Origin of the sequence: Synechococcus sp. W55.2 (assembly GCF_047461635.1) — a bacterium.
In the GTDB taxonomy this organism is placed as follows: Bacteria; Cyanobacteriota; Cyanobacteriia; order Thermostichales; family Thermostichaceae; genus Thermostichus.
The window spans coordinates 1-52,008 of the sequence record NZ_JANSHM010000011.1; the positions used below are offsets into that span (position 1 = coordinate 1).

Sequence of the window (52,008 nt, forward strand, 5' to 3'; positions counted from 1 at the left end):
GGGGCGCGCGGTGCACTTGTTCACTTTGCCGGGGGGGCGGGGGTGGCGGGGGTGCTGCTCACCAAGTGGACGGGGGTGCTGTTTTTGCTGCTGCCTTTGGTGGGAGTTGCAGGTCAGGCCCTCTGGCGCTCTGGGAAAGCGGTGGGGTGGTGGAAAGGGATCCCTTGGCCGGCGCGGCTGGCCCACTTGGCCTTGGGGATGGGTGTGATGCTGCTTTTGTGCTGGCCCTGGTATGGGGCCAATTGGCTGTTTGTGCTCAGCAATGGCTGGGCTTACGCCGAGACTGCCCACTACTACATCACCTGTGCGGCTGGATCCCTGTGCTGGTGGACTGCCTACTTGCGCCTTTTGCCCCTGCAGATGAGCCCTTTTTTGTGTGGGTTGCCGCTGCTGAGCGGGTGGGGATCCCTGGACAGGCGAGAGGCAGTCTTGTGGGCCACCTACGGTTCGGGCTACCTTCTCTACACCCTGGTGGACATCAAAGATGTGCGCTTCACCCTACCCCTGCTGCCTCTCTTGGCGGTGTTATCAGCAGGCGGGATCCAAAAGGCTTGCCGGTGGTTGGAGGAACGCTGGGGTGCGTGGGCTTTGCAAAGGGGAGTCTGTGCAGGGCTAGTTCTGGGCTGCTTGGCCTTGGCCAATTTGGGTCGGCCCCTCACCCCAGGGGTGGCCCCTCTGTGGACGGGGATCCAGATGCGCTGGCAGGGGAAGCACCCCACGCAGGAGCTGACCCAGTGGATCCAATCCTTGATCCAGCCAGGTTTGACCACCACGCTGGGGGTTCTCCCCAACACAGAGCTGATCTCTTCCGAAACCCTCACCTACTTGGCGGCTCTTCAGCGCTGGCCGGTTACATTCCGCGCTGCTGGGCAAACCCCCTGGCCGGAGCTGGAGCTATCCTTGCTGGATGGGTTTGTGGATGCCGAAGGGGAACAGGGAATTATTGGCCCTTATGGCCCGACTAAGGAGCAGATCCGGCAGCACCTGCGCAGCAGCCCAGACTGGCGACAAGATCCGGCGGTGGAGTTGCCTACCTTGGGTCGGCTGCACACCTACTTCCCTCGCATGCCAAGAGTGACGGTGCAGAAGTGGCCTCTGGAAGCTGGGGAGGTGGAGCTGGTGGAGGTTGAGACGCTGTCGGAGCTGGGGATCCCGGCCTGGAAGTTGCGCTGGCAAGGCCCAGCTCAGAACTTGGCCCAGACGCTGGTTTGGGCGCGGCTGGAAGATGGGCAAGGACGGGTTTTGGAGAAGCGGGCCTGGGTGCTGGGGCAGAATCGCCTGCAGCTCAACTCAACAGGCGGCTGGCTGGTGGAAGAGATCTTGACGCTGCCCACAACCGACTTCCCAAGAGGTGGCCTTCTCCACCTGGAATGGCAGTCGCCCAAAGGGATCCGCCATTCCCTACACCAATCCTGGAGAGGATCCCTGTCGAGCTTCCCGAAGGAAGGCCCCTTCCTTGTAACGGATCCCTTGTTTCCTCTCCGCGAGGCGGCCAGAGCTGCTGCCGCTGGGGATCTGCAGGCCCTCTCCCTTTATCTCAATGCCTGGACAACCCTGCAATACCCGACTTTTTTGACGGATCCAGATCGCATCCTGGTACGGCAACTGCTGGAGGGGGAACGGCAACAGGCTGCTGCCCAAAGCCAACTGAGCCAGCAAATCCAGAGCCACTACCAACTGGGCTTGATGTTGGCGGCGCTGTTACAACCAGAAGCAGCTCAGTTGCATTTTCAACAGATCGTCGAGCTGGATCCGGAAGACGAGTGGGCGCGGGCTTACCTGGGGTTTTTGCGAGTATTGTTCACTCACGACTTTGAGGGGATCCGGGGGTTGCGACAAGAGCTCTCGGCTGTGCTTCAGCCTCTTTGCCGGAAAGCGGATTTGGATTGGGATTTGAATTGGATTTGTGCTGCTCTTTAGCCACAAAGTCCAGCTCCATTTGAGAAACCTGGGAAAGAAGAAAGTCGGCAAAAGCTTTGGCCACCACCGAAAGACGTTTAGAGCGCAAATAGACCAAATGCCAGAACCCCCGAATGGGAAACTCTTCCACATCCAAAATAGCCAGATGATGCTGCCACCCCCCCAAGGCCAAGACATGCTGAGACAAAGCCCAAATGCCCAATCCCCCCAAAATGCCTTGGCGTATAGCTTCGCTGCTGCCTATCTCCATGCGAATGTTGAGCTTTAGGTTATGCTTCTCAAAAAGCCGCTCTACAGCCATGCGGGTGCCAGAGCCAGACTCACGGGCCAAAAAAGGTTCTTGGGCAATGCGCGCCAGAGGGATCCCCTTTTGGCCCACCAGGGGATGATGAATAGAGGCCATCACCACCAAAGGATTTTCCAGAAAAGGTTGTGCCACCACGTCCAGATCTTCTGGCGGCATCCCCATCACGTAGAGATCGTCCATGTTGTTGCTCATCCGCTCCAAAACCTGCTGGCGGTTGAGCACCTTAAGAGCTACGTCAATGCCGGGATACTGCTGACAAAATGGCCCCAGCAGACGGGGTATAAAGTATTTGGCAGTGGTGACCACTCCAATGCTCAGCCGTCCCTGCTTTAGCCCCTTCAGGTCGGCAAGGGTCATCTCGAATTGATTCAATTGTTCAAAAATCTTCTCGCAGGTTTGGTGTAAAGCTTGCCCCGCTTCGGTGAGATACAGCCGCTTGCCCACCTGTTCAAACAACGGTAACCCCACGGCTTTGCTCAATTGCTTGATCTGCATGGAAATCGTGGGTTGGGTCAGGTAGAGCTCTTCTGCAGCGCGGGTAAAGCTCAGGTGGCGGGCGGCAACCTCGAAGATTTGCAGTTGATGCAGGGTAATGGCCTTCATGGACAATCAAGAAAAGCTAAAGGTTTACTACTAAATCATAAGCGCTAATCTATGCCTTTTGGCGAGATCCCCATGAGAGCCTGGCTGACGGTCACAGTGGCGGAAGGGGCAAAACCGAAGAGCAACCCCCTACCACTCGGACTTAAGGTAGAGATCGACCAAGGGATTGCGCCGGTCTGGGCACAGGCGGCTGTTTTTTTCCAATAGCCGCTCTCTGGGCAGGAGAAGAGTACGATCGCAGACATTCTCGTGGAGGTTGAGAGTGCTAAGACTGCCAAAAAACAAAGGGAGCCGCTGGCTTGCGGGTGTGCTGGGCGCGCTGATGTTGCTGGGATCCGGAATCACGGCCCAGGCTCAGTTCTTGTGGCCCGGCCATTCCCTTTTCCCCAGCTCTGGTTCCGTAGACAGTGCGGAACAGAGGGGATCCCACTTGGCTGCTCGGCTCGACGCCTACTGCCGACAGCCGCCCGAGGAGGTAGCGCGCAAGGCTCAACTGCGCCAGCAGGCTGCCCAGTCGAATGCTGCTTGGGCCGAGTACACCCAAGTTTTGGCCGAACATGGCGCTGCCTTGATCGCCTGCCGTAGCCAACGCTGGCCCCAGATCCAGGCCATCTGGGTACGTCTGCATCCCTGTGATGCCAATCCGGGCGTGTTGGATCAGGTGTTCGACCAAGTGGTAAACCTGGGCTACAATCGCGTTTTTATCGAGACCTTTTACGATGGTCGCTCCATTTTGCCGGATGGCGCAGGAGGGATCTGGCCCAGCCTACAGCCCAACGCCGACTTGTTGGATCTGGCTCTGAAGGCGGCACGACGCCGCGGTTTGTCTGCTTATGCTTGGGTGTTTTCCCTCAATTTCGGCTACAGCTACGGACAACGGCCCGATCGACAGGTGGCCCTGGCCCGCAACGGTCGTGGCATAACCACTGTTCTGGATCCGGCAACAGCCCTTGGGGAAGATTTGGGCAGCCCGGATGAGGTGTTTGTGGATCCCTTTCATCCCCTGGCACGGCGGGATTTTGCCGAGTTGGTCCGCCGCATTCTACAGCGACAGCCAGATGGGATCCTTTTCGACTACATTCGCTATCCGCGTGGCTCAGGGGGATCCAGCGTGGCAGCCACCGTCCGAGACTTGTGGATTCATGGAGAGGCCGCCCGGAAAGCCTACCTCAATTTGGCAGAAAACCCGGCGGGTCGGGCATTGCTGGAGCGCTACCTAAGCCAGGGCTACATTGCAGTGGCAGATGTTCTCCATCTGGATGCCACCTATGCCGAAGAGCCCAGGTGGCGGCAGCCAGGGGATCCCTGGCCCAGCCCGACCGAGAAATGGGCGCTTTCCCCAGAGTTACTGGATTGGGCTGCCCAAGACATGGCCAGCAGGAATTGGCAGGGGGATCAGCTTTCCTCTGCAAAAGATTTACCAGAGAGTCTGGAGAAACCGGCGGATTCCAGTTCTGAGGCAGCAGCACCAACTCCTGCCCCTTCCCCCACCCCCAGCGCCGCCGTTCGCCAAGAACGTTGGCAGCAGCAGCTTTGGCAGCTGAGCGTCGAGTTTGCCCGCTACGGCGTTCTCGATTATCTACAGCAGGCCGCCCAACCCGCCCAGAGGCTGGGGATCCCGGTGGGGGCTGTCTTCTTCCCAGAAGGCAACCAAGCAGTAGGAGAAGGGTTTGACGCTCGTCTGCAACCCTGGGACCGCTTTGATCCGGGTATGGAATGGCACCCAATGGCTTATGCCAAGTGCGAGGATAGCTCCTGTGTGGCGCAGCAGGTGGAGCAGGTCCTGGCTGTGGCCTCTCCCCAAACCTTTGTCTGCCCGGCCATTGCCGGTCTATGGGGACAAGCCCAGCGGCAACGCCCCAGCCTGGAAACCCAAACAGCAGAGCTGGCCCGCCGCTTCCCGCAGTTGCCCTGTGTGAGTCACTTCGCCCTCTCCTGGATCGAGCCGGAGCTGGAGCGCAGCCGTCGCACCTGTCAACTCTAACGCCCATCCCAATCTGAAAGTTAGGAATTCTGAACTTATGAGCCCTGAGCAATTTGATCTGATTAACCGCCTGTTTCAACTGACCTTTCAGATCGGGGATCGCTTGGGCTGTGAATCCTCAGATCCTGCTCAATTGTTGCTGACCAACCGGCCCAGCCTGGAATCCAGTTGCACATTCTTTCCTTCCGATTTCACCTACGAAGCCTTGGATCCCCAAGTGTGGGCCGACTACATGGCGGAAGTTCCGGCCTTAGCGCAGATGGCGAATATTTTGCAACCTTATCCTTTCACCTGTGGCATTTATCGCCAAGACGAGGTTTCGTGGTGGATTTGCGCCTTTTGGGCAGCCCAAGAGGACTTGGGAACCAACTTGCTCTTGCGCGCCCACAGAGTCGAAACTTAGGCGCTTGAGCCCTATCTCCTCTCCCTCATCGAGACGGGGATCGGCGTTACCGGAATCAAAGGGGCTGATAGCAGTCGTGGTTTTTATTACCATCTATTTCAACTGATCGCGCTAGCGGGCCAGAGGCCTTAGCAGGAAGCAACCGGTCGTTTGTTTCACCTTGACGGTGAGATAAATGACTATGCGTTGTGGAACGGTTTATTGCAATTGACCTACTCGCGACCGCTATAGCTGGCTTCCGCCCAGAGCGTGAGCTGGGGGCCTTACGGCACTCCTTCGTAAATCACATAGACTCCGGCGCGCTCAGGCCGAGAATGCCGGTGAGGACGTTAAACAAAACCTGCTGCGTGGCCTGCACCAATTGGATGCGGGCTTGGGCCAAAAGGGGATCCTCTTTCAAGAGCGGCAAAATACGGCAGTTGTCGTAAAACTTGTTGAAATCGGCGGCGATGGCTTCTGCATAGCGGATGATCTTGTGGGGAGCGCGCTCTTCGGCAGCGGCGATCAGCTCATCCGGCAAGGCCAACAAGCGCAGCAGCAGGGCCCGCTCTTCTGGCTCTTTGTAGGGCAGCTTTTGTTGCTCCGTCAAAGGGACTTTGTTGGTCAGTTCAACCTTTTCTTCTTCCTGTAGCCGCCGCAGCAGAGTGCAACAGCGGGCATGGCTGTAGTGAACATACACGACCGGGTTATCGAAAGTTTGCTTGACGGCCAAATCCAAATCGAAGTTGATGGGGCTGTCCATGCTGCTGCTAAGCAAAAACCAGCGGGCTGCATCGACCCCCACGCCAATTTCTGGATCTTCGATCAGGTCATTGAGTGAGACAAAGTTGCCGGTGCGCTTGGACATGCGCACTTCGGTTTTCTCACCGGTTTGCGGGTCGGTTTTGAACAATTTGACAAATTGTCCAATCAAGATTTCCAGCTTGACATCTGGGCTGAAGGCACCCACCGCCGCCTTTAAGCGGCCGATATAGCCATGGTGATCCGAGCCAAGAATGTTGATCAGCCGGTGATATCCCCGCTGCACTTTATCCCGGTGGTAGGCAATATCGGCGGCTAGATAAGTGAACGAACCATCGGCCTTTTGCACCACCCGATCCTTGTCGTCGCCAAATTCTTGGGTTTTGAAATAGACGGCCTCTTCGGCCCCTGGCTTGGGATCCTCACCCCGCGGCGCTTTGGCTTTGTAGAGAAAGCCGCGCTCTTGCAGCTCCTGCAAAGCTTGCTGGATGGCGCTCAGGCCTGTCTGGGGATCGGGGGTGTGCAGGCGGCGCTCGCTAAACCAGTGATCAAACTCGGTGCGTAGTTGTTGCAGGGTCTGCTTTTGCCAGGCCAGCATTTCCCCATAGGCAAAATCGGTGTACTCCTCTAGGGTGGTGGGCAGAGGGTGGATCCCGGCCTTGACCTGACCCAACAGCCGCCGGGCAATATCGACCAAGTAACTGCCATGGTAGGCATCTTCGGGCAGAGCCACCTCTTCCCCCTGCAGTTGCCGCACCCGCACCTCCAGAGACTGGCCCAAGAGCCGCATCTGGTTGCCGGCATCGTTGATGTAAAACTCCCGCTCCACCTGGTGGCCCGTCCAGTGCAGCAAGTTGGCCAACGTAGAGCCAACGGCAGCCCAGCGCCCATGGCCGACGTGCAAAGGCCCCGTCGGGTTGGCGGAGACAAACTCCAGCAGAATGCGCTCAGGATGGGGAATGGCTGTTTTGCCGAAGTTTTCTCCCAGATGCAGCAGCTCTTGCAAGCGCTTGGCCAAAAAGGGATCCCCCAGCCGGAAGTTGAGATACCCTCCTCCCGCCACCTGAGTTTCGATGTCCGGCAGATCCAAGTGTTTTTGCAGGGTTTGGGCGATCTGGGCCGGTGCTAGGCGGCAGAGCTTGGCCATGCCCAGGGGGGTGGGACAGGCGTAATCGCCGTAGCGAGGGTCGCTGGGGATCTGGATCACGGGGGCAATCGCTGTGGCTTGCTGGGGGGCCAGGGATCCCAGTTGCCCTGCCTCTGAGGCCCGTCGAATGCTCTCGGCTACGGCGGCGGTGAGAAACCGAATCAGCGAGGTGGATACGGGTTGAGTGGCCATGGCTGTTCGTGTCGGCAGACGTCGAGAGAGGTTCCAGGGATGCCTGGGGCAGTAAAAGCATCATCATATCGACAGCCAACCGGCTCTGACAAAATCTGACAAAAGAATAGATGCTCCTCCAGCCAAACTTTGCTTTTGCTCGCCTGCTTTGCGAAGATGGCTCTGACAAATTGACAGGACAGAGCTTTAGGCCAAGCTTTTGGGTACAAAGTATCACCGAATACAAAAGTTTAACTCTGCTTTGCTAAGTTGTTCGGCGGTAATGCTCGCCTTCCCGCTTGCGGATTTCTGCTGAGACAGCTGCTGTGGAGTTTACTAGTATGTCCATCCCGAAATCGTCGCGTCGTCAATTCCTTCAATCTGCTGCTGCGGCTGCCTCTTGGGTTGCCGTTGGAGGGCTAAAGGCGAGGGCTCAGAGCCGCGGGCCGCTTCTGGTTTCCCAGGGACTGACGCCCCTGAAGTTTACCCTCTCTTGGTTGCTCTCTTCGATGGATACCCCCCTTGTAACGGCGATCTTGAAGGGCTACTTCGCCGAAGAGGGGCTGGAGGTCACCTACGAGCGCGGCTATGGCTCCGCCGATTCCATCACCAAGATTGCCGCTGGCCAGTACGACCTGGGGGAAGGGGATCCCTACTCCATGATCGAGTTCAATGCCAAAAATCCGGACGTGCCCTTGGTAGCGATCTATGTCCACTTCAATCGCTCTCCCTTTGGCATCTACACCTTGAAAGATAAGGGCATTGGGGAGCCGGCCCAACTGGCGGGCAAGAAGCTAGGAGCACCGGCAGGGGATGCGCCGCGTCGGCTCTGGCCGGTCTTTGCCAAGCAAGTCGGCATCGATCCGGGCTCGGTGGAGTGGCTGACCATGGAGCCGCAGTTGCGCGAACCTTTCCTCATCCAAGGTCGGGTGGATGCCATCAGCGGCTTTATGACCTCGGCCATGCCCAATTTGGTGCGGGGCGGCGTCAGCTTGGAGGACATCACGGCTTTCCTTTACAACGACTATGGCCTTGAGCTGTATGGCGATGCCGTCATCACCCGTGTGCAATTGCTGCGTGAGAAGCCTGAGCAATTCAAAGCTTTCTTGCGGGCCTATGTCAAGGGTTGGCAAGACACCATCCGCGACACCGATGGCAACATGTTGGCCCTTCTGGACAAAGCCAAAGCCGAGGGGCAGGTGCTGGATATGGCAACTGAGAAATTGCGCCTCGCCCTGGCCATGCCGCGCCTGTTTGTTACCGATGAGGTGCGAGAAATTGGTTTGGGGGATGTAGTGCCTGCTCGTATGGAAACCTCGATTGCTCAGGTGGTGGATGGCTTTGGCTTGCCCACTAAGCCCCCTTTGAAGAAAGTGTTTGACAACAGCCTGCTTCCCCCAAAATCCGAGCGGATGATCGGCTGATCTGGATGATCCGGTACCAACTTTGAGGCCTCTGTCTGTTGACTTTTGCAGACAGCTAGCCCTTCCTGCCAGCTGGTCAACTTTTCTCGATGACCGGTGAGAGACGTAGCTCAAAGGCCTACGGCCCGCTGTCGCGATTGGCTCTGTCATCCAAGCGAGATATTCCCAAAGCTTGTCCTGTTCACAGGAGGGAGCCCAAATTTCTCTTGAGGGGAGAACCGCAAGCGACCCAGAGCAGTGAGGAAATATCTCAAACTTTGTTTAAGGTTACTTAAACTTGGGAAACCAATGTGCTGGGAAAGGCAGCTTATGAGGGCTTAATGCCGGGGTGGCTTTTCCGATCCCGAAAAAAAGCTGAATAAGTGTGTGGCGCCCAGGGATCCCTTTTAACCTGGAGGGGATCACTAGGGAGTTTAGGCCCTTGGAAACTTTTGTTCTGATTAAGCAAGTTCCCGATCAAAACGCCAAGGCCGGCATCAACAGTGACGGCACGATCGATCGCGCCAAGGCCAAGCGGATGTTAAACCCTTTTGATCGCTATGCACTGGAAGCAGCTCTGCAAACCAAACGGCAACACGGGGCGAGAGTAACGGCAATTACAATGGGGCCACCCCCGGCCATTGAGGTGCTCTACGAGGCCATTGCCCACGGGGTGGATCGGGGTATTTTGATGACCGACCGCCGCTTGGCCGCTTCCGATACCCTAGCCACTGCCTATACTCTGGCCCAGACGGTTCGCTATGCTGGCCGGCCCGATGTGATCTTCTGCGGGCTCCAGACCACCGACGGCGATACGGCCCAGGTGGGGCCGCAGTTGGCGGAGCGGTTGGGGATCCCTCAGGTCACCTATTGCGAAGCCTTCGAGATTCGGGATGGGATCCTGGTGGCGCGGCGGGCCATCGAAGGGGGATCCCAAATCGTAATGGTGCCCCTGCCGGTTTTGATTACGGTGGCCAATTCCGCTCGGCGTTTGGCCTACCCCACTCTACGGGGTGTGCAGCGGGTGCAGCGGCTAATGCGGGATGAAATGGCACGGGCCGAGGCAATCCAGATCCTCAACTTGGACGATGTGGGGGCAGACCCGGAGCGCTGCGGTCTCAAGGGATCCCCAACCATCGTGGCTGCCACCGAAAAAGTGGGGGAAATTGGCGGCAACTGTCAGGTCTTTCAGGGACAATCCGTCCCCCAACTGGTCAACCAACTGACCCAGGCCGTTGACCTCTCCCGCTACGCCGCAACTTCCTAGATCTTCTGCCTTGCATCCCTCTGGCCAATTCTTATCTCCATCACCTTTCAATCCTCATCGTCTCATCTATCGATCCCAGGGTGGCTAGCCGGCGAAAGCTCCCGGTTTTGGGCAGTGAAAAGTTAACTCAGAAAGACTCTGCTGACCTCGTCGCAATTGCAACACCCAAGATTGCCCTCGACCCGATTCAATCCCGATCTCAACTTAGGAGTCACGGTTCTATGGATCGCAAGCGGATATTGGTCTTCGCGGAGCAGGTGAATGGGGAATTGCAGCCCATCGGCTTAGAGTTGTTGGGAGCCGGGCGGCGGCTGGCCGATAAGCTGGGAGCCACCCTGAGTGCCCTTGTTCTTGGACACAACATTGCCCATTTGCCCTCGATCCTGATCGGCCACGGGGCAGATCAAGTCTTCATCGCCGATCACCCCGAGTTGGCCGAATACCGCACCCTGCCCTACCGCCGGGTGATCACGGACTTGATCAAAAGCTGGCCCCAACCACCCCACACCATCCTGCTGGGATCCACCACCACCGGGCGAGATCTGGCCCCCCGCTTGGCCGCCCACCTGGAGACCGGCCTGACCGCTGACTGCACCGAGCTGGACATTGGCCCCTTCGAGTACACCAACAGCAAAGATCCCAGCAAGTCCGGCCTCTTCCCCGACTGCCTTTATGCCATCCGGCCCAGCTTCGGCGAATCTCTCAAGGCTCGCATCCTCGGCCCGTGGAAAAACCCCCAAATGGCCACGGTGCGCCCAGGGGTGATGGTGCCCCTGCCCTGGGACAGATCCCGCCAGGGGGAAGTGATCCCGGTGCCGGTCAACTTGGATCCCGGCGATCTGCGCCTGCAGATTGTGGAAACGGTGCGCAACCTGTCCCAGGCGGTAGATCTCACCCGCGCCAAGGTGATCGTTTCCGGCGGCTACGGGCTGGGATCCCCAGAGGGATTTGAGCTGTTGAGGGAGTTGGCCGCTTGTTTTCCCAACAGCGCTGTCGGCTCCTCCCGCAAGGCCGTGGATTCTGGGTGGATCCCCTATGCCCACCAGGTGGGCCAAACCGGCAAGACCGTCCGCCCCCAGCTCTACATCGCCTGCGGCATTTCTGGGGCCATTCAACATCGCGTGGGCATGGACAAATCCCAGACGATCATTGCCATCAACAAAGACAGCGCCGCTCCTATCTTCAAATTTGCCCACTACGGCATTGTCGGGGATCTCTACCAGGTGGTGCCGGAGCTGATCCGGCAACTGCGACAGAGACAGGAGGAGCTCCGAGAAGGCGCCGAGGGCCAGCCTTTCCAGAGCCTCGGCGAGCGGATCCCAATTTTGCAGAGTCGATGAGAGATGGTTGGCAAAAACGCTCTCAGTGCAGGGCCATTGTCAGCAGCCCCTGCTGCCCCAGCAACACCTCCCGCAACAGGGTAACCAGGCCCACCCAAACCACAGGGGCCATGTCCACACCTCCCAGAGGCGGGATCAGGCGACGGGTCGGGCGCAACAGAAACTCCGTCAGGCCGACCACCAACGAGTAGGGCAACCGAGAAGTATCCAGTTGCGGATACCACGACAGAAAGATGCGCAGCACAAACAGGAGGGTGTAGAGCGCCAACAGTGGGCCAAGCACCCAAGAGGTGAGAATTGGCAGCATAGGTTACTCAAAGAACAGGTTTACTGGTGGCAGTTCTCTCCATTCTGCTCTAATTGGGAGGGTCTGCTGGAGTCCAGAGATACCTCGGGGAATGCAGGCGCTCGGCCCAAGTCAAACCCCAACTTTTTTAAACTTTAACCCTCTTCCCGAAAATGGCCTTACCGGCGGGGCAGCAACAGTTAAAGACTAGCGTCATAATGGACGTATCTTGCTGGACTGCAGGCAGGGATCCCATGCAAGGAAAACTACAAGAGATCGATATCCGCAGCATCCTTCAGCTCATCGAGCTGGGCCAGCGCACCGGTGAGCTTTTTGTAGAGGCCAGCCCCTCTGTCTACTGGTTTGTCTTCTTCCTGAACGGGCGGATTATCTACGCCTCTGAAACGGAAGGGAACATTGCCCGCCTCAGAGACTATCTGCACCGCTTCAAGCTGGAAGCCGCCCTGGAGGAAATTCAAATTCCCCACAAAGCCGCGGTCAACGCCCCCGAATACAACCGCCTCTGGTCTTTGCTGGAAAGCCACAAGCTCAACCCCAACCAGGGCAAGCAAATCCTGCTGGGCATGGTGCGGGAAGTCCTCTTCGACCTGCTTAGCCTCCACCACGGCTCCTTCATTTTCGAGGCTGGATCCCCCCTGGCCCCCCAGTTGACCACCTTCCCCGTCACCCCCCTGCTCACCGAGATCGTAGCCCAAGTGCAGGAGTGGAAAAAGCTGCACCCCTACATCCAAGCTCCCAACCAAGCTCCCACCATCGTCAACCCCCTGCCGCTCCAGCAAAACCTGCCCGCCCCCGTCTTCAAGGCCCTAAGCGAATGGTCGGATGGCAAAACCAGCATTCGCCAGATGAGCCGCTACTTGGGCCGAGATACCCTCACAGTGGCCAAGGCCATCTATCCCTACGTCCGCCAAGGGGCCATTCAACTGTCCGAGCCCGTCTTGATCGCGGAGCCCAAGCCCAGCCGTCCCCTCAAACCCAGCGATAAGCCCAGCCACATCCTTTGCATCGACGACTCCATGGCCATCCAAAAAACCGTAGAGTTCATCCTGCAAAACGAGGGCTACCAGGTTACCACCATCGGCAATCCTCTCAAAGCGCTGGGACAGGTGTTTCTTCTCAACCCCGACATGATTCTCTGCGATGTGGCCATGCCCAAGTTGGATGGGTATGAGCTGTGCGCCATGTTGCGCAAATCCAGCCAGTTCCGCGAAACCCCCATGATTATGCTGACCGGCAAGGATGGTTTTACCGACCGGATTAAGGCCCGCATGGCCGGAGCGAACGAATTTTTGAGCAAACCCTTTGCGGAAAAGGAGTTGTTGACCATTGTCGAATCCTACGTGGGCCCTCCCCCCAAACGGGGCGGTGGCGAATAGGCGTTGGGGTAGCCAAAATGTTGGCACAGAAGACTATAGGCGAAGTACTGGACAGAAGAGTGGCCTCACCGAAACAATAGGGGTAGCATGGCCGGCCCGGAGCCAGGGAGCCAGGTGAGGTTACAAGAGCAAACCTCAGTCAAAGCAGCCTGACGGTTGCGCGGGAGTGCAAAAGGAGCAAGACGGCGATGAGCAAAGTGCTGGTGGTGGATGACAACCGTACCTACCTGGAGACCATTTCCAGCTTGCTTTCCGAGAACGGTTTGGAAGTCTCCACAGCAACAGACGGCGTAGAGGCAATGGAGTGCATTCGCCAGCAGAAGCCTGATGTGGTGGTGCTGGATATTGTCATGCCGCGCATGAACGGCTACGAGGTATGCCGGGAAGTGAAGGGGGATGAAAGTACCAAACACATTCGCATCGTCATGTGTTCCACCAAAGACCAGACCTTTGATATCGAGTGGGCCAGGCGCAACCAGGCGGATGCCTATGTAACCAAGCCCTTTAAGCCCCAAGAGCTCCTGGCGACCATCAAACATCAATTGCGGGAGATGAATCGGAAATGAGTCGCGTTTTGGTGGTGGAAGATAGCCAATCCCAGCGGGAGATGATCAGCAAGCTGCTGCAGGAAAACGGCTTCGAGGTGATGACTGTGGAAGACGGGGTGGAGGCCGTAGAGGCGGTGAAGCAAAACAAACCCGACCTGATCGTGCTGGACATCGTCATGCCGCGCATGAACGGCTATGAGGTGTGCCGTCTTCTCAAGGCCGACCCTCTCACCCAAAAAACGCCCATCGTCATGTGTTCTTCCAAGGGCGAAGAATTTGACCGCTACTGGGGGATCCGCCAGGGAGCGGATGCCTACATTGCCAAGCCTTTCCAGCCCCAGGAACTGGTGGGTACGATTAAGCAATTACTGAGAGGCTGAGAGCTGCCCCTTCTGCTTCCACGCCTTTCGGTAGGTCCTGAGAACGACTCTGCGTTTTAAGCAGGGAGGGGGGCGGGATCAACAGTCCACAAGACTATCCATGCGGGGGAGCATCATGCTGGGGGATCTGGATTTATTGATGGGGGATGAGACCCAAGAGTTGCGGGAGATGGAGGCTCCCGAAGGTGAGCTATTCCTAAAGTTCAAGATTGCCACCGGGGAGGAATTTGCGCTGCCAGCGGTATCGGTTGTGGAGGTGATGAGCATTGGCCCAGAGAAAATCACCCCCATGCCCAATGTGGCCCCAGTTTTGCTGGGCACGCTGAATTTGCGGGGCGAGATCATCTGGGTTGCAGATCTGGGGCAATTTTTGGGGATCAGCCCGCCCCTGAACATCGACCGAGCCGAGATTCCTGTGGTGGCCGTGATGGATCAACAGGATTTGATCATGGGCTTGGCTGTGGATTTAATTGTAGGCATGGAGTGGCTGAAGACTGAATTGGTGCGGCCTGCCCTCACGGCTCCTGAGTCCATGGCTCCTTTTTTGCGAGGGGAATGGGTGGTGCCCGGAACGGGATCGCGCTTGCCATTGCTGGATCAGTCGGCCATCCTGCGATCCAATCGTTGGGGTTGACAGACGGCCCCCTGGGAGCTCAGCGGGAGGAAAGTGTATAGTTCCTATCAAAGATCCAAACTAACTCCAGCCACAATGGGGAAAGTTGGACCAAATCTATCCCCTACCGATGCGTGTCGAGGCTGTTGAGGGTAAGCCCTGAGACGGCGGCAGAAAGGCCCACTCTTGCTTGACTGAATGTGGAAAAGGGGGGATAGCCTGCATCCATGGGGTTTTGAGGTGTTGGGGGCGTTCCGTTTGCATCTGTGTTGACGCGTGAACAGAGGTAGGCAAGCAGTGAAGGGAGGATCCATGGTTCCGAACGCGAACAGTCAGAGAGACTACACCGATGCGATGGCCGCCTTTTGGCAGGGAGACTACGTCCGGGCGGTGCGGTTGTTCAACCAAGTGGCCGCTGCTGAACCGCAAGATACTGCTGTCAAGCTGCTGCTGGCTTCAGCACAAAAACAAGCTGGGCAGTTGTTGGAAGCTCGCCAAACCTACAACACCATTTTACAAACAGCCAGTGATCCCGATGAGCTGGAGTCGGCCCGGAAGGGTCTAGAAGAGCTGTTGCAAATGGCACCGGAGCTGGCGGATCTTCCCGATTCCCCAAGAGCGGACGAGTTTCGCCCTCAAGATGAGTTTGCACCTGGGTCGGATGCCTTTTCGGAAGAGGCTTTCTCTGCTCCCGATCCCTTCTTGCAGTTCGAGGAGATGGGGGAAGAGGAGGCGGATCCCTTTGCTCAGAATCCCTTTCCACTGGAGGCAGACAGCCTTGGCAGCGATTTCATGGGGGAAGAGAGATTCAGGGATCCCTTGGAGACCGGGCTGCAAATGCCGGAGGCTGATCCGCTGGGTTTATCTCACCCGATGCCAACCCATTCTCGGGTAACACCACCGGCCACCTCGCGACGGGTAGGCTCGGAAGAGGGCGGGCCTCAAGCCGATCCGGTGGTCGAAGATGACTTTGCCTTCCTCAACGAGTTCGATCGAGAGCATCTGGAAGCCCTAGAAGGCGACTCCGACTCCATTACGCAGTTGGCCGGCAATGCCGATTTTCCCGATGAGATGGGCTTCTCCCTGCCCGGTCTTGAGGAAGAGGAAGGGGGATCCCTGGAAGAAGGCCTGCCGACCGAATTGGCTGCCCCCATGAGTGAGCCGATCCCTGCCCCCGACGAAGATACTGCCAGTCCCAGCCCTGGTCTTTTCGATCTTGACGAGCTAGACAGCTTGGATGGTGAACTTGCCGGCATGGATGGCGGTGAGCCGGTGGGTGCCTTCCGCCCAGATGAGGGGGCGATTGGGGGGATGAGCCCAATGGCGGAGACCGGCAGCGGAGCGGCCCAAGTTCTGCTGCCCACGGCCTCCCTCCCTATTCCCAGTGTAGGTGAACAAGGGGCAAGAACCTCTGCTGGGAGCGCCAACCGACCGATTGGGGATCGGCAATTGGCCATAGCGCTTATCCAAGGAGCTGTGAGTTTGGCTGCCGGCTTGGCGATTGGCCTTGGGATCCCGGCCAATGGGGGAGCTCGCTTGATTGCCGGGGTGATTGGAGGCGGGCTGATCGGCACAGGAGCAGGGGTTATCCTCGGGGCCAGCAGTGCCAAACAAATTCGCTCCACCGCCCAAGAGCTGGCCGGCCACTTTGCCGCCTTGGCCCAGGGGAATTATTCAGTACGAGCCACAGCCAACACCCACGATGAGCTGGGGCGCTTGGCCGACAGCTTTAACCAGATGGCGGCTGCCCTTGAAGCCAACTTCGCCGAACTGAGCCAGCGGGCTGCCGAGCAAGGGCAAGCTAAGGAAGACCTACAGCGCCAGGTGATTCGCCTGCTGGACGACGTGGAAGGGGCTGCCCGTGGAGACCTGACGGTGCGGGCAGAGGTGACTGCCGACGTGCTGGGGGCTGTGGCCGACTCCTTTAACCTGACCATTCGCAGTCTGCGAGACATTGTCAGCCAGGTGAAGCGGGCCGCCGCCGCCGTGAACGATGCCGCCTTGCAGAACGAGGACTTTGCCCGCAGCCTCTCTGCCGACGCCTTGCGCCAGGCGGAGGAGATTTCCAACTCCCTCAACTCCATTCAGGAGATGACGGACTCCATTCAAGAGGTGGCCAGCAACGCCCGCGAAGCGGCCAACGTGACTGCCCAAGCCACAGAAGCAGCCGCTCGGGGTGGAGAAGCTGTGGATCGCACGGTAAGTGGCATCCTGGAAATTCGCGAAACCGTGGCAGAAACCACCCGCAAAGTGAAGCGATTGGCGGAATCCTCGCAGGAAATTTCCAAAATTGTGGCTTTGATCTCTCAAATTGCCTCGCGCACCAACCTGCTTGCCCTCAACGCCAGCATCGAGGCGGCACGAGCCGGGGAATCGGGACGGGGCTTTGCCATCGTGGCCGATGAGGTGCGACAACTGGCCGACCGAGCTGCCAAAGCCTCGAAGGAGATCGAGCAGATCGTGTTGCAGATTCAATCGGAAACCGGCAACGTGATGACGGCTATGGAAGAAGGCACCCAACTGGTGATCGAGGGGACGCGGCGGGCCGAGCAGGCCAAGAACAGCCTGGACGAGATTATCGAGGTCAGTCGCCGGATCGACGAGTTGGTGCGGGCGATCTCTCAGGCCACCGTGCAACAAACGGAAACCTCTCGCTCTGTGGCGCAGGTGATGCAATCGGTGGAGTTGACCGCCAACGAGACCTCTAAGGAGGCGCAGAAGGTGGCAGCTTCGCTCCAACAGTTGGTGAGCATCGCCCGCGAGTTGCAAACTTCTGTCGGTCGCTTCCGGGTTGGGGATGAATGAGCAAATCTGCTGTTTTGAGGGCATTCTAGGGACAAGGATCCCCATGCAGGAGACGTTATCGATCCTTAGCAAATGCCACCGGGATCCCCCTGTTCCGACTTTTGGCCGGACTCTTCGCTCAGGCGAGCCTCACCCTGTCCGGTCTGTTATCACTGAATGAAGACTTGTGGGCTGTAGGAAGGGCCTCCTGCCATGAATGAAGAAGCACAGAAGCGGATCCTCAGTTATTTCATCGAAGAAGCCCGCGACCACTTGGCAACAATCGAACAAGTGCTCCTCAGCCTGCGGGACAGTATGAGCGATCCCGAGCTGATCAACGAGCTGTTTCGAGCTGCTCACTCCATCAAGGGGGGAGCTGCCATGCTGGGCCTCACCAGCATCCAACGGACGGCCCACCGCATGGAAGATTTTTTCAACATCTTTCGCTCCCGTCCAGGCGGAGTGCCTGTCGACCAGCACCTGGAAACCCTGCTGCTGCGGGCTTTTGATGGGCTTTCGATGTTGTTGGAGGAGCTGCAGAGCCCCCGCGGCCTCACCCAAGAAGTCAGCAACACCACCCTGGCGGAACTGGAGCCGGTTTTTCAAGAGACCGAAAGGCACATTCAAAATCTTCTCGGCGAGGGCCCTGTCTCAGCTCCCGTCTCGTCGCCGGCGGTTCGCACCCTACAGCAGGACATGGCGGAGGTGGTGCCGCAGCAGTTGCGCCAGATGCTGGAGCTGTTTAAACAACGGGATCAGGCAGATGTCCGAGAGCGTTTGGTGACGGCGAACGCCGTTCTCAAGGAGATCGGGCAAGTCCATCATCTGGCGGGCTGGCAACAGTTGACGGAAACCTTCGAGCAAGCCCTGGGCAACCCCGATGCCGACCTGCGAACTTTGGCTTTGGTTGCCTTGCGGGATTTGAAGCAAGGGCAGCAGCTTATCTTGGCCGGCAAGCCTGAGCAGGTTGCCCCTTCTTCAGAATTGCAACAATTGGCTCGCCCTGCCGCTCCCCCTGCCCCACCGGATCCTCTTGAGGTGGTGGTGCATCAGCAGATCCCGGCCTTGTTGCGCCAGATGTTGGAACTCTTCAAACGTCCCGACGACCCAGCCACTCGACCGGCTCTGCAAGCTCTGGCCCAATCTTTGCAGGATTTGGGGCAATCTTCGGCTCTGGAACTGGGAGGCTGGACAGACTTGACCCGCTTAGTGGGCGAGATTTTGGCGGATCCCAGCCAGGATTTGCGGCAGTTGGCCCTGCCGGTGCTGCGAGATCTGAAGCAAGCCCACCAGGCTCTGGCCGGCGGAGCGGCAAACACCATCCGACCCTCGGCTGAGTTGCTGGCTTTCCGCCCTGTTCCGGCAGCCCCTGAAGAGCCAGAAGTCCCTGAGCCCTTCGACCTTGGCCTTGCTTGGGAGTCTGAGGCAGAGCCGCTGTTCCCCCAACCCGAGGAGGGTGCCTCGGAGGATTGGGCTGTGGCTGCTGGGATCCCTGCGGAGGAAGGCGCTACCCCCGATCTGAGCTGGGAAGCGGTAACCCTCGCTGAGACATCCTTTCAAGAGGATGAGCCCGGAGCTGCCCTGTCGCCGGAGCAGGAGAGCGCAGAGGCAAGCGGAGATCTGGCGGCGGAACAGCCCTCATCCCTTTGGGAAGTGGGCACTGCTGAGGACTCCGTCCCGCTGGCGGGAACAGATTCAGAGCACCGATCTGCTCCCGCGGAAGAGGGGGATCTGGATCTGAGTTGGCCAGGGATCCGAGCCGAAGCGGCTTGGGAGGAAGACTGGACGACAGCTGCCGTGCCGGCAGAAAGCCCAGAAGAGGACGGGCAGGGAGCTGACTTGGCCTCTGTTGCGGACGACTTCGGTCGCGCTAGCGGAGCGGAGCTCTATGCTACTCCCTTGGATCTGGAGGAAGAAGCCACCTCGGCCTTTGACGAGCTGTTCGCCAACGCAGAAGCGCTATCCGATATCGAAGAGTTCCCAACGGAGCTGATCCCCTCCTCTCCTGAGCCCCTCTTGCAGACCTTTGAGGATCTGAGCCCAAGGTTGGATGAGGAGAGAGCCGAGGCCGATCTGGCGGAGCTGTTTGCCGAAGTGGTGGGTGAAGGGGCAGAGGGGTTTGTCTCTGCTGAGCCTGCCTGGGATGCTGAACAGGAGCCGACTGCCCAGAGCGTTGCTGCGGAAATGGGCGAGGGATCCGGCTTTGTCCCAGACGAAGCCGCAAGTGCCGGGGTAGAGGCCCTATTTGAGCTGGAGGAACTTCCCGTAGAGAGTGCTTTCCGGCAGGAAGGGTCTCAGCTTCCGGACTTGGAGGCCGTTCCCGCTGGTGAGCCGGAGGCCGATCCTTGGGCGGCTGAACCGTCCCCACCCCTTCAGGAAGCCCTTGAGGACGGGGAAATCGCAGCAGACCTTTGGGCTGAATTTCCCGCAGATATCCAGCTAGAGGATTTTTCCATCCCAGCAGATTATCTGGCAGAGTCGGGATCCGACGAGGTGGGATCCTTAGAGTTCGCCGACTCTGCTGCCTTTGATACTGCCGAAGACAGCCTGGAGAGCTTTTTTTCCACCCCTGCGGCAGAAGCCGATCCGGCTTGGTCGATGCCGGAAGCAAGTGAACCTTCCGTATTTTTGGATCCCTCTTTTGGCCCATCCCTGGACATCGCTGAGGCTGATGCTGCCGAAGCTGAGCAACTGGGGGATCTCTTTATCGGCGAACCCTTCCCCACGTCGCCCGACATGGCCAATGAGCCGAGGGAATCGCCAATTCCAGACTTCGGAGCCGAGCTGAGCCTAGGGGATCTCTTCGCCGGCGAGACCCTCGAGGAGGCGTCCGATGGGGACTCCATCCCCCTGACCCAATCAGCAGCTGGGGACACAGCAGAAGCCCAGGAGTGGGCGCTTCTGGAGGAGCTGTTCCCGGTTCAGGAGGAGTCTTTCGCAGACCTGCAACCCACGGCTGAGGAGGCAGTCGCCCCTTCCCCTGAGCTCTCCTTCGACCGTCTCGATGCCCTATTCACCCAGGAATCCGACCCAGAAGAACTGAGCCTGGGGGCCAGGGGATCCCTCTCGGCCATGGATAGCGACAGCCAGGTGGATCTGGATGAGTTGAGCCAGTTCTTTGCAGAAGGGGAAGCGCCCCAAGAAGAACCCCCCTTGGATCTTGCCACCTTCCTGGAGGACACAGAAGCTTTGCAAGCGAGCAGCCTGGCGGAAGTGCCCGTGTCTGAGCCAGAGCCGCCGGTTGCCGCACTGGAGGAAGAAAATGCCCTCCAGCCTGCGGAGGACGATCTGGAAAGCCAGTTGGCCAGCCTGTTTGCAGAGGATGAATCCTTAGCCGTTCCTGTTGGCGAGGCCGAGACCCCAGAGGAAGAGGCGCTGGAAGCTGCTCCGGCTCCCCGTTTGGACGATTTGGCCGCCCTCTTCGACGCTGCCGAGCCGGCGGTAACCCCTGAGCTAGAAAAGGCTATCGCCCCCCTTGTGGGATCCCCTGCAGCCGCGAGCGGCGAGGCTGCTGACGACTTTGCAGCCCAGCTGGAATCGCTCCTGGGCGATCTCGAGGTTCCTGCCCAAGCACCTGCTGCGGCGCCAGCACCTTCGCCGCCAGTTGCCGCTGCTGCTCCAGCAACCCCCACCCCAGCAGCAGCTGCCCCAGCGGCAACTGGGCCGACTTCACGGCGAACTGCTGCCCTCAGCAACCCTGTGATGCGGGTGGAGGTGCGCCACCTCGACTCCATCAACAACCTGGTGGGAGAGTTGGTGGTCATCCGCAACAGCATGGAGCAAAACCAAACCCGTCTGCGCCAGTTTCTGGATGGCCTGTTGGGCCGTGTGCAACAGCTAGGGGATCTGGGCCAGCGCATGCGGGATCAGTATGACCGCTCCTTGCTGGAATCGGCTTTGTTCTCCAGCCGCAGCAGCTCAGCCTATGGCGGCACGGTAACGGTGGGCTTCGGTCGAAATGGGGAGGGATCCACCCGAGGCAGGCGCGGCCATTCCTCCGGCCAAGAGTTCGACAAGCTGGAGATGGATCAGTTTACGGCCTTCCACGCTCTGGCCCAGGAGATCATTGAGCTCATCGTGCGGGTGCGCGAGTCCTCCTCCGACATCGAGTTTGCCGTGGATGAGGCCGAGCAGATCACCCGCCAATTCCGGCAGGTAACCACCCAACTGCAAGAGGGCCTGAACCGGGCGCGCATGGTGCCCTTCTCGCAAGTTGCCGATCGGTTGCCCCGCGCCATTCGGGATCTCTCCATCAAAACGGGCAAGCAGGCCAGCCTGGTGGTGGAAGGCCGTGACACGCTCATCGACAAGGCCATCCTGGAGGAGCTCTATGACCCGATGACCCATCTGGTGAACAACGCTCTGGTTCACGGGATCGAGACCCCTGAGGAGCGGCGGCGGGCGGGCAAGCCCCCTGAGGGCAAGATCACCGTCAAGGCCTTCTATCAGGGCAACCAAACCATCATCATCGTCTCGGACGATGGCGCCGGGATCCCGGTGGAGAAGGTCAAGGCCAAGGCCCAAAGGCTGGGGCTGCTGTCGGAGCAAGCCGACGAAGACGAAGTGTTCAACGTTCTCTTCCACCCCGGCTTCAGCGTTCGCGAGGCCAGCGAGGTGGACGATCTGGCCGGGCGGGGGGTTGGCTTGGATGTGGTGCGCCGCAACATCACCGAGCTGCGCGGCAGCATTCAAGTGGATTCTGCGCGGGGCAAAGGAACCACCTTCACCATCCGCCTCCCCCTCACCCTGAGCATTTCCAAGGCCATGGTGTGTGTCAGCGACAAAGCCCTGATCGCCTTCCCCCTGGATGGCGTGGAGGAGATGCTGGATGTTCCTGCCGACGAAGTTCAGCCGGATGAGCAGGGGCGGCCCTCGATTCTCTGGCGGGATCAGCGTCTTCACTTCCAGCCCCTCTCAAATCTGCTGGCCTACAGCAGCAGCCACAGCCGCAGCCGTTCCGAGGTGTACAGCATCACCCAGGATGAGGGCATTATTCCCATTGTCATCCTGCAAAGTGCCGGCCAGTATGTTGCCCTGCAGGTGGACAGCTTCGTGGAAGAGCAGGAAATCGTGATCAAGCAACTGCGCGGGCCTGTGCCCAAGCCACTGGGCATTTCTGGGGCAACGGTGTTGGGGAACGGGCGGGTGCTGCCGATTGCCGACATCATCGAGCTGGTGGACATAGCCCACGGTCGCCGTCGGGATCTCAACCGCTTCTGGCTGGATCACCGGGATGAGGAGCCAACCCCAGAAGAGGTGCGCCAGACCACCGTGTTGATCGTGGACGACTCGATCACCGTTCGGGAGCTGCTCTCGATGTCTTTCCAGAAGGTGGGCTACCGGGTGGAACAGGCGCGGGATGGCCAGGATGCCTGGGAAAAGCTGCGCGGCGGCCTGCCCTGCGACCTCATCTTCTGCGACATCGAGATGCCGCGCATGGACGGCCTAGAACTGCTCACCCGCCTGCGGGAAGACAGCAACTTCAAGCATCTCCCGGTTGCCATGCTCACCTCGAGGGGGGCAGAACGGCACCGGCAAACAGCACGGGAGCTGGGAGCAACTGCCTACTTCACCAAGCCCTATCTGGAAGAGGAGCTGCTCAGCGCTGCTGCCCGCATGTTGAGGGGGGAACAGTTGTTGGCGCCCAACCCAACTTCCCAATCACAACAGTAGTGCAGTTCTGGACGGGGTGCTGTAGGCATGGCACTCTTGTATCAGCGGGTGCCGAACAGGCGATCCCCTGCATCTCCCAGGCCGGGGAGGATGTAGCCGTGCTCGTCTAGGCCATCGTCTACAGCAGCGGTATAGATTGGCACATCTGGGTTCTGTTCGTGGAAATATCGGATCCCTTCTGGGGCGGCCACCAGGCAGATGAAGCGGATCGACTGGGGTCGGGTTTGGCGTAGGCGCGCTACAGCCGCTGCTGCCGAATGGCCGGTGGCCAACATTGGATCCACCACCAGCACCTCACGATCTTCGATATCGGTGGGCACCTTGAAGTAGTACTCGATGGGGATCAGGGTATGGGGATCCCGATATAGGCCGATATGCCCCACCCGTGCTGATGGGATCAGCTCCAGCATGCCGTCAAGGAGCCCTTGGCCGGCCCGCAGGATGGAGACAAGCACCAACTTTTTCTCTGCCGCCAACATCGGCGCCAACATTGGGGCCATCGGGGTTTGAATGGGCTGTAGCTTGAGGGGCAGATCGCGGGTCACCTCGTAGGCCATCAAGAGGCTGATCTCCCGCATCAGCGCTCGGAAGTCGGCGGTTGTAGTTTCAACACGGCGCATGAGGCTGAGCTTGTGCTGCACCAGAGGGTGATCGATGGTAATCACCTGGGCCACCATGCTGTGCTCCTGAGATAATCGGGATCCCGTGATGGATGCCAGAATAGCAGAAGCGCTTGTCCCCCCGGTGGGCCGAAGGCTCTATCTGCTTGCTGTTGTCAAGGGGAGTAATCCGTGCAGATCCGCTTTGCTGTGGTGAGCGATCCCCACGTCACCCTCCCTTCCACCCTGTGGGATCACCCCAGCCGATTTCACCTGGTAGAGGTGAGCATCCCGGCTCTGGAACAGGTTTTGCAGCATCTGGTGCAGTTGCCTCTGGATTTTCTGCTGTTGCCGGGGGATCTGACCCAGCATGGGGAGCCGGAAAACCATGCATGGCTGGCAGAGCGGCTGGCTCGACTGCCCTTTCCGGCTTTTGTGGTGCCCGGCAACCACGATGTGCCCCAGCCCAAGGCCAACGGGCGCTCTATTGGTTTGGCGGATTTTCCCCGCTACTACCAAGCTTTTGGCTATGAGGACGGGCAGTCTTTGGATTACAGTCGGCTGTTGCGGCCAGGGATCCGTTTGATCGGCCTCAATTCCAACCATTTTGATGCTCAGGGTCAATTGGTGGGGTGTCTAACCCCAGAACAACTGACCTGGCTGGAGAAAGAATTGGCGGCAGCCGAGGAAGAGCTGGTACTGCTGATGGTGCACCATAATGTGGTCGAGCATCTGCGCGGCCAGTCTCTCCATCCCTGGGGGCGTCGCTACATGCTGGAGAATGCCTCTCAGTTGCGGCGGCTGCTGCAAGCTTATGGGGTGCAACTGGTGTTCACCGGACATCTGCACATCCAGCACATCGCCCGACGAGGGGGGGTTTACGACATTACCACCGGCTCTTTGGTCAGCTTTCCCCACCCCTACCGCCTTGTCGAGATCCGGTCGGATCGAGAGACCGGAATCCAAGTCCATGTCCAGAGCTACCGGGTGGGATCCCTGCCCGATTGGCCCGATTTGCAAGCGTTCTCCCGGGAGTGGATGGCCCAGCGCAGCGAACCAGCGGTGGTTAAGTTTTTAACCTCCGCACCGCTGAATTTGCCTTTGGAACAGGCACAAGCCTTGGCCCCACAATTGCGCTACTTTTGGGCAGCGGTGGCTGCCGGGGATCCAGACCTCACTTTCCCAGACTTTCCCCAGCCAGCAGGCCGATTTCTGGAGCGTTTCAGCCGTTGTTTTCGCTGCCCGCCTGATAACCAGGCCCAGCTTCAGTTCGCTTCCAATTTCTTTTCCAATTCTTTTCCAATTTCTAGGGATCCCCCCGAAGGGGGAACCCTTGAACAGCCGCCAGCCGCCGTAGTGGATCACTTCGTACAGGGACACCCTGTCTGCGCCAGCCACCTCCAGGATCTGGGCCAGGATCTGCTGGATTTGGGATCCCCTCTGGAGTAGGCGGGCGGGGGCACGGCGCAGCCACCAGAGCTTGGCCAGTAGGACGGCCAGGCCGACGCTCAACAGCAGCAGTTGGCCGCCCAGCACCCGCACGGTGATCCAGTCGGCCAACTCGATCTCCACAGCGTCTAGCCGTGGAGCACCCTCTTGGCTTTCTCTGTCCACAGTCGTCTGTCCTCCAGGCCGTTCAGGCCTCCGTTAATGACCAGGGTGATCCCTCGCAGATCGTCGCGGTCTGCCAGGGCGTTCAGACTGCGGCCCGTGCGGTTGCCGACGTGCCAGAACCAGCCTGCCGACTGGGCGGCCCAGTAGGGGGTGGCCACCAGGTCGGGGTTCTCGATGATCTGGGGCTGGCCCACGGCGCGGGCGAACCGTTCGTAGTTGGCCCGCCCCGTCAGCTGGAACAGGCCGCGGCCCCGGAACCGGTAGCCGTCTCCGGGCTGTGTGTTGCCCAGGTCGCGGCGTCCTTCGTACCCGCGCTGGGCGGGAGTGGGACCCCAGATCTCTTCCAGCCAGCGCAGGCCGCCCGTCTCGTGCCCCACCTGTCCCAGGAAGTGGGCGGCCCTCAGGGGGGTGGTGATCTGGTAGCGGGCCAACGCTTCGTTGAGGGAATCCAGGAACTGCTCCGGTCGGGGGACAAACGGGAACAGCGCCCGCAGTTGGGCGAGCGTGACGACGGGCTGTGGGTTTTGCACGGGCGGGGCGGAGGCCTCTGCCCTCCACCGGCGCACGAACTCGCGGCGGTCGTCCTCGCTCAGCCGTGACCACAGCCACTCCAGCGCCTCCCTTTGGTGGGGCAGGTCGCGGTACCAGCGGGGGACGTCGAGGATGTTGAAGTTATCCATGGCCGGCGTCGGATGCTGCCACCATCGTAGCTGACGGTGGCGGGGGTGGGGCGGTGGGGATCCCAGGGGCGCTGATGTGGTAGCAGAGGAGACCAACGCAGTCTACAGCTCACTTACGTGCGTGGGCGTACAAGTGTCCAAAGATAGGATCCCACTTCTTTTGGATAGTTGTACGCAAAGACGGCGGTGGGTGGTGGTGCCAGGGAAGACGAGCGGCGCGCACAGGTGTCGGCCTGGGGCGGTGATAGGGGTGGGGCAGGGGCCGGCGGTGGGCGGCGGTCGGGCGTTGGTGCGGTAGTAGAGACGACCAGCTTGGTCTGTGGTTCACTTAAGTGTGTGAGCGTACAACTTTCCAAAGATCGGATCTTCCTTATTTATGACGGTTGTACGCAGGGGCCGGCCGCCGACGCGGCACGGTCGACTAGTCTGGGGCGGAACAGGGGTGGCGGCGGTGGGGTTTCCAATTTCTAGGGATCCCCCCGAAGGGGGAACGGGTCCGGTTGACTAGCCGTTGTCCGTATATCCAGTAGTTGTTTCCAATTTCTAGGGATCCCCCCGAAGGGGGAACGCAGCGGTATCAGGGACAAGCGCTAGATCGGGATTGCCCGTTTCCAATTTCTAGGGATCCCCCCGAAGGGGGAACCACTTGCAGTCGCTGTTGTACGGGATCCAACTTCTTGATCGTTTCCAATTTCTAGGGATCCCCCCGAAGGGGGAACGGGTCCGGTTGACTAGCCGTTGTCCGTATATCCAGTAGTTGTTTCCAATTTCTAGGGATCCCCCCGAAGGGGGAACTTGGACCGTTGACAGCCTGCATGGCATACCGGCATTCTACGTTTCCAATTTCTAGGGATCCCCCCGAAGGGGGAACGACTTGTTAAAGGCTACTGGAGAGATAATTTAAGAGGCCTGTTTCCAATTTCTAGGGATCCCCCCGAAGGGGGAACATATACCAACTTCTTGGTGGGTGCCGGAGCAGATTGTTTCCAATTTCTAGGGATCCCCCCGAAGGGGGAACAAAAATTTAGGAATTTCTGTAGTAGCACCAGAATGCTCGTTTCCAATTTCTAGGGATCCCCCCGAAGGGGGAACGGGGTGGTTTTGGTGGGGGTGGCTGGCCACCCACGGAAGTTTCCAACTTCTAGGGATCCCCCCGAAGGGGGAACACAAGGCAATGTTGATATAACTATAAGGAGACTGGAAAAGTGTTTCCAATTTCTAGGGATCCCCCCGAAGGGGGTTGTGGATTTCTCCACATGTCGACGTGGCAGCCCGGTTTAAAGGAGTGTTTCCAATTTCTAGGGATCCCCCCGAAGGGGGACCACCCCTATTAAAGCCAAGCAGGGCAAGGGATGCAAGACCCGTTTGCGAGGGATCCGGAAAAAAGGGGGCAAAAAGAGTTTCGGCGAGGGGGTTTTGGGGCCGGAAAGCCTTGTGGCACAAGGCGTCGAGGGATCCGACGAAAGAATGGGCTTTTCCGAGATTTTGAGGGACGCTCGCAGAGGCGTTGATACCGTTTTGGTGTTCTTTTGGAAACATCAGGATCCCTGAGGTTTGGCTAGGCTATCTGTTGGCAGGTGGCGAGCTCCTGCTAGGGTTGCTCGATATGGGAGCGAGGCTCCAGGTGGATGAGGATCCGCGCTGGCCCGTAGCGCTCCTGCAAGAGGCGTTCGACTTCCTCAGTGAGGCGGTGGGCGGACTCAATGTCCTGTGGCTCCACCACCAGGTGCATCTCGATAAAGACCATTTCCCCTGGGATCCCGCGGGAAGTGATGTCATGACAGTCGAGCACGCCTGGCACGCTCAGGATCAGATCCCGCAGGGCCTCGGCAGGGATCGCCACCCGATCTGTGAGGTAGGGAAGATTCTCCTGCAGCACTTCCCAGCCGCTTCGGAGCACCAGCAGCGCCACCGGCAAAGCCAGGGCTTGATCCAACCAAGGGATCCCCCAATAATGCATGCCGGCCAACCCCAGCAACACCGTCAGCGTCACCCCAACGTCGCTGAGGGTATGGCGCGCATCGGCCAACAGCAGCGAGCTGGACAGAGCTTTGCCCCAGCGGTGCTCGTAGAGGGTGACAAAGACATTAATGCCCAGCACGCCCACCATCATCCCCAAGGTCAGCTCATCGATCTGCAGGTGGGGCTGGGGCTCCCAAAACCGCTCCACGGCTGTGCGCAGGATCTCCAGGCTGGCCATCCCCAAAAAGGCGGCGATCCCCAGCGCTCCAATGGCTTCAAACTTGCGATGGCCGTAGGGATGGTCGTCATCGGGCTCTGGCGAAGAAAAGCGCACGGCCACCAAGCCCAAAATGTTGCTGGCGCTGTCGGTGGAGCTGTGCAGGGCATCGGCAATGAGGCTTAGGGATCCCGTCGTCAGCCCCAGGATTAACTTGATCAGAAACACCAGGACATTTAGCCCTAGCGTGACGTACAGCACCCTCTGCACTTGGCGCTGACGGCGGCTGGCTATGGCAGCAGAATCCAGAAAGCTCACTGCAGCTCGGGCGGGGATCCACAGATATCCTGCTTTATTCTGTCACCGACCTCAATAGGGGTAAGGGAGGGTACCCTAAAAGCAAGCTGCTAAGGCTTAGTCAAGTGGCCGCCGATTGGGGAGCGAACTCTGAGTATGCACGTTGCTGTGGTAGGCGCTGGCTATGTGGGCCTGGTAACAGGGGCTTGCCTGGCTCACCTAGGAAATAGCGTTATCTGTGTGGACAACAACCCCGCTAAGATTGAAGGGCTGCAGCGGGGTCGCCTGCCTATCTACGAGCCCGGCCTGGAAGAGCTGGTGCGGGAGGGAACTGCGGCGGGTCGGCTGCACTTTAGCACCGATCTGGGCTCTGGGATCCAGGCCAGCGAGGTGGTGTTTATTGCCGTGGGCACCCCGGCCCTGCCCAGCGGGGATCCCGATCTGCGCTACGTGGAAGCAGTGGCGCGGGAAATTGGCCAGCATCTGGACGAGCACTATCGAGTCATTGTCAACAAATCCACTGTGCCCATTGGCTCTGGGGACTGGGTGCGCATGCTCATTTTGGACGGGGCCGCCGAAGCCGCCAAGCAGCGGCTGAGCAGCCGAGAAGTGGGGAGAGATCCAGAGGCCAGATCCCTGACCTTGGAGCTCTCGCCTTGGACGCCGCAGTTTGACGTGGTGAGCAACCCCGAGTTCCTACGGGAGGGCAGTGCCATCCAAGATACCTTCTACCCAGATCGCATTGTGATTGGCTCCAACAGCCCCCGCGCCATTGAAATCATGCGGCAGCTGTATGAACCCATCCTCAACCGCCAGCAGGGCCTGCAAGGGGATCCCGTGCCTTTGCTGGTGACCGACCTGGCTTCTGCCGAAATGATCAAGTATGCCGCCAACGCCTTCCTGGCCACCAAGATTAGCTTCATCAACGAAATGGCCAACATCTGTGAGCGCACCGGCGCCGACATCACCCAGGTGGCGGAAGGGGTCGGCCTAGATAGGCGCATTGGCCGCGCCTTTCTCAACGCTGGCATAGGGTGGGGCGGAAGCTGCTTCCCCAAAGATCTGGCGGCTCTTATCCAAACCGCTGCTGACTATGGCTATGAGGCCAAGCTGTTGCAGGCCACGGTGGAGGTTAACCGAGAACAGCGGCAGCGCCTGGTGGAAAAGCTGCAGCAGGCCCTCAAGGTGCTTAAGGGTAAAACCGTTGGCCTTTTGGGCCTCACGTTTAAACCCCACACCGACGACCTGCGGGATGCCCCTTCCCTGACCTTAATCGAGCAGCTCCACCGCCTTGGGGCAAAGGTGAAGGCGTATGATCCCGTTGTGTCCGCTTCAGGGATGCGGGAGGGGTTGGCCCATGTGGTGGTGGAAACGGATGTGTTCCGGCTGGCCCAGGACTGCGATGCCCTGGTGTTGGTGACGGAGTGGCCGGAGTTTTTGTCGCTGGATTACCGACGGATTGCAGAGCTGATGCGGCGGCCCTTGCTCATCGATGGCCGTAACTGTCTGGATCGGGAGGCGGTGCGGCAGGCGGGCATAACCCTCATCGGAGTGGGCTGGTAGGTGCTGGGGAAATCAGGGGAAATCATGAAGATCCTGGTTACGGGTGGCCTCGGATTTATCGGATCCCACTTGGTAACCCGCCTTCTGCAAGAAGGCCACTGGGTCATTTGTCTGGATAACGGCTACACGGGCCGGCAGCTGAATGTCCAAGCTCATCTAGACAACCCAGCCTTTCAGTTCATTTGGCACGACGTTGCCGAGCCCCTGCCGCCCGCTTTGGCAGAGGCTGGGATCCAGCAGATCTACCACCTGGCTTGCCCCGCTTCTCCCCCCCACTACCAAGCGGATCCCATCCGCACCATCCGCACCAGCCTCTGGGGCACCTACCACCTGCTGCAACTGGCCCAGAAAACGGGAGCGAGGTTCCTGCTGGCCTCGACTTCAGAAGTGTACGGGGATCCCCAAGTGCATCCCCAACCGGAAGACTACTGGGGCCACGTCAACCCCATCGGCCCGCGGGCCTGCTACGACGAATCCAAGCGCTTGGCGGAAACCCTCACCTTCGACTGGCAGCGGCAATACCAGACGGAGATCCGGGTGGCCCGCATCTTCAACACCTACGGCCCCGCCATGCGGGAGGACGATGGCCGCGTGGTGAGCAACTTTATCGTCCAGGCCCTGCGCGGGGATCCCCTGACGGTCTATGGGGATGGATCCCAGACCCGCAGCTTTTGCTACATCTCCGACTTGGTAGAGGGCTTGATCCGGCTGATGAACAGCCCCTACCCCGGACCCTTTAACTTGGGCAACCCAGAGGAGTTCACGATCCTGGAGCTGGCCCAGCAGGTGCTCGCCCTCACCGGCAGCCCTTCTCCCATCGTTTACCGGCCTCTGCCAACAGATGATCCCAAGCAGCGGCGGCCCGACATTCGCAAAGCCCGTGCCCTCTTGGGTTGGGAACCTCGGATCCCGCTGCAAGTTGGGCTGCAACAGACCATCCCTTACTTTCGTCAGCGGCTGGGGCTGGAATAACCTTCGGGTGCTCGCGAAATCCCAACCTACTTGAGAACCCTTTCCGCCTCAGCTCGGTTGACCTGGGTGAATGGCTGCCAGCGGCTCCAGTTGGCGGGCTTGCTGTTGTAGCCGACTCACCAACTGCCGACATACCATTTCACACAGCTCAAAGCACATGGGATCCGCAATTTGGTAATAAACACTCACCCCCTTGGGCTGACGGCTGACGATCCCTGCCTGGGTCAGGATCTTGAGGTGCTTGGAAACATTGGCCTGGCCCATACCCGTAGCTTCCAAGATTTGGGTGACGTTCTTGGGCCCCGAGCGCAACTGACACAGGATCTGCAGGCGGTTGGGTTCCGCCAAAACCTTGAAGTACTCTGCCACGCTGTCGAGAACCTGCGGCGTCAGGATTGTGCGACACTCATTCACATCCGCTCTGCTCACCGACTTTTCCCCAATCAACAAACCTGCTTGCGCCGTCCATGCAACTTGATTTTAACACTAGATAGTTATATAGTGTTCCTAGAAAGTCCAAGTTCACGTCGGGCTTTCGATACCAGACAGGAGGGCACTATGCTATTTCGCCAACTGTTCGACGCAGAAACAAGCACCTACACCTATTTAATCGCGGATCCGACAACTCGCGAGGCCGCCCTGGTGGATCCAGTGCTGGAGCAGGTGGAGCGGGATTTGAAGCTGATTCGGGAATTGGGTCTAACCTTGAAGTACTGCCTGGAAACCCACGTTCACGCGGATCACATCACGGGAACCGGGAAGCTGCGGGAACTGACCGGTTGCCAAGGGGTGGTGCCAGTACAGGCCAAGGCTCAATGTGCAGATCGTTTCATCGGTCATGGGGAAACGCTGCAAATGGGATCCGTCGTCATTGAAGCCATCGCTACCCTGGGCCACACCGACAGCCACATGACCTACCGCGTGAATGGGGATCGCGTCCTTACCGGAGATGCCCTGCTGATCCGCGGCTGTGGGCGCACGGATTTCCAAAGCGGGGATCCCGGCCTGATGTACGACCATGTTACCCAGCACTTGTTTACGCTGCCCGATGAGACGCTGGTCTATCCTGGCCACGACTATCGCGGGCACACCGTCTCCACCATTGGCGAGGAGAAGCGCTGGAACCCGCGCTTTGTGGATCCGGAAACGGGCAACCTGCGTTCCCGTGAGAGCTTCATTGCCCTGATGAACAGCCTCAACCTGCCCCAGCCGAAGAAGATCCAGGAAGCGGTGCCGGCCAACGAGCAGTGCGGCCAAGTGGCAGCAGCGGTTTAATTCCTTCTGGGCAGTGAGGTGCAGGGCAAGCCCCCGCCGGCTGGGGAGCTCACGTGAAACTCCGATGGTGAGAGCCCGCTGCTCTGGGTAACCTTCTCTCAATTGGCTTGCCAGAAATGGAGAGTTTGAGCGTGGATCGAGAAAGTCTCTATGAGAGCGATTTCTACGCTTGGATCCAGCAACAAGCTCAATTTCTGCGGGATCGGGCCTGGGAGAAGCTGGATCTGCCCAATTTAGTCGAGGAGATTGAATCGTTGGGCAGGCAACAGCGGCAGGAACTGCGAAACCGACTTGCAGTTTTGGTTGGGCATCTCCTCAAGTGGGAGTACCAGCCAGAGGGGAGATCCGCAAGCTGGCTCCTCACCCTCCAGCTGCAGCGGCAGGAAGTTCTGGAGCTTCTTGAAGAAAGCCCAAGTCTCAAGCCCTATTTGCCAGAGGCCATCTCCAAGTCTTACTTGGGAGCGCTGAAGCTGGCCCTGGAGGAGACCAAGCTGCCCAGAAAGATTTTCCCCAAAACCTGCCCTTATTCCTCAGAGCAAATCCTGGATAGCCGGTTTTACCCCGGTGAGCCCAGTCATTTGCTTGAGGAGGGGGATTAATCCCAAAAATTGCTGCTTTTTGCATTTTAGACAACGCTAGAAGCAAGGAGACAACCATGACCGTAACCCAACAAAACCCTATCCCTTCCGCTTCGCAAGAACGGGATCCCCGTCTCAAGGAGATCGATGCCCTGACCTTAAAACAGTGGCTGGATCAGGGGCGAGTCCAGCTCATTGATGTGCGGGAGCCGGGAGAATATGCCGATGAGCGGATCCCGGGGGCTATCAACCTGCCCCTCTCCACTTTTGATCCCGCCAAAGTGCCCGCCTCTACGCCAGAGAAGCCGGTGGTGTTGCAGTGCCGCGTGGGCAGCCGCTCCATCCGCGCCGGTTGTCAGTTGCTAGACCGCGGCTGGCCGGAGGTGATTAGCCTCAAGGGCGGGATCGAGGCTTGGAAAGCGGCTAAGCTGCCTGTTACCCGCACCCAAAATGCTCTCATCTCCATCATGCGGCAGGTGCAGATTGCGGCGGGATCCCTGGTGCTCACCGGAACCCTTCTGGGGGCCTTTGTCAACCCCTGGTGGCTGCTGCTGAGTGGCTTTGTGGGCGCTGGGCTGGTGTTTGCGGGTGTAACCAACACCTGTGGCATGGCTCTGCTCTTGGCTCGCATGCCCTGGAACCGAGGTCAGGCGCTATGAGTGGGATCCCTTCTGCTTCCTCTTCGGGGCAAGGGATCCTGGCGCGGTACCTGCCCTTTGCTAAGGAGTCTCTTTGGGTATTCCACTATCAGCGATCGGATTTGCCGGGAGATCTGATCGCTGGCCTTGTGGTGGCTATTCTGCTGGTGCCCCAGAGCATGGCCTATGCCCTGTTGGCCGGGTTGCCCCCCCAAGTGGGCCTGTACGCCAGTATTTTGCCGGTGATCGTCTATGGACTACTGGGATCCAGCCGTGCCCTGGCGGTGGGGCCGGTGGCCATCATCTCCCTCTTGGTGGCGGCGGGGTTGGAGCCCCTGGCCGGTCGCGTCAGCGGGACGGAGTCCTTGCCGGGCAGCCCGGAGTATGGACAGTTGGCTTTGGGGCTGGCCTTGGAGGTGGGTCTGGTCCAGGGGGCCATGGGGTTGTTGCGGCTGGGGTTTTTGGCCAATTTCTTAAGCCACACGGTGGTGACTGCCTTTGGCAGCGCGGCGGCCTTGATCATCGGCTTCAGCCAGCTCCGCCACCTCCTGGGGGTCAAGATCGCCAATACGGAGTCCTTCTTGCTGTTGGTGCAGCGGCTGTGGCAAAGCCTGGACAAGGTGAACTGGGCAACCTTTGGCCTAGGGCTGCTGGCCGTATCCCTGCTGGTGTACGCTCAGCGAAAGTTGCCCCACCAACTGCGGCGTTGGGGTGTGCCTCCAGGTTGGGCCTTGATTTTGACCAAGGGGGCACCGCTAGCGGCTGTGCTCGTGACCAGCCTGTTGGTCTGGGGCCTAAACCTCTCGGAGAGGGCAGGGGTATCCGTTGTTGGCTCCATTCCTTCCGGGTTGCCCCCCTTGGGCTTTCCCCCGTTGAGCTGGGGACAGTGGACAGCGCTTCTGCCCACCGCCTTGGCCATTAGCTTGGTGGGCTTCACGGAGAGCTATGCCGTGGGGCAGTCCTTGGCCAGCCAGCGGCGGCAGAAGGTGGATCCCAACCAAGATCTGGTGGCTTTGGGGGCAGCCAACTTGGCAGCAGCCTGCAGTGGCGGCTATCCGGTAACGGGAGGCATCAGCCGGTCGGTGGTGAACTTTCAAGCAGGCGCCAACAGTGGCCTGGCCTCCCTAATCACCGGCCTGTTGGTGGCTTTGACGGTCATCTGGCTGATGCCACTGTTCACCTTCTTGCCCCAGACCACCCTGGCGGCCATCGTTCTGGTAGCAGTGCTGGCCCTGGTGGATTTTCACCCCCTGCTGCAAAGCTGGCGCTACGACCGTGGCGATGCCCTGGTTTGGTTGGTAACCTTTGCCAGTGTGCTGGGGATCGGAGTGGAGCAAGGGATCGGAGTAGGGGTGTTGGTGTCCATCCTGCTTTTTCTCTGGCGGGCCAGCCATCCCCACATTGCCATCGTCGGCCAGGTACCGGGCACCGAGCACTACCGCAACGTGCAGCGCCATGAGGTGATTACCAATCCCCGTATCTTGGCAGTGCGGGTGGACGAGAGCCTGTTTTTTGCCAACGCAGCCTACTTGCAGGAGTATCTGCTGCGAGAGGTGGCGGCGCGACCCACAGTGGAGCAGGTGCTGCTCGTTGCCAGCGCCATCAACTTCATCGACGGCAGCGCTTTGGAAGTGCTGACCCAGTTGGTGGAACGTTTGCAGCAGGCAGGGGTGGGCTTTGCCATGGCCGAGGTGAAGGGGCCGGTAATGGATCGCCTCCAAAAGGCTGGGTTTGTGGAGAAAGTGGGCGCTGAGCGCTTCTTCCTCTCCACTCACCAGGCGATGCAAGCCCTCGGATCCCAGCAGAGCCTCAGTCAGGTGTCATCTTCCTGATCAGCACAAGGGGGGTTTGTTCAGCGGCATTGCCGGCGGGGTTTTTGCGCAGCGCCTGCTTCACCAGGGATCCCTGCACCCCGGAGGTGGCGGCCAGGAGCTTCACCTCTCCCAGATCGTTGGCATCCACGATGGCCACTTCGTAGCCCGTCTGCCGATGCAGATCCCCCACCAACTTGGCCGGATCCCGCGGCCCCAGCACGATGAACTGGTCATAGGGAGGCAGGGTGCCAGTAACGTCGTCGATGAGGTCGGCCTGATCTCCCGCCAGGGCATAAAAGACCCCCGGGATCCCCAGCAGTTTGGCCAGGGATCCCACCACAAAAGCCCACACCACCCGCCAGGCCCCGGAGCAGTCGATCAAAGTCTGCATCCCGTAGCAGCTTGAAAGACTGGTCTTGGAGGGGAAGAAGTAGCACAGGGTGCGGGCCAGCCAGCCGGGCTGCACCTGCAGGGGATGGCGGAAGTTGCCCTGGACAATAGCCACGGCGCTTTCCGAGATGGCCACCATATCGCCGGGCTGGATGTGAGGGCCTACATACCGCCGTAGCACCTCGGCCAAGTCATCGCTGGGGGTCAGCAGATGGGTGGGAACGGCGGCCCAAAGGAGGGATCCCTGCTGCTGCCAGTTCAGCTCTGGCAAGGGCTCCACCTCCTGCAACGGCAGGATGAGATGGCTGGTCTTGAGGGTGCGCCGCTGCCGCCCGTACTGGATGTAGTCCAACTCCAGCCAGGCAGAGCGCAAATGGGCCAGCCCTTCCCCCTTCAGCTCGATCTCAACCTCTAGGCCAGTCTGGTTCTGGGGGGTGATGATGTAGGCCTGCCAGTAGTTGTCTTGGCGGGGGGGAAGATCCGGATGGCGAGAGCGCAGGCGTAGGCGGGTGTGAATGCCTTCTAGGGATCCGGCGCTGAGCAAATGCAGTCGCGGCTCCACCTGGGCCAAGGTGACTTCCAAAAGGGGGTTGAGGTTGCGAGCCACAAACTCCGCTTGAATGACCCAGTGCTCGGGGGTGTGGCGGCTGATGCGCCAGCCTTGGGGCTCCACCACCAGGTGATCGGCGGGGCGGGTCTTGAGCCAGTAGAGCAAGCTGCCCAAACTCAGCAGCAACCCGGCCACTACCTGAGCCCAGCCCCAGGGATCCCAAAGCCAACGCCAAGCCCCCCATAGGCTGAGTCCTACCCCAGCCAGCACTGCAGCCAACACGCCACGATTCACCATGCTGCTGCTTGTTGCCATCGGGATCCCACTCCTCCAAGTCCTTAAACCCTGCTAAAGTCTGCCCCTTTGTCCACCACAACACCCTAGACTACAGGTACGCTCTAGCTCTTCTCCCAAACCCTAGCCATCCTACCGGGAAACCGAAGCAGGCCGTAGCGGGATCCCTACCTAATTTTTAGTCTCAAACAGTTAGCTTACAAATAGATTTCATTTCAGGCTTTTCAGAACACTCTGGGAGTTTCCTATGGCGCACAAACAGCAATTCAAAAGTTTTGCCGACATGATTCAGGGATCCAAAACCCCGATCCTGGTGGATTTTTATGCTTCCTGGTGCGGCCCTTGTCAGGTTATGGCGCAAGTGTTGGAGCAGGTAAAACCTCAGGTGGGGGATGCGGTTACTTTTGTGAAGGTTGACACCGAAAAGTACCCAACCATCGCTGCTCGCTGGGGCATTCAAGCGGTGCCAACGCTGATCCTCTTCAAAGATGGGAAGCCGATTGACCGCATTGAGGGGCTGTTGCAGCCGCGGGCCCTGTTGGAGCGGTTGCGGGCGCAGGTTAACTAAACCTGTAAGCTAGGTGGACGTTGCTGGGATGGGGTCTTTTGGTCATCTTCTGGTGGCACAGCGAGCTCTCCAGCAAAACCGTCTTTGAGATGTCCTCGCAGGTGTTTGAGCGCTCTTTGGGATCTCCGCCTCTGGAGGTTCACCTGGCGGGAGAGGTGCCCTATCGCACCGCTTGGGCTTGGCAGCAAGCCAGGGTGGCTCGCCTGATCTGCAATCCGCAGCTGCCAGATGGGCTCCTACTGCTCACCCACCCGCCGGTCTACACCCTGGGGGCAGGGGCGGATCCCAAGTTCCTCAAGAGCTTGGCTGGACAGATAGGATCCCCAGCTGCCCGCCCAGAATTCCTCTCTGGACAAGGGCCAGAAATCCTGCGGGTAGAGCGCGGCGGCGAAGTCACTTACCACGGGCCAGGCCAGTGGGTTGGTTATGCGATCCTCAACCTCAGGCGCCACCGTCTGGATCTCCACTGGTACCTGCGCCAACTGGAGCAGGTGCTTATTGAAACTGTGGCCCACTTTGGCCTGCGGGGGGAGCGGATCCCTGGCTTGACAGGAGTTTGGGTGGAGGGGCGCAAAGTGGCGGCCATCGGCATCAAGGTCTCCCGCTGGGTGACCTACCACGGCTTTGCCCTCAACGTCTGCCCGGATCTAGCTGCCTTCGAGGCCATCGTGCCCTGTGGGATCCCTGATCGCCCGGTGGGATCCCTGGTTCAGTTTTGTCCCCGAGTAACGATGGCGGCAGTGGCCCCGGTGGTGGTGAAGTCCTTTTGTCAGGTCTTTGGGCTGCAAGCTCAGGAAGTTTCCTTATCAGAGTGGTTGGGAGAACGCAAGTCTCTAAAGACTCAAGGCTAATCCACCCCCAACTGGCGCAGCAGTTGCTGCAGGATGGCCTGGTTGGCAAAGTTGCCGCTCTTGGAAAAGAGAGCCAAGGCCTGGCGAAAGTCGGCCATGGCGGCTTCTCGATCCCCCAGTTGCAGGTGGGCCACGCCGCGGCTGAAGTAGGCTTCTGGAATTCGCGGATCCAACTGAATGGCCCGCTCCGCATCGGCCAGAGCTTCTTCCGGCTGGCGCAACTGGTTGTAGACGTAGCTGCGGTTCACATAGGCCGGAGCATAGCTGGGATCCAACTGCACCGCCCGATCCAGATCCGACAGGGCAGCCACGGGATCCCCCCGCAGCAACTTGAGGGATCCCTGCCAGTTGAACTCGGAAGCGGTGTTTGGGGCCGAGGTCTTCTCAGGAGGAGGTGGGAAGGCAGGCAAAGAGATGGCAGGGGCAGGAGCGAGGAATGCTGCCAAGAAACCTATCAGAGCTATCCTTCCCCATCGACACTTGATTGTGCTCCGCACCGCTAATGACGTCCTCTTCGGATCCCGAACTAGTTCAATATAGACCGTCGGCGAGAGGGGCAACCCCCTGCACTTAACTTGCAAGGGGTGCGGGGAGCTACAAGTTCCGCGCTCTGGCGGGAAAGTCAGGGTCGAGATACCGACTCCTCTGCCAAGTCGTTCTGTGACGCGGGGCAGGAATGCCCAATGGCAAGGTTGGGAGGCCCAAGCTCTATTGGCTAGAGTGAGGGCGGGGGGATGTTACAAGGAAAGCTTCTGGAACAGATGAGCCACCGGCAGGGCAAATCCTGGAATAACCTCTTCACCTTCTAGAAGATCAACCGATTTCAGGAGGCGGTCAGGCTCTTGAGAGCTGCGATACACCAGGACGTAGTGCTCGCTGGGGTGAACCAGCCAAACCAGGCGGCTGCCATTTTCAAAGTACTCCACCAGCTTGTCATGAATTTCTTCAACCGTATTGCGGGGGGAAAGCACTTCAACAGCCAGATCTGGAGCGCCTTCCAAAAATCCTGTGGGCAGTTCAGCCATGCCCTGCAAGCGTTCTTTAGCAAAAAAAGAGATGTCAGGGGAGCGCCAATTTCCACTCTTCATCTTAAAAGCAGTGCTGGAATCTAAAACGATCCCCAGCTTGTTGGACAAAACGTAGGGGGTCAAAGCTGCCAATAGGAGGCTGCAGACATAACCATGGAGTGCCCCCGCGCTTCCCATATCAATTGGCTTCCCATCAACAATCTCGTAGCGATGTCCCTCCCTGGACAACGCCATGAATTCTTCGGCTGTCCAAGCTCTTTTTCCCTGAGTTGGCACAGCTCCGACGGTCATCTGCAAACTCCTTGCTGCTCCTTCGACACCGCAAGCCAAGCCCGCAGGGATCCCCCAGCGGCTTTTCCTCGAGGGGGGACGCCAAAGGCTAAAATAGCCTAGCTCATCCTACTGTACCGACGGAAAAGGCACCTTGATCGAGCGCTACACTCTGCCCGAAATGGGCCAGATTTGGTCCACTGCCCACAAGCTCCAGACCTGGCTGCAGGTGGAGCTGGCTGTCTGTGAAGCGCAAGCGGAGCTGGGGCGGATCCCGCAAGAAGCCCTGCAGGAGATCAGAGCCAAAGCCGCCTTTGACCCGGCGCGGGTTTTGGAAATTGAGGCGGAAGTGAAGCACGATGTTATTGCCTTCTTAACCAACCTCAACGAGCACGTGGGCGAGGCAGGGCGCTACATCCACCTGGGCCTGACCAGCTCGGACGTGTTGGATACCGCTCTGGCCGTGCAGCTTGTGGCCTCGGTGGAGATCTTGCAAGCTCGCCTGGCCGACCTCATCGCTGCTATCCGCGACCAAGCTCGGCAGCACCGCTACACCCTCATGATCGGCCGCACCCACGGTGTTCACGCCGAGCCGATTACCTTTGGCTTTAAGCTGGCAGGGTGGCTGGCCGAGTGCCTGCGCCACCAAGAGCGCCTAGCTCGCCTGCGGGAAGTGGTGGCGGTGGGCAAGATCTCTGGCGCCGTGGGCACCTACGCCAACGTGCCTCCCCAGGTGGAGCAGTTGGCCTGCGCTCGCCTGGGCCTGAAGCCCGATACAGCCTCGACACAGGTAATCTCGCGGGATCGCCACGCTGAATACGTGCAAACCTTGGCTTTGATTGGCTCTTCCCTAGAGCGCTTTGCTACTGAAATCCGCCACCTGCAGCGAACAGAGGTACTGGAGGCTGAGGAGTACTTTGCCCCCGGCCAAAAGGGATCCTCTGCTATGCCCCACAAGCGCAACCCCATCAAGGCGGAACAACTGACGGGGCTGGCCCGTCTCCTGCGCGGGTATGCCGTCTCGGCCCTAGAAAACATCCCCCTTTGGCATGAGCGGGACATCTCCCACAGCTCGGTGGAGCGGGTTATCCTGCCCGATGCCTCCATTCTCTGCCACTATCTGTTGGTCAACATGGCGGAGCTGGTGGGCCAGCTGCAGGTTCACACCGGCAACATGGAGCGCAACCTCAACATCTATGGCGGCGTCATCTTCAGCCAGCAGGTGCTGCTGGCTTTGGTGGAGAAGGGCCTTAGCCGCGAGGAAGCCTACCGCCTGGTGCAGGAAAATGCTCACCGCGCCTGGAACCAGCCCGGCGGGGATTTCCGCGCCAATCTGCTGGCGGATCCCCGGGTGATGGCTCACCTCAGCGAGGCGGAACTGCAGGCTTGTTTTGATCCGCGGCGCCACCTAACCCATTTGGACGAGATCTTTGCCCGCCTGGGCATTTGAGGATCCCCTATGGCTTGGCAGCGGCAGCACGTCTTGGGCTTGGCGGATTTTACTCCCGAAGAATACCAGATGGTTTTGCAGACCAGCGCCAGTTTCCAGGAGGTGTTGACGCGGCGGTTGCCCAAGGTGCCCACCTTGCAGGGGAAGGTGGTGGTGACGCTGTTCTTCGAGCCTTCCACCCGCACCCGTACCAGTTTTGAGCTGGCGGCCAAGCGCCTTTCGGCCGATGTGCTCAACTTTTCCCCAGGCACCTCTTCCTTGAGCAAAGGGGAGACGCTCTTGGATACGGCCCGCACCTTTCTGGCCATGGGATCCGATCTCTTAATCGTTCGCCATGCCCAGGCAGGAGTGCCCCAACAATTAGCTGCCGAGATCGACCGCCGCGGATCCCCTGTGGGCGTTCTCAATGCCGGGGATGGACTGCACGAACATCCCACCCAAGGTTTGCTGGATTTGTTTACCCTCTGCAGTCATCTGGATCCCCGGCGTCCCCGTCTGGAGTTGCTGCAAGGGATCAAAATCGCCATTGTCGGCGATATTCTCCACTCGCGGGTGGCCCGCTCCGATATCTACGCCCTGGTGGCCGCCGGAGCTGAGGTTCACTTAGCCGGCCCTCCCACCCTATTGCCCAAAGATTTTGCCCAGTTTGTGCCCGGCCATACGCTCCCTGTCCATTGGCAGCTAGAGCCTGCCCTCGAAGGGGCGCGTTTTGTCATCACCTTGCGCCTGCAGCAGGAGCGCATGAGCGAGTTCCTTCTCCCCAGCTTGCAGGAGTACCATCACTTCTTCGGCCTCACGCGGCAACGACTGCGCCTGTGCCACCCAGAGGTGAGGGTTCTACACCCCGGCCCGGTCAATCGCGGTGTGGAACTCAGCTCCGAGGTGATGGAGGATCCCGGCTTGAACCTGATTGAGCAGCAGGTCACCCACGGCGTGGCGGTGCGCATGGCCCTGCTGTACCTCATGGGGGGCGGGCGGATCCCAGCTTAGAGCCCAGATCTTTCTCTGCTCGGGGAACATGTAGAGCTGCCCCACGTCTGGAGTGTTGAAGTCCATCTCCTAGCTAATTCTCTCTGTCAAAAGTCGGAAGAAGCTCTGGCGAGAGCTTTTCCCGCCCTGCTGAAATCATGTCCAAGCTTGCCGAGAGGGGAGCAACATCTTTGTCTCAAATTTTACACATCTTGGATCTGGATCGAGTTTTTTTGCAGCCGTCTAAGCTTAGCTCTTATTCAAGTTGTGTCCGTTTGATTGGTTGTCAAATGAGATAGAAGTTCAGCAGCATAAGCCTTTTCGCGGATCCTGGGCTCCAGGATCCTGATTTTGCTGAAATCCAAACTGGCCAAGACCACCAGATGGAAAATCGAGGTTTGGAAACGAGCCAGCACACTCAAAAAATATCGATTTTTCTCTTGACTTAACCTAAGGTTAACCTTTAGATATTCCTCCGTTAACTTTGAGGTTATAAGGTTAAAAATGTTGATTCGCAACAGATATTACCTATGCGAACCCTGCTTTCTGCTTCTCTTTTCTCCCTCACCGCTCTAACAGTAGGATTTCTAACAGCGACCTCGGCTCAAGCCCAAACCGTGCAAATCTCCGGGGCGGGCGCGACCTTTCCGGCTCCTTTGCTGCAACGTTGGTTCGACGCCTACAACCGCACCGTAGACCCCACTGTGCAAGTCAGCTATCAGTCTGTCGGGAGTGGTGCTGGCCTAGAGCAGGTGATCAATGGCACTGTGGACTTCGGCGTTTCTGAGGCGCCTTTCTCCGGTGCTCGCCTGGAAGGCTTCCGAGCTAAATACCGCTATGAGCCCCTACAGTTGCCTCTGGGGGGAGGGGCCATCGAGTTTGCCTATAACCTGCCCGGCATTGAAGACGGAGAGCTCATCCTGAAGCGGGAAACCTACTGCGGCATCGTGACCGGCGAGATCACTCGCTGGGACGACAATCGCATCAAGGCCGATAACCCAGGTATAGCAAACAAGCTGCCACCCCTGGACATCACCTGGGTACACCGCTCTGATGGTTCTGGTACCACCTTTGTGTTCACCAACCACCTCAAAGCGGCTTGTCCCAACTGGACTGCGGGCGCAGGCACTTCCGTCGAGTGGCCTGTTGGCATTGGAGCCCAAGGGAATGAGGGCGTAGCCGCCACCATCAAGCAGGAGCCAGGGACGATTGGCTACGTGAACCAGTCCTATGCCAAGCTGGAAAATATGGCCACTGCTCGCTTGGAAAACAAAGCGGGCAACATTGTTGAGTTCTCGACTGAGGCAGCTACCTCGGCGCTTGATGCTCCCATTCCTGATGACTTTGCGCTGTTGGTGCCCGACCCTGAAGGGCCAGATGACTACCTAATTGTGGGCTTGTTCTGGGTGATGCTGTACCGCGAGTATCCCGACCAGGAGAAATTGACCAAGCTGGTGGAGACTCTGAAATGGACCCAGGGGCCGGAAGGTCAGGCCATTACCCGCGAGCTGGACTACATCCCCATGCCTGAGGCGGCTATCCAACGGATCTTTGCCGAGCTGGATGCCATTACCGTTAACCCCAATGCGGTGCGATGACCGGGGTGCAGCCTGAACTCCACTAGAGTGGAGCTGGTGGCCGGCTGGGGAGGCAGATGAGGCTTTCTCGGTCGGCTGCTGGCTTCTGCTTTGCACGGTGGGATCCTTTAGAAGAGATTTTAGGCCGAAGAGAGGATTGTGAACCGAAGATGATCACGGGAGAGGGGCTATGACTTCAGCGGCTACGGGCTATGGTTCACCGCCAAACCCAGATATCGATGTTGACATTGAGAAAAAGGCAAGCCCGTCCCGGGCTGTTGATGTGGGTTTTGTCCGCCTGACGCTGGCCTTGGCAGGGTTTGCCGGCATTATCCTCATCTGGGTGATTCTTCAAACCACCGAAGCGGCTCTGCCGGCGATTCAGCAGTTTGGCTTGGGCTTCCTGGTTACTGCCCGCTGGAACCCGGTGGAAAACATCTACGGGGTGCTGCCGCAGATTTATGGCAGTCTGGTGACCTCTCTGGTGGCTTTGATTTTTGCCATCCCTCTGGGCATTGGCACTGCCATTTTTTTGACGGAAGGTTTTGCCCCCAAGTGGGTAACGGCGCCGATTGGCTTTGCCATTGAGCTGATCGTGGCCATTCCCAGTGTGGTGCTGGGGCTGTGGGGGATCTTTGTGCTGATTCCAGCAGTGCGGCCCATCTTTCGAGCCATCAACCAGACGCTGGGCTGGATCCCTTTCTTGAGTGGCCCGGCTCCGCGGGGGCCCAGCTTGTTGATAGTGGCTATGGTGCTGGGGATCATGATCTCTCCCATCATCATCTCCATTACCCGCAGTACCTTTGAATCTCTGCCACGCAGCCTGAGAGAGGGGGCTTTGGCTCTGGGGGCAACCCGCTGGGAGACCATCTTAACGGTGATGATCCCTGCCGGCCTGTCGGGCATTGTCAGCTCGATCATGCTGGCGCTGGGGCGGGCCCTGGGAGAGACCATGGTGGCGGCCATGCTTTCTGGCAACGCCAACCGCATCAACATCTCTCTAATGCAGCCGGGATCCACCATTACTGCCTTGATTGCCTCTCAGTTTGGGGAGGCAGGACGCTTGCAGGTGTCGGCTCTCATGTATGCCGGCGTGGTGCTGATGGTGCTGACGTTATTGGTCAACATCGTTGCCGAGATCATTATTCGCAAGTTTCAAAACCTGGAGCAGTAACTTCAGAAGCAGAAAGAAGATGAAGGAGCACTGTTATCATGTCGGACTCAGCACAGCTTGCCCCCGAGAAGGTTGATATCGACATTACTCGTGCCGCCATTGCCCCTGTCCGCAATTACACAGGCATTGTCCTAACCCTGCTGAGCGCCATCTTTGTAGCGGTAATCGTAGCTTCCCTCTCTTGGGTGCTGTGGGATGTGGGCAAGGAAGGCATCCAGCGGATAAATTGGGATGTCCTCACCCAGACCCGCTACCCTGCCCCTGGCCTGACGGAAGGGGGCTTTGGTCACGCAATTGTCGGCAGTTTAATGGTGCTGGCTACGGGGGCGGCTTTGAGCTTTCCCTTCGGCATCTTGGCGGCAGTGTACTTGTCTGAATTCGGTCGCGGCACCCGCTTGGCTTATCTGGTTAAGTTTTCCTGCAATGTGCTCACGGGGGTACCGGCCATTCTCTGCGGCTTGTTTGCCTATGCTGTGGTGGTGAGGGGATCCGGCTTTTCGGCTTTCTCGGGAGGGGTGGCTTTGGGCGTGCTGATGCTGCCGATTGTGATCCGCTCCACCGAGGAGGCGTTACTGTTGGTTTCGCCGGACATGCGCTTGGCTTCGATGGGTCTGGGCTCAACTCGCTTTCAAACCACAATGCGCGTCGTTTTGCCGGCAGCAGCGCCAGCAATTGTAACCGGTCTAATCCTGGCCTTGGCCCGGGCGGCGGGCGAGGCGGCACCTCTGCTCTTTACCGCCTTCAACAACAATTTCTGGTCCAGTAATCTCTCTGGCCCGGTGGCCACCTTGCCGGTGATGGTCTACTTTTTCTCCATTATTCCCTTCAGGGTGCAGCAGGAGCTGGCTTGGGCAGGGGCTTTGGTTTTGCTAGCCATCGTTTTGGCGGCCAGCTTGACCGCTCGCTTTTTGGTGTACAAGACCAGGAAATAGCCTGAGGATTCTCAACAAAGTCTTGAATCGAACTCTTCGTCGAACTCTAGCTCTTTTTGTGAGTGCTGCTATGCAAACTCAATCTCTTAACCAGACCTCTTACGTTTTCAGGACCGAGAACCTGAATGTCTACTATGGCTCCAATCTGGCGGTAAAAAATGTTACTCTGGACATCCCAGCCCGACAGATTACTGCGTTTATCGGCCCTTCCGGCTGTGGCAAAAGCACGATTCTGCGCTGTTTTAACCGCACCAACGATTTGATCCCCGGTGCTCGTGTAGAGGGCAAGCTCACCTACCACGGCAAGGATCTCTACGCCAAAGAGGTCGATCCGGTGGCGGTGCGGCGGCGTATCGGCATGGTCTTCCAAAAGCCCAATCCCTTCCCCAAAAGCATTTACGACAACGTGGCCTACGGCCCGCGGGTGCTGGGGATGAAGGTGGACTTGGACGAGGTGGTGGAAACCTCGCTGAGGCGGGCTGCCCTTTGGGATGAGGTGAAAGATAAACTGAAAGAAAACGGCCAGTCGCTGTCGGGAGGGCAGCAGCAGCGCTTGTGTATTGCCCGCGCTCTGGCGGTACAGCCGGATGTGATTTTGATGGATGAGCCCTGTTCGGCACTGGATCCCATTTCCACCCGCCGCATTGAGGAGCTGATGAAGGAGCTGGTACAGGACTACACCATCATCATTGTCACCCACAACATGCAGCAGGCCGGCCGCGTCTCGGATATGACGGCTTTCTTCAGCGTGGAGCTGGTGGGATCCAACCGTGTGGGCGAGCTGATGGAATTTGACAGAACTGAAGTCATCTTCAACAGCCCCACCAAGCAAGCCACAAGAGATTATGTGGAGGGCCGCTTCGGCTAATCGACCTGGCCGGACAGGGATCCTTCCCATACTGTTCTCGGCAAACCCTTTTGCAGGCAATTTCTGCCGATGATGGAGTCTGAAGAACCGTTGCACCCAAATACGGATACCTATGATCGTTGCCGCTCCTGACAAGCTGCAGGCTTTGCGTTCTGACTTAGAGGGTATTGAGATCATCACTGATCCGGCTCAGGTGGCCAAGTTGTCGTTGGATTTTTACCACTACAGCCCCGTGCTGAGCCGACAACTGAGCGACAAGCGGGGAGATGTGGTGGTGCGCCCCGCCGATGAGGCCGAGGTGATGCGGGTGGCAGCGGCCTGTGCCAGGCTGCGGATCCCGGTTACGGTGCGCGGTGCCGGTACCGGTAATTACGGCCAATGTATCCCGCTGGCCGGGGGTGTGATCCTGGACATGGGCAAGCTCAACCAGGTGCTTTGGGCAAAGCCGGGCTTGGCGCGGGTGCAGGCGGGGGCCAAGTTGATGGCCATCGACAAACACACCCGGGAGATGGGCTGGGAGATCCGCATGGCTCCTTCCACCTATCGCACGGCCACCATCGGGGGGTTCATTGCCGGCGGCAGTGGTGGCATTGGTTCTGTGACTTACGGCCAACTGCGGGATCGGGGCAACATCTTGGGGCTGCGGGTGGTCACCCTGGAGGAAGAGCCCCGGGTGCTGGAGCTGCGGGGAGATGAGGTGTTCCAAGTGAGCCATGCCTGGGGCCTCAATGGGATCATCACCGAGGTGGAGATCCCGCTGGCGCCTGCTTATCCTTGGGCGGAGCTGGTGGTGGCCTTTCCCCCTGAAGTGGGCTTTATGCCCTGTGCCCATTTTGGCCAAGCCCTGGGCGATGCCGATGGGATCCTCAAGAAATTGGTCAGCCTGCACGCTTGGCCGATCCCCAGCTACTTTGCACCGCTGCGGGGTCATTTGCCAGAAGGATCCGCTGTGGCCCTGTTGATGGTGGCCGAATGCAGCCTGGAGCCGCTGTTGGAGCTTGTCCGGGAACATGGGGGCCAAGTGGTTTACAACAAAACGGCCCAGGAGGCCAGCAAGGGGATCTCACTGGGGGAATTTTCTTGGAATCACACCACCTTGCACTGCCGCAGCGTGGATCCCAGCCTGACTTATTTACAATCGGCTTTTCCCGCCGATCGGGAGCTGAAGCTGGTGCAGCACATGTACGAGTATTTTGGCGACGAAGTGCTGATGCACCTGGAGTGGATTCGCATCAACGGGCAAGCTACCCCTGTCGGCCTGCAAATTGTCCGCTTTACCACCGAAGAGCGTCTAAACGAGATCATGCGCTACCACGAAGAGCAGGGAGTATTTATTGCCAACCCCCACACTTTCATCATCGAAGACGGCGGGCGCAAAGTGATGGATCCGCGCCAGATTCGTTTTAAAGAAGAAGTGGATCCCTATGGCCTGCTCAATCCGGGCAAGATGCGCACCTGGCAGGAGCGCGCCTCTGCTTGAGGAATAGCAACAGTAGCACAGCAATTGGCCTTGGTCTATCTGTATTGCCCATGTTTAATCCCTGATGGATTGTCTGGGCAGGACAACACCAGTCCAAAGCTCTACAGTCAGTACTGTGGGAATGCTGTCCACCGTTAAATGCTTCGTGGTGTGGACTGTCAAACTTCCGGCAGCCAGTCCTCTGCAAGCACCAACTCTGGAGAGTAGGGACAGACATCTGGAAATGTCGAGATTTCTATCCCCGTTTGTCTGGCTGCTTGGCGGCGCGCCCGTTGATAACTCTCTTCAAGTTGCTCTACCAGATAACCTTTTAGGCTAGGGCTATCTTCTATGGCCAATCCGATTTGGGTTCGCGCATCTGTAATGGAATCTAGCCAGCTATCTGAACGGCGCTGAGGTTGATATTGCCACTTGAGTAGATGCAGCAGAAGGCGAGTTAATTGACTGGTAATCTCTCGTCGTTCGCTCTTACCCAAATTCTCAACCTCTTCAATTAAGTGTGTTAGGTCAATTTCATGCCAGCGCCTTTCCCGCAATAGCCGGGTTGTTCGGTCAATCCACAAGTTAAAGTCTGTCGAGTATAGATTGCTCATAGCTTTGTCCTGCTGAAAAATAGGGTCGCGATAATTATGAAATCCAGACTACGTCCTTCTTGAGTTTACTACAATAAAACCTGTAACACCTGAGTTCTCAACCGTCTGGGAGCAGAGTCCTCTGGTGACAAACCTTATCCAGGCAACTCTTTCTATAGTCATTTCGATTTAAAGCAGGACACTGCACCCACACTTAAAGTGCACCGAGCCGGAAGGCTTTTCAAGGACTCCGTCCCGCTGGCGCGATCAGGAGCCCAGGCGTCTTACCCTAAACTGAAGCAACTATATTTGACGAATATTTGACGGAGAGTGGATGGAGAGGGTGTCCCTGTGGAGAAAGGTTCAAACAAACGCTTTAACTGCCATAGTAGTTGATGGCTAAAGCTCCCACCAGAGTAAGCTGAAAGACCAAGATCACGAAGTAGAAAATGGCGCGGGGCTTGAACAGAGTGAGCATCAAGCCTATGGCTTTCAAGTCTACTATCGGCCCAAACACCATAAAAGCCAACAGGGATCCCGGCGTGAAGGTGGCGGCAAAGGAGAGGGCGAAAAAGGCATCCACCGTCGAGCAGATGGAGATGATCCCGGCCAGGGCCATCATGATCAGGATTGAGAGCAATGCATCTTGGCCATAATCCAGCACAAACGAACGCGGGATCACCGTTTGAATCAGGGCCGCCATCGCCGAGCCCAAGATGAGCACGGATCCCAATTCGCAGATCTCCCTGGCCCAGGTCTGCAGCAGGAGAACTCCTTTTTGTCCCCTGGAGGGAGAAGGCGCAGCGGCCAGAGCAGAGCGATACACATCTTCAGCCGTTTGTAAAGTGGCCAGGGATCCGCCAGAGGCCCCTTGAGCAGGGCCCTGGGATCCAATCCAGAAGGTGCCCCCCTGCAACAACGGCGAGCGGGAGATGTTCTTCGGATCAGCTTCTTGGGAGCAATTGCGCTGCAGCTCCCGCCAGACTGCCGGCTGCAACAGAGGCTGGAAATCCTTTTGCAGGCTGAAGATCAAGCCGATGACCACCGCAATGCCGAAGGAAAAGAGAACTCGGTAGATCACCAGCTCCGGCATGGAGCGAAAGGCAATCCAAGTGGAAAAGATCACCACCGGGTTAAACACCGGCGCCGCCAACAGAAAGGCCACCGCCACGTGGGGTGGGATCCCTTTGATCACCAGTTGACGGGCCACCGGCAGGTTGCCACACTCGCACACCGGGAAAAAGAATCCTAAAGCGCCACCGGCCACCGCGCTGCCGATTTTGCCTTTGGGCAGGAAACGGGCCAACTGGGATCCCTCGACAAACACCGCCAGCAGCCCCGACAGAAACACCCCCAGCAGCAGAAATGGCATGGCCTGCACCACAAGGCTCAGAAACAGGGTGAACCCGTCTCGCCAAAGGGGAGGGTCTAAAAGGCTCAACACACCGCCTCACGCACAATTTGGGCCTTACTGAGTTTGGATCCCGGCCCAGCGCCCTGTCAAACGGCTCTCAACCCCGCTCTTCTATAGGGATGTAGCGTTGCTGGCGTTCACCTGTGTACACCTGGGTGGGTCGGAAAAGCCGATTATCGGACAACTGCTCCCGCCAATGGGCCAGCCAACCCGCCGCTCGGGCAATGGCAAACACCGGTGTAAACAAATCTTCTGGGATCCCCAGCTTGGCGTAGACCAACCCTGAGTAGAAGTCCACATTCGGGTAGATCCCCTTCGGCCCTAGCAACTCCTCACACACCCGCTCCACCTCCAGGGCAATGTCGTAGTACTTGTCGTGGCCGTAGCGCTCAAACAGCTCCTCAGCCAGCCGCTGCAGGATAGTGGCCCGCGGATCCTTCACCTTGTAGACTCGGTGCCCCATGCCCATGATGCGCTGTTTTTTGGCCAGTTTCTCCTCGATAAACGAGCGCACATTTTCCACCGAGCCAATTTGCCGCAGCAGCATCATCACCTGTTGGTTGGCCCCCCCGTGCAACAGCCCCGAAAGGGTACCCACCGCCGTGGCCAGGCTGCTGTAAGGGTTAGCCAGCGTGGAAGCGCTCACCAGAAGGGCAAACGTAGAGGCATTGACTGTGTGCTCGGCGTGCAGGATCAGGCAGATGTCAAAAATGCGGGCCAACCAGGGATCCGGCTTCTTGCCCGAGAGCATGTACAGAAAGTTGGAAGCGTGATCCAGACTATCGTCCGGGGGAATGGGATCATTGCCCTGTCGCATCTGGTGGAACATGGCCACCATGGTCGGCAGCTTGGAGAGCAAGCGGGTGACGGTGCCGAATACATAGTCGGGATCCATCTCCCGCAGCGGGTAAAACAGCCCCAAGCCCGCCACACAGGTTTGCAGAGCATCCATCGGGTTGCCCGACTCTGGAAACGACTTGATCATGTCGCGGATGCGGTATTTCACCCGTCGATGACTGCGGATTGCCTGATCAAAGTTGTCCAGCTCCGATTGGGTCGGCAGCTTGCCAAAGATCAGCAAGTAGGCTGTCTCCAGAAAGGTACTGTGGGCGGTCAATTCCTCGATGGGGATGCCCCGATATTCCAGGATCCCCGCCTGGCCATCCACAAAGCTAATGTTGGAGCGTGTGGCCGGAACGCCTTCCAAGCCTGGTCTGTATTCGCCATCCGCCATGGTCGGATCCTTAGAGCAAGTATTTCCTAGATAATGATGAATCAAGGGTTGCCAAAGGTGCCTGGAACCCAACCCCTTGCTCCCCTCGGGCAGTACTGACCCCGCTTCGCTACAGTAAAGCAAAGTTTGGATCCCTGCAGCCAAGTGCCGCCCTTGCCATCCTTTACAGAGAGCTGGGCTGGGATCTGCCTTCTATCTTGCAACAGCTCCCGCTGCCCGACGCAAAAATTGTTGCTATGGTGAGAACTGCGCCCGGCTTGAGGGATCTTGGCGCCTGCCGGAGCCGTGAAAGTTCGCTCCCCCGCTTGGAGATCGGCACCGATGTCGGATACTGCTCAAACCCACCTTGGCTCTAGCCCAGTGCAAGGCTCTAGCCCAGTGCAAGGACTGGAGTACGTGGTACTGGGAGTGGCCACTTGTTTCCAGCAGGATCAGGAAGGTCGCCTGGTAGAGGTTTTGGTGGCCGAGCCGGTGCCTGCTGCCGATTTGGACTGCCTAGCCCAAGAACGCCGCAGCACTTCCTATGTTCTCCTCTACGCCACAACCTACGCCGAGATCGTGAACAACGGGATCCCAACTTTGCCTGCCGATGTTTTCCCGCCAGGGGTGTTGTTGGGAGAAGACTTCGTGGAACGGGTGCAGGCAGCGGCCCGCACCTATCGCAGCAAGCCCCAGTTTCGCCATATCCCCCTGCACCAAACCTGCACTCCAGAGCGGGGGGTGTTTAAGCTCAATCACAGCGTTGAGCCCCGACGGATCCTCAACGCGGTTGTGGAGGTGAAGGATGCCGACAACATCAAACAGCACCCCCACACCCATCAACGGCTCTGACTCACTGGGCTGTACGGGTCAGACGTGCCCTGGAAAGCAGGTTGAACCGCCACTCTGGGCTAGGCTTCGGGATCCCTCTACCCTTCTGGAGCAGGTACGCAGCGGTCAGGTTTGGCTGGTTAAGGGAATGGGATCCCATGGGCTGTTGCTGGAGAAAGCTCATATTGTCGAGCTGCTGGAGTTTGGTGCAGCCGTTGGCCTGGCCATCAATCGCGATTGCCGAGCGGTTTTGCCGATCGCGTAAGCGGGACGGAGTCCTTTTGGCCAAGTGTATCTGCAGGCCCCTGCCACTTTTTTGGAGCGTCAGCTAGAAATCGCAGGAGCCCCGCACTGTACCCGTAGGGTCAGTGCCGGGAGGAATGCGGAAGTCACAATAGAAC

The 52,008-nt window shown here is 58.7% G+C and carries 43 protein-coding genes and 1 CRISPR repeat array; of the genes, 30 read left to right on the forward strand and 13 right to left on the reverse strand.

Annotated features, from left to right (window positions below):
- On the forward strand, positions 1-1,920 hold a 1,920-nt coding region (locus NW828_RS03990), incomplete at its 5' end, for a hypothetical protein (RefSeq protein WP_414381716.1).
- Here NW828_RS03990 and NW828_RS03995 read toward each other — a convergent pair.
- Positions 1,802-2,830, reverse strand: coding sequence for a LysR substrate-binding domain-containing protein (locus tag NW828_RS03995; RefSeq protein ID WP_414381719.1), 1,029 nt, complete (start codon positions 2,828-2,830; stop codon positions 1,802-1,804). The genes NW828_RS03990 and NW828_RS03995 overlap by 119 nt on opposite strands.
- Positions 2,831-3,137: 307 nt before the next feature.
- Here NW828_RS03995 and NW828_RS04000 point away from each other — a divergent pair, with 307 nt between their 5' ends.
- Together NW828_RS04000 and NW828_RS04005 are read left to right on the forward strand one after the other, a co-directional pair.
- Positions 3,138-4,814, forward strand: a complete 1,677-nt coding sequence (locus tag NW828_RS04000) for a hypothetical protein (RefSeq protein WP_414381722.1) — start codon at positions 3,138-3,140, stop codon at positions 4,812-4,814.
- Positions 4,815-4,851: 37 nt separating this feature from the next.
- Complete coding sequence (locus tag NW828_RS04005; RefSeq protein WP_011433539.1) at positions 4,852-5,217, forward strand: hypothetical protein; 366 nt, start codon at positions 4,852-4,854, stop codon at positions 5,215-5,217.
- Between the two features lie 283 nt (positions 5,218-5,500).
- Here the strand turns inward: NW828_RS04005 and argS are convergent, their stop codons facing one another.
- The gene (argS, locus tag NW828_RS04010; protein WP_414381724.1) at positions 5,501-7,297 is read right to left on the reverse strand and encodes an arginine--tRNA ligase; all 1,797 of its coding nucleotides are present in this window, start codon (positions 7,295-7,297) and stop codon (positions 5,501-5,503) included.
- 320 nt (positions 7,298-7,617) lie between these two features.
- Between argS and NW828_RS04015 the strand changes: the two genes are divergently transcribed.
- The 3 genes from NW828_RS04015 (at position 7,618) to NW828_RS04025 (ending at position 11,286) form a co-directional block, all read left to right on the forward strand.
- On the forward strand, positions 7,618-8,700 hold the full coding sequence (locus tag NW828_RS04015; protein ID WP_414381726.1) for an ABC transporter substrate-binding protein: 1,083 nt from the start codon (positions 7,618-7,620) through the stop codon (positions 8,698-8,700).
- A 421-nt stretch (positions 8,701-9,121) separates the two neighbouring features.
- Complete coding sequence (locus tag NW828_RS04020; protein WP_011433536.1) at positions 9,122-9,946, forward strand: electron transfer flavoprotein subunit beta/FixA family protein; 825 nt, start codon at positions 9,122-9,124, stop codon at positions 9,944-9,946.
- 221 nt (positions 9,947-10,167) lie between these two features.
- Positions 10,168-11,286, forward strand: coding sequence for an electron transfer flavoprotein subunit alpha/FixB family protein (locus NW828_RS04025; RefSeq protein ID WP_414381728.1), 1,119 nt, complete (start codon positions 10,168-10,170; stop codon positions 11,284-11,286).
- 22 nt (positions 11,287-11,308) lie between these two features.
- Here the strand turns inward: NW828_RS04025 and NW828_RS04030 are convergent, their stop codons facing one another.
- On the reverse strand, positions 11,309-11,593 hold the full coding sequence (locus tag NW828_RS04030) for a YggT family protein (RefSeq protein ID WP_011433534.1): 285 nt from the start codon (positions 11,591-11,593) through the stop codon (positions 11,309-11,311).
- 233 nt (positions 11,594-11,826) lie between these two features.
- Here NW828_RS04030 and NW828_RS04035 point away from each other — a divergent pair, with 233 nt between their 5' ends.
- From NW828_RS04035 to NW828_RS04060, 6 genes are all read left to right on the forward strand, one after another.
- Positions 11,827-12,969 carry a response regulator gene (locus NW828_RS04035; RefSeq protein WP_414381730.1) on the forward strand — a complete coding sequence of 381 codons (1,143 nt, stop codon included), beginning with the start codon at positions 11,827-11,829 and terminating at the stop codon, positions 12,967-12,969.
- Positions 12,970-13,157: 188 nt separating this feature from the next.
- Positions 13,158-13,535: a response regulator gene (locus NW828_RS04040; RefSeq protein WP_414328794.1), complete on the forward strand. Its 378-nt coding sequence runs from the start codon at positions 13,158-13,160 to the stop codon at positions 13,533-13,535.
- Entirely contained in the window at positions 13,532-13,897 is a 366-nt protein-coding gene (locus NW828_RS04045) for a response regulator transcription factor (protein ID WP_011433531.1), read from the forward strand. The genes NW828_RS04040 and NW828_RS04045 overlap by 4 nt, the downstream gene beginning before the upstream one ends.
- A 115-nt stretch (positions 13,898-14,012) precedes the next feature.
- Positions 14,013-14,531: a CheW domain-containing protein gene (locus tag NW828_RS04050; RefSeq protein ID WP_414381795.1), complete on the forward strand. Its 519-nt coding sequence runs from the start codon at positions 14,013-14,015 to the stop codon at positions 14,529-14,531.
- A 291-nt stretch (positions 14,532-14,822) separates the two neighbouring features.
- On the forward strand, positions 14,823-17,315 hold the full coding sequence (locus NW828_RS04055; protein WP_414381732.1) for a methyl-accepting chemotaxis protein: 2,493 nt from the start codon (positions 14,823-14,825) through the stop codon (positions 17,313-17,315).
- A gap of 192 nt (positions 17,316-17,507) precedes the next feature.
- Positions 17,508-22,967, forward strand: a complete 5,460-nt coding sequence (locus NW828_RS04060) for a response regulator (RefSeq protein ID WP_414381734.1) — start codon at positions 17,508-17,510, stop codon at positions 22,965-22,967.
- Positions 22,968-23,008: 41 nt separating this feature from the next.
- Here the strand turns inward: NW828_RS04060 and upp are convergent, their stop codons facing one another.
- On the reverse strand, positions 23,009-23,644 hold the full coding sequence (gene upp / locus NW828_RS04065) for a uracil phosphoribosyltransferase (protein WP_414329961.1): 636 nt from the start codon (positions 23,642-23,644) through the stop codon (positions 23,009-23,011).
- Between the two features lie 114 nt (positions 23,645-23,758).
- On the opposite strand from upp, the gene NW828_RS04070 reads away from it, so the two are divergent.
- Entirely contained in the window at positions 23,759-25,015 is a 1,257-nt protein-coding gene (locus NW828_RS04070; protein WP_414381737.1) for a metallophosphoesterase family protein, read from the forward strand.
- A gap of 128 nt (positions 25,016-25,143) precedes the next feature.
- On the opposite strand, the gene NW828_RS04075 is transcribed toward NW828_RS04070, so the two are convergent.
- A complete protein-coding gene (locus NW828_RS04075; protein WP_414381739.1) occupies positions 25,144-25,860 on the reverse strand; it encodes a glycoside hydrolase family 19 protein in 717 nt (238 codons plus the stop codon).
- Positions 25,861-26,316: 456 nt separating this feature from the next.
- A CRISPR array of direct repeats spans positions 26,317-27,183; the repeat unit is 36 nt; unit sequence GTTTCCAATTTCTAGGGATCCCCCCGAAGGGGGAAC.
- A gap of 268 nt (positions 27,184-27,451) precedes the next feature.
- A complete protein-coding gene (locus NW828_RS04080) occupies positions 27,452-28,357 on the reverse strand; it encodes a cation diffusion facilitator family transporter (protein ID WP_414381742.1) in 906 nt (301 codons plus the stop codon).
- 135 nt (positions 28,358-28,492) lie between these two features.
- On the opposite strand from NW828_RS04080, the gene NW828_RS04085 reads away from it, so the two are divergent.
- Positions 28,493-29,899 carry a UDP-glucose dehydrogenase family protein gene (locus NW828_RS04085; RefSeq protein WP_414381745.1) on the forward strand — a complete coding sequence of 469 codons (1,407 nt, stop codon included), beginning with the start codon at positions 28,493-28,495 and terminating at the stop codon, positions 29,897-29,899.
- A gap of 24 nt (positions 29,900-29,923) precedes the next feature.
- Positions 29,924-30,871: a UDP-glucuronic acid decarboxylase family protein gene (locus NW828_RS04090; protein WP_414381747.1), complete on the forward strand. Its 948-nt coding sequence runs from the start codon at positions 29,924-29,926 to the stop codon at positions 30,869-30,871.
- A gap of 48 nt (positions 30,872-30,919) precedes the next feature.
- Here the strand turns inward: NW828_RS04090 and NW828_RS04095 are convergent, their stop codons facing one another.
- The gene (locus NW828_RS04095) at positions 30,920-31,300 is read right to left on the reverse strand and encodes an ArsR/SmtB family transcription factor (RefSeq protein ID WP_414381749.1); all 381 of its coding nucleotides are present in this window, start codon (positions 31,298-31,300) and stop codon (positions 30,920-30,922) included.
- Between the two features lie 129 nt (positions 31,301-31,429).
- On the opposite strand from NW828_RS04095, the gene NW828_RS04100 reads away from it, so the two are divergent.
- The 4 genes from NW828_RS04100 (at position 31,430) to NW828_RS04115 (ending at position 35,194) form a co-directional block, all read left to right on the forward strand.
- Positions 31,430-32,146, forward strand: coding sequence for an MBL fold metallo-hydrolase (locus NW828_RS04100; RefSeq protein WP_414381751.1), 717 nt, complete (start codon positions 31,430-31,432; stop codon positions 32,144-32,146).
- A gap of 131 nt (positions 32,147-32,277) precedes the next feature.
- Positions 32,278-32,745 carry a DUF29 domain-containing protein gene (locus tag NW828_RS04105; RefSeq protein ID WP_414355907.1) on the forward strand — a complete coding sequence of 156 codons (468 nt, stop codon included), beginning with the start codon at positions 32,278-32,280 and terminating at the stop codon, positions 32,743-32,745.
- A gap of 56 nt (positions 32,746-32,801) precedes the next feature.
- Entirely contained in the window at positions 32,802-33,383 is a 582-nt protein-coding gene (locus NW828_RS04110) for a rhodanese-like domain-containing protein (protein ID WP_414381754.1), read from the forward strand.
- Positions 33,380-35,194, forward strand: coding sequence for a SulP family inorganic anion transporter (locus tag NW828_RS04115; protein ID WP_414381757.1), 1,815 nt, complete (start codon positions 33,380-33,382; stop codon positions 35,192-35,194). The genes NW828_RS04110 and NW828_RS04115 overlap by 4 nt, the downstream gene beginning before the upstream one ends.
- Here NW828_RS04115 and NW828_RS04120 read toward each other — a convergent pair.
- On the reverse strand, positions 35,172-36,431 hold the full coding sequence (locus tag NW828_RS04120) for a hypothetical protein (protein WP_414381760.1): 1,260 nt from the start codon (positions 36,429-36,431) through the stop codon (positions 35,172-35,174). The two genes, NW828_RS04115 and NW828_RS04120, sit on opposite strands and share 23 nt — an antisense overlap.
- Before the next feature lie 226 nt (positions 36,432-36,657).
- Here NW828_RS04120 and trxA point away from each other — a divergent pair, with 226 nt between their 5' ends.
- Entirely contained in the window at positions 36,658-36,978 is a 321-nt protein-coding gene (trxA, locus tag NW828_RS04125; RefSeq protein ID WP_011433516.1) for a thioredoxin, read from the forward strand.
- 89 nt (positions 36,979-37,067) lie between these two features.
- On the forward strand, positions 37,068-37,829 hold the full coding sequence (lipB, locus tag NW828_RS04130) for a lipoyl(octanoyl) transferase LipB (RefSeq protein ID WP_414381798.1): 762 nt from the start codon (positions 37,068-37,070) through the stop codon (positions 37,827-37,829).
- On the opposite strand, the gene NW828_RS04135 is transcribed toward lipB, so the two are convergent.
- Positions 37,826-38,275 (reverse strand): tetratricopeptide repeat protein, encoded by a 450-nt coding sequence (locus NW828_RS04135; protein ID WP_414381762.1) that lies wholly within the window; start codon positions 38,273-38,275, stop codon positions 37,826-37,828. The genes lipB and NW828_RS04135 overlap by 4 nt on opposite strands.
- A 291-nt stretch (positions 38,276-38,566) precedes the next feature.
- Positions 38,567-39,148, reverse strand: coding sequence for a Uma2 family endonuclease (locus NW828_RS04140; RefSeq protein WP_011430559.1), 582 nt, complete (start codon positions 39,146-39,148; stop codon positions 38,567-38,569).
- 133 nt (positions 39,149-39,281) lie between these two features.
- On the opposite strand from NW828_RS04140, the gene purB reads away from it, so the two are divergent.
- From purB to NW828_RS04175, 7 genes are all read left to right on the forward strand, one after another.
- Positions 39,282-40,577 (forward strand): adenylosuccinate lyase, encoded by a 1,296-nt coding sequence (purB, locus tag NW828_RS04145; protein ID WP_414381765.1) that lies wholly within the window; start codon positions 39,282-39,284, stop codon positions 40,575-40,577.
- Positions 40,578-40,586: 9 nt separating this feature from the next.
- On the forward strand, positions 40,587-41,567 hold the full coding sequence (locus NW828_RS04150; protein ID WP_414381768.1) for an aspartate carbamoyltransferase catalytic subunit: 981 nt from the start codon (positions 40,587-40,589) through the stop codon (positions 41,565-41,567).
- A 509-nt stretch (positions 41,568-42,076) separates the two neighbouring features.
- Entirely contained in the window at positions 42,077-43,144 is a 1,068-nt protein-coding gene (gene pstS / locus NW828_RS04155) for a phosphate ABC transporter substrate-binding protein PstS (protein WP_414381770.1), read from the forward strand.
- Positions 43,145-43,313: 169 nt separating this feature from the next.
- Positions 43,314-44,297, forward strand: a complete 984-nt coding sequence (gene pstC, locus NW828_RS04160) for a phosphate ABC transporter permease subunit PstC (RefSeq protein WP_414381773.1) — start codon at positions 43,314-43,316, stop codon at positions 44,295-44,297.
- A 38-nt stretch (positions 44,298-44,335) separates the two neighbouring features.
- Complete coding sequence (gene pstA / locus NW828_RS04165) at positions 44,336-45,229, forward strand: phosphate ABC transporter permease PstA (RefSeq protein WP_414381776.1); 894 nt, start codon at positions 44,336-44,338, stop codon at positions 45,227-45,229.
- Positions 45,230-45,299: 70 nt separating this feature from the next.
- Entirely contained in the window at positions 45,300-46,097 is a 798-nt protein-coding gene (pstB, locus tag NW828_RS04170; protein WP_414381779.1) for a phosphate ABC transporter ATP-binding protein PstB, read from the forward strand.
- A 112-nt stretch (positions 46,098-46,209) separates the two neighbouring features.
- Positions 46,210-47,577: an FAD-binding oxidoreductase gene (locus NW828_RS04175; protein ID WP_414381782.1), complete on the forward strand. Its 1,368-nt coding sequence runs from the start codon at positions 46,210-46,212 to the stop codon at positions 47,575-47,577.
- Between the two features lie 158 nt (positions 47,578-47,735).
- Here NW828_RS04175 and NW828_RS04180 read toward each other — a convergent pair whose 3' ends face one another.
- The 3 genes from NW828_RS04180 to NW828_RS04190 all read right to left on the reverse strand — a co-directional run bounded on the left by NW828_RS04180 (position 47,736) and on the right by NW828_RS04190 (position 50,797).
- Positions 47,736-48,170, reverse strand: coding sequence for a DUF29 domain-containing protein (locus NW828_RS04180; RefSeq protein WP_414381784.1), 435 nt, complete (start codon positions 48,168-48,170; stop codon positions 47,736-47,738).
- A gap of 355 nt (positions 48,171-48,525) precedes the next feature.
- Entirely contained in the window at positions 48,526-49,593 is a 1,068-nt protein-coding gene (locus NW828_RS04185) for a permease (RefSeq protein WP_414381786.1), read from the reverse strand.
- Between the two features lie 67 nt (positions 49,594-49,660).
- Positions 49,661-50,797 carry a citrate synthase gene (locus tag NW828_RS04190; protein ID WP_414341728.1) on the reverse strand — a complete coding sequence of 379 codons (1,137 nt, stop codon included), beginning with the start codon at positions 50,795-50,797 and terminating at the stop codon, positions 49,661-49,663.
- A gap of 321 nt (positions 50,798-51,118) precedes the next feature.
- Here NW828_RS04190 and NW828_RS04195 point away from each other — a divergent pair, with 321 nt between their 5' ends.
- Together NW828_RS04195 and NW828_RS04200 are read left to right on the forward strand one after the other, a co-directional pair.
- The gene (locus NW828_RS04195) at positions 51,119-51,628 is read left to right on the forward strand and encodes a hypothetical protein (protein ID WP_414381789.1); all 510 of its coding nucleotides are present in this window, start codon (positions 51,119-51,121) and stop codon (positions 51,626-51,628) included.
- Positions 51,582-51,872, forward strand: coding sequence for a hypothetical protein (locus tag NW828_RS04200; protein WP_414381792.1), 291 nt, complete (start codon positions 51,582-51,584; stop codon positions 51,870-51,872). The genes NW828_RS04195 and NW828_RS04200 overlap by 47 nt, the downstream gene beginning before the upstream one ends.
- Positions 51,873-52,008: the final 136 nt, after the last annotated feature.

Excerpts from the sequence above, each read along its gene's own strand:
- NW828_RS03995 (WP_414381719.1), bottom strand. The coding sequence starts at position 2,830 with ATGAAGGCCATTACCCTGCATCAACTGCAAATCTTCGAGGTTGCCGCC.
- NW828_RS04005 (WP_011433539.1), top strand. The coding sequence starts at position 4,852 with ATGAGCCCTGAGCAATTTGATCTGATTAACCGCCTGTTTCAACTGACC.
- argS (WP_414381724.1), bottom strand. The coding sequence starts at position 7,297 with ATGGCCACTCAACCCGTATCCACCTCGCTGATTCGGTTTCTCACCGCC.
- NW828_RS04015 (WP_414381726.1), top strand. The coding sequence starts at position 7,618 with ATGTCCATCCCGAAATCGTCGCGTCGTCAATTCCTTCAATCTGCTGCT.
- NW828_RS04025 (WP_414381728.1), top strand. The coding sequence starts at position 10,168 with ATGGATCGCAAGCGGATATTGGTCTTCGCGGAGCAGGTGAATGGGGAA.
- NW828_RS04030 (WP_011433534.1), bottom strand. The coding sequence starts at position 11,593 with ATGCTGCCAATTCTCACCTCTTGGGTGCTTGGCCCACTGTTGGCGCTC.
- NW828_RS04035 (WP_414381730.1), top strand. The coding sequence starts at position 11,827 with ATGCAAGGAAAACTACAAGAGATCGATATCCGCAGCATCCTTCAGCTC.
- NW828_RS04040 (WP_414328794.1), top strand. The coding sequence starts at position 13,158 with ATGAGCAAAGTGCTGGTGGTGGATGACAACCGTACCTACCTGGAGACC.
- NW828_RS04045 (WP_011433531.1), top strand. The coding sequence starts at position 13,532 with ATGAGTCGCGTTTTGGTGGTGGAAGATAGCCAATCCCAGCGGGAGATG.
- NW828_RS04050 (WP_414381795.1), top strand. The coding sequence starts at position 14,013 with ATGCTGGGGGATCTGGATTTATTGATGGGGGATGAGACCCAAGAGTTG.
- NW828_RS04055 (WP_414381732.1), top strand. The coding sequence starts at position 14,823 with ATGGTTCCGAACGCGAACAGTCAGAGAGACTACACCGATGCGATGGCC.
- NW828_RS04060 (WP_414381734.1), top strand. The coding sequence starts at position 17,508 with ATGAATGAAGAAGCACAGAAGCGGATCCTCAGTTATTTCATCGAAGAA.
- upp (WP_414329961.1), bottom strand. The coding sequence starts at position 23,644 with ATGGTGGCCCAGGTGATTACCATCGATCACCCTCTGGTGCAGCACAAG.
- NW828_RS04075 (WP_414381739.1), bottom strand. The coding sequence starts at position 25,860 with ATGGATAACTTCAACATCCTCGACGTCCCCCGCTGGTACCGCGACCTG.
- NW828_RS04085 (WP_414381745.1), top strand. The coding sequence starts at position 28,493 with ATGCACGTTGCTGTGGTAGGCGCTGGCTATGTGGGCCTGGTAACAGGG.
- NW828_RS04090 (WP_414381747.1), top strand. The coding sequence starts at position 29,924 with ATGAAGATCCTGGTTACGGGTGGCCTCGGATTTATCGGATCCCACTTG.
- NW828_RS04100 (WP_414381751.1), top strand. The coding sequence starts at position 31,430 with ATGCTATTTCGCCAACTGTTCGACGCAGAAACAAGCACCTACACCTAT.
- NW828_RS04110 (WP_414381754.1), top strand. The coding sequence starts at position 32,802 with ATGACCGTAACCCAACAAAACCCTATCCCTTCCGCTTCGCAAGAACGG.
- NW828_RS04115 (WP_414381757.1), top strand. The coding sequence starts at position 33,380 with ATGAGTGGGATCCCTTCTGCTTCCTCTTCGGGGCAAGGGATCCTGGCG.
- NW828_RS04120 (WP_414381760.1), bottom strand. The coding sequence starts at position 36,431 with ATGGCAACAAGCAGCAGCATGGTGAATCGTGGCGTGTTGGCTGCAGTG.
- trxA (WP_011433516.1), top strand. The coding sequence starts at position 36,658 with ATGGCGCACAAACAGCAATTCAAAAGTTTTGCCGACATGATTCAGGGA.
- lipB (WP_414381798.1), top strand. The coding sequence starts at position 37,068 with ATGTCCTCGCAGGTGTTTGAGCGCTCTTTGGGATCTCCGCCTCTGGAG.
- NW828_RS04140 (WP_011430559.1), bottom strand. The coding sequence starts at position 39,148 with ATGACCGTCGGAGCTGTGCCAACTCAGGGAAAAAGAGCTTGGACAGCC.
- NW828_RS04150 (WP_414381768.1), top strand. The coding sequence starts at position 40,587 with ATGGCTTGGCAGCGGCAGCACGTCTTGGGCTTGGCGGATTTTACTCCC.
- pstS (WP_414381770.1), top strand. The coding sequence starts at position 42,077 with ATGCGAACCCTGCTTTCTGCTTCTCTTTTCTCCCTCACCGCTCTAACA.
- pstC (WP_414381773.1), top strand. The coding sequence starts at position 43,314 with ATGACTTCAGCGGCTACGGGCTATGGTTCACCGCCAAACCCAGATATC.
- pstA (WP_414381776.1), top strand. The coding sequence starts at position 44,336 with ATGTCGGACTCAGCACAGCTTGCCCCCGAGAAGGTTGATATCGACATT.
- pstB (WP_414381779.1), top strand. The coding sequence starts at position 45,300 with ATGCAAACTCAATCTCTTAACCAGACCTCTTACGTTTTCAGGACCGAG.
- NW828_RS04175 (WP_414381782.1), top strand. The coding sequence starts at position 46,210 with ATGATCGTTGCCGCTCCTGACAAGCTGCAGGCTTTGCGTTCTGACTTA.
- NW828_RS04180 (WP_414381784.1), bottom strand. The coding sequence starts at position 48,170 with ATGAGCAATCTATACTCGACAGACTTTAACTTGTGGATTGACCGAACA.
- NW828_RS04190 (WP_414341728.1), bottom strand. The coding sequence starts at position 50,797 with ATGGCGGATGGCGAATACAGACCAGGCTTGGAAGGCGTTCCGGCCACA.
- NW828_RS04195 (WP_414381789.1), top strand. The coding sequence starts at position 51,119 with ATGTCGGATACTGCTCAAACCCACCTTGGCTCTAGCCCAGTGCAAGGC.
- NW828_RS04200 (WP_414381792.1), top strand. The coding sequence starts at position 51,582 with ATGCCGACAACATCAAACAGCACCCCCACACCCATCAACGGCTCTGAC.